The 55,164-nt window shown below is 59.7% G+C and carries 56 protein-coding genes and 1 pseudogene (1 of these 57 only partly in view); 26 read left to right on the plus strand and 31 right to left on the minus strand.

The window, feature by feature from the left end; translation table 11 throughout:
- Positions 1-332: 332 nt before the first annotated feature.
- A complete protein-coding gene (locus JJD66_RS17110) occupies positions 333-731 on the minus strand; it encodes a low affinity iron permease family protein (RefSeq protein ID WP_105226471.1) in 399 nt (132 codons plus the stop codon).
- Positions 732-854: 123 nt separating this feature from the next.
- On the opposite strand from JJD66_RS17110, the gene JJD66_RS17115 reads away from it, so the two are divergent.
- On the plus strand, positions 855-1,355 hold the full coding sequence (locus tag JJD66_RS17115; RefSeq protein ID WP_198715076.1) for a CinA family protein: 501 nt from the start codon (positions 855-857) through the stop codon (positions 1,353-1,355).
- A 19-nt stretch (positions 1,356-1,374) separates the two neighbouring features.
- Here JJD66_RS17115 and JJD66_RS17120 read toward each other — a convergent pair whose 3' ends face one another.
- The 3 genes from JJD66_RS17120 to JJD66_RS17130 all read right to left on the minus strand — a co-directional run bounded on the left by JJD66_RS17120 (position 1,375) and on the right by JJD66_RS17130 (position 2,341).
- Positions 1,375-1,653 carry a hypothetical protein gene (locus JJD66_RS17120; RefSeq protein ID WP_200648618.1) on the minus strand — a complete coding sequence of 93 codons (279 nt, stop codon included), beginning with the start codon at positions 1,651-1,653 and terminating at the stop codon, positions 1,375-1,377.
- Between the two features lie 5 nt (positions 1,654-1,658).
- Positions 1,659-1,913, minus strand: coding sequence for a hypothetical protein (locus tag JJD66_RS17125; protein ID WP_198715078.1), 255 nt, complete (start codon positions 1,911-1,913; stop codon positions 1,659-1,661).
- Between the two features lie 245 nt (positions 1,914-2,158).
- Positions 2,159-2,341: a general stress protein gene (locus JJD66_RS17130; RefSeq protein ID WP_003190457.1), complete on the minus strand. Its 183-nt coding sequence runs from the start codon at positions 2,339-2,341 to the stop codon at positions 2,159-2,161.
- Positions 2,342-2,661: 320 nt separating this feature from the next.
- On the opposite strand from JJD66_RS17130, the gene JJD66_RS17135 reads away from it, so the two are divergent.
- The 3 genes from JJD66_RS17135 (at position 2,662) to JJD66_RS17145 (ending at position 5,632) form a co-directional block, all read left to right on the plus strand.
- A complete protein-coding gene (locus tag JJD66_RS17135) occupies positions 2,662-2,892 on the plus strand; it encodes a hypothetical protein (RefSeq protein WP_198715079.1) in 231 nt (76 codons plus the stop codon).
- A 165-nt stretch (positions 2,893-3,057) separates the two neighbouring features.
- Complete coding sequence (locus JJD66_RS17140) at positions 3,058-3,942, plus strand: manganese catalase family protein (protein ID WP_198715080.1); 885 nt, start codon at positions 3,058-3,060, stop codon at positions 3,940-3,942.
- A gap of 112 nt (positions 3,943-4,054) precedes the next feature.
- Positions 4,055-5,632, plus strand: coding sequence for a histidine kinase famiy protein (locus JJD66_RS17145; RefSeq protein WP_200648619.1), 1,578 nt, complete (start codon positions 4,055-4,057; stop codon positions 5,630-5,632).
- Positions 5,633-5,793: 161 nt separating this feature from the next.
- On the opposite strand, the gene cyoE is transcribed toward JJD66_RS17145, so the two are convergent.
- The 5 genes from cyoE to cyoA are packed head-to-tail and all read right to left on the minus strand — an operon-like array spanning position 5,794 to position 10,505.
- Entirely contained in the window at positions 5,794-6,690 is an 897-nt protein-coding gene (cyoE, locus tag JJD66_RS17150; protein ID WP_200648620.1) for a heme o synthase, read from the minus strand.
- The gene (gene cyoD, locus JJD66_RS17155; RefSeq protein WP_054895701.1) at positions 6,648-6,986 is read right to left on the minus strand and encodes a cytochrome o ubiquinol oxidase subunit IV; all 339 of its coding nucleotides are present in this window, start codon (positions 6,984-6,986) and stop codon (positions 6,648-6,650) included. Before cyoD ends, cyoE begins: the two co-directional genes overlap by 43 nt.
- Before the next feature lies 1 nt (position 6,987).
- Positions 6,988-7,602, minus strand: a complete 615-nt coding sequence (locus tag JJD66_RS17160; protein WP_034127104.1) for a cytochrome o ubiquinol oxidase subunit III — start codon at positions 7,600-7,602, stop codon at positions 6,988-6,990.
- 3 nt (positions 7,603-7,605) lie between these two features.
- On the minus strand, positions 7,606-9,579 hold the full coding sequence (gene cyoB, locus JJD66_RS17165) for a cytochrome o ubiquinol oxidase subunit I (RefSeq protein ID WP_054895699.1): 1,974 nt from the start codon (positions 9,577-9,579) through the stop codon (positions 7,606-7,608).
- Positions 9,580-9,581: 2 nt separating this feature from the next.
- Positions 9,582-10,505, minus strand: coding sequence for a ubiquinol oxidase subunit II (cyoA, locus tag JJD66_RS17170; RefSeq protein ID WP_200648621.1), 924 nt, complete (start codon positions 10,503-10,505; stop codon positions 9,582-9,584).
- 397 nt (positions 10,506-10,902) lie between these two features.
- Between cyoA and JJD66_RS17175 the strand changes: the two genes are divergently transcribed.
- Together JJD66_RS17175 and JJD66_RS17180 are read left to right on the plus strand one after the other, a co-directional pair.
- On the plus strand, positions 10,903-11,217 hold the full coding sequence (locus JJD66_RS17175) for a hypothetical protein (protein ID WP_200648622.1): 315 nt from the start codon (positions 10,903-10,905) through the stop codon (positions 11,215-11,217).
- Between the two features lie 364 nt (positions 11,218-11,581).
- The gene (locus JJD66_RS17180) at positions 11,582-11,851 is read left to right on the plus strand and encodes a DUF6555 family protein (RefSeq protein ID WP_200648623.1); all 270 of its coding nucleotides are present in this window, start codon (positions 11,582-11,584) and stop codon (positions 11,849-11,851) included.
- Positions 11,852-12,327: 476 nt separating this feature from the next.
- Here JJD66_RS17180 and JJD66_RS17185 read toward each other — a convergent pair whose 3' ends face one another.
- The 4 genes from JJD66_RS17185 to JJD66_RS17200 all read right to left on the minus strand — a co-directional run bounded on the left by JJD66_RS17185 (position 12,328) and on the right by JJD66_RS17200 (position 14,051).
- On the minus strand, positions 12,328-12,561 hold the full coding sequence (locus JJD66_RS17185; protein WP_200648624.1) for a DUF2934 domain-containing protein: 234 nt from the start codon (positions 12,559-12,561) through the stop codon (positions 12,328-12,330).
- A gap of 29 nt (positions 12,562-12,590) precedes the next feature.
- Positions 12,591-13,142: an ATP-dependent Clp protease proteolytic subunit gene (locus JJD66_RS17190; protein WP_019821492.1), complete on the minus strand. Its 552-nt coding sequence runs from the start codon at positions 13,140-13,142 to the stop codon at positions 12,591-12,593.
- Between the two features lie 53 nt (positions 13,143-13,195).
- Entirely contained in the window at positions 13,196-13,546 is a 351-nt protein-coding gene (locus tag JJD66_RS17195; RefSeq protein ID WP_014718036.1) for a general stress protein, read from the minus strand.
- Positions 13,547-13,874: 328 nt separating this feature from the next.
- Complete coding sequence (locus tag JJD66_RS17200; protein WP_003190478.1) at positions 13,875-14,051, minus strand: general stress protein; 177 nt, start codon at positions 14,049-14,051, stop codon at positions 13,875-13,877.
- 418 nt (positions 14,052-14,469) lie between these two features.
- Between JJD66_RS17200 and JJD66_RS17205 the strand changes: the two genes are divergently transcribed.
- Positions 14,470-15,993 carry a sensor domain-containing diguanylate cyclase gene (locus JJD66_RS17205; protein ID WP_200648625.1) on the plus strand — a complete coding sequence of 508 codons (1,524 nt, stop codon included), beginning with the start codon at positions 14,470-14,472 and terminating at the stop codon, positions 15,991-15,993.
- A 27-nt stretch (positions 15,994-16,020) separates the two neighbouring features.
- Here JJD66_RS17205 and JJD66_RS17210 read toward each other — a convergent pair whose 3' ends face one another.
- Both JJD66_RS17210 and JJD66_RS17215 read right to left on the minus strand, forming a co-directional pair.
- A complete protein-coding gene (locus JJD66_RS17210) occupies positions 16,021-16,170 on the minus strand; it encodes a hypothetical protein (protein ID WP_019821496.1) in 150 nt (49 codons plus the stop codon).
- A gap of 199 nt (positions 16,171-16,369) precedes the next feature.
- Positions 16,370-16,825, minus strand: a complete 456-nt coding sequence (locus tag JJD66_RS17215) for a GNAT family N-acetyltransferase (RefSeq protein ID WP_200648626.1) — start codon at positions 16,823-16,825, stop codon at positions 16,370-16,372.
- A 100-nt stretch (positions 16,826-16,925) separates the two neighbouring features.
- Between JJD66_RS17215 and JJD66_RS28110 the strand changes: the two are divergent.
- From JJD66_RS28110 to JJD66_RS17265, 11 genes and pseudogenes are all read left to right on the plus strand, one after another.
- A pseudogene (locus JJD66_RS28110) lies at positions 16,926-17,087 on the plus strand (AraC family transcriptional regulator CmrA); the annotation flags it as partial.
- A 105-nt stretch (positions 17,088-17,192) separates the two neighbouring features.
- On the plus strand, positions 17,193-18,542 hold the full coding sequence (locus JJD66_RS17220; protein ID WP_038449763.1) for an EAL domain-containing protein: 1,350 nt from the start codon (positions 17,193-17,195) through the stop codon (positions 18,540-18,542).
- A gap of 220 nt (positions 18,543-18,762) precedes the next feature.
- Positions 18,763-19,428 carry a response regulator transcription factor gene (locus JJD66_RS17225; protein WP_038449765.1) on the plus strand — a complete coding sequence of 222 codons (666 nt, stop codon included), beginning with the start codon at positions 18,763-18,765 and terminating at the stop codon, positions 19,426-19,428.
- Between the two features lie 139 nt (positions 19,429-19,567).
- Positions 19,568-20,233 carry a response regulator transcription factor gene (locus JJD66_RS17230; RefSeq protein WP_161906649.1) on the plus strand — a complete coding sequence of 222 codons (666 nt, stop codon included), beginning with the start codon at positions 19,568-19,570 and terminating at the stop codon, positions 20,231-20,233.
- A gap of 41 nt (positions 20,234-20,274) precedes the next feature.
- Positions 20,275-22,617, plus strand: a complete 2,343-nt coding sequence (locus JJD66_RS17235) for an ATP-binding protein (RefSeq protein ID WP_234452258.1) — start codon at positions 20,275-20,277, stop codon at positions 22,615-22,617.
- A complete protein-coding gene (locus tag JJD66_RS17240) occupies positions 22,617-24,950 on the plus strand; it encodes an ATP-binding protein (RefSeq protein WP_198715091.1) in 2,334 nt (777 codons plus the stop codon). The genes JJD66_RS17235 and JJD66_RS17240 overlap by 1 nt, the downstream gene beginning before the upstream one ends.
- Positions 24,951-25,227: 277 nt before the next feature.
- The gene (locus JJD66_RS17245; RefSeq protein ID WP_038449771.1) at positions 25,228-25,776 is read left to right on the plus strand and encodes a fimbrial protein; all 549 of its coding nucleotides are present in this window, start codon (positions 25,228-25,230) and stop codon (positions 25,774-25,776) included.
- A gap of 73 nt (positions 25,777-25,849) precedes the next feature.
- Positions 25,850-26,596 carry a fimbrial biogenesis chaperone gene (locus JJD66_RS17250; protein ID WP_038449772.1) on the plus strand — a complete coding sequence of 249 codons (747 nt, stop codon included), beginning with the start codon at positions 25,850-25,852 and terminating at the stop codon, positions 26,594-26,596.
- Between the two features lie 33 nt (positions 26,597-26,629).
- Positions 26,630-29,227: a fimbria/pilus outer membrane usher protein gene (locus tag JJD66_RS17255; RefSeq protein ID WP_081339063.1), complete on the plus strand. Its 2,598-nt coding sequence runs from the start codon at positions 26,630-26,632 to the stop codon at positions 29,225-29,227.
- A 116-nt stretch (positions 29,228-29,343) separates the two neighbouring features.
- Positions 29,344-30,348: a fimbrial protein gene (locus JJD66_RS17260; protein WP_232924257.1), complete on the plus strand. Its 1,005-nt coding sequence runs from the start codon at positions 29,344-29,346 to the stop codon at positions 30,346-30,348.
- An 11-nt stretch (positions 30,349-30,359) separates the two neighbouring features.
- A complete protein-coding gene (locus tag JJD66_RS17265; RefSeq protein ID WP_038449776.1) occupies positions 30,360-30,806 on the plus strand; it encodes a hypothetical protein in 447 nt (148 codons plus the stop codon).
- Positions 30,807-31,039: 233 nt separating this feature from the next.
- On the opposite strand, the gene JJD66_RS17270 is transcribed toward JJD66_RS17265, so the two are convergent.
- A complete protein-coding gene (locus JJD66_RS17270; protein WP_198715093.1) occupies positions 31,040-31,732 on the minus strand; it encodes an alpha/beta hydrolase in 693 nt (230 codons plus the stop codon).
- A 232-nt stretch (positions 31,733-31,964) separates the two neighbouring features.
- On the opposite strand from JJD66_RS17270, the gene JJD66_RS17275 reads away from it, so the two are divergent.
- A complete protein-coding gene (locus JJD66_RS17275) occupies positions 31,965-32,804 on the plus strand; it encodes a DNA/RNA non-specific endonuclease (RefSeq protein WP_072435621.1) in 840 nt (279 codons plus the stop codon).
- A 3-nt stretch (positions 32,805-32,807) separates the two neighbouring features.
- On the opposite strand, the gene JJD66_RS17280 is transcribed toward JJD66_RS17275, so the two are convergent.
- Entirely contained in the window at positions 32,808-33,026 is a 219-nt protein-coding gene (locus JJD66_RS17280) for a hypothetical protein (RefSeq protein WP_072435620.1), read from the minus strand.
- Between the two features lie 235 nt (positions 33,027-33,261).
- Here JJD66_RS17280 and JJD66_RS17285 point away from each other — a divergent pair, with 235 nt between their 5' ends.
- Entirely contained in the window at positions 33,262-33,705 is a 444-nt protein-coding gene (locus tag JJD66_RS17285) for a DUF421 domain-containing protein (protein ID WP_198715096.1), read from the plus strand.
- A 135-nt stretch (positions 33,706-33,840) separates the two neighbouring features.
- Entirely contained in the window at positions 33,841-33,990 is a 150-nt protein-coding gene (locus JJD66_RS17290; protein ID WP_164919367.1) for a hypothetical protein, read from the plus strand.
- A gap of 150 nt (positions 33,991-34,140) precedes the next feature.
- Here JJD66_RS17290 and JJD66_RS17295 read toward each other — a convergent pair whose 3' ends face one another.
- From JJD66_RS17295 to JJD66_RS17310, 4 genes are all read right to left on the minus strand, one after another.
- Entirely contained in the window at positions 34,141-35,481 is a 1,341-nt protein-coding gene (locus JJD66_RS17295) for a c-type cytochrome (RefSeq protein ID WP_200648628.1), read from the minus strand.
- 16 nt (positions 35,482-35,497) lie between these two features.
- Positions 35,498-37,735, minus strand: a complete 2,238-nt coding sequence (locus JJD66_RS17300; RefSeq protein ID WP_200648629.1) for a xanthine dehydrogenase family protein molybdopterin-binding subunit — start codon at positions 37,733-37,735, stop codon at positions 35,498-35,500.
- Entirely contained in the window at positions 37,735-38,193 is a 459-nt protein-coding gene (locus tag JJD66_RS17305) for a (2Fe-2S)-binding protein (RefSeq protein ID WP_200648630.1), read from the minus strand. Before JJD66_RS17305 ends, JJD66_RS17300 begins: the two co-directional genes overlap by 1 nt.
- A 169-nt stretch (positions 38,194-38,362) precedes the next feature.
- Positions 38,363-39,292 (minus strand): LysR family transcriptional regulator, encoded by a 930-nt coding sequence (locus tag JJD66_RS17310; RefSeq protein ID WP_200648631.1) that lies wholly within the window; start codon positions 39,290-39,292, stop codon positions 38,363-38,365.
- A gap of 108 nt (positions 39,293-39,400) precedes the next feature.
- On the opposite strand from JJD66_RS17310, the gene JJD66_RS17315 reads away from it, so the two are divergent.
- Both JJD66_RS17315 and JJD66_RS17320 read left to right on the plus strand, forming a co-directional pair.
- A complete protein-coding gene (locus JJD66_RS17315; protein ID WP_034127123.1) occupies positions 39,401-40,900 on the plus strand; it encodes a CoA-acylating methylmalonate-semialdehyde dehydrogenase in 1,500 nt (499 codons plus the stop codon).
- 174 nt (positions 40,901-41,074) lie between these two features.
- Positions 41,075-41,851, plus strand: coding sequence for an ABC transporter substrate-binding protein (locus JJD66_RS17320; RefSeq protein WP_200648632.1), 777 nt, complete (start codon positions 41,075-41,077; stop codon positions 41,849-41,851).
- Positions 41,852-42,006: 155 nt separating this feature from the next.
- Here the strand turns inward: JJD66_RS17320 and JJD66_RS17325 are convergent, their stop codons facing one another.
- From JJD66_RS17325 to xylA, 7 genes are all read right to left on the minus strand, one after another.
- Positions 42,007-42,633 (minus strand): helix-turn-helix transcriptional regulator, encoded by a 627-nt coding sequence (locus JJD66_RS17325; protein WP_057978045.1) that lies wholly within the window; start codon positions 42,631-42,633, stop codon positions 42,007-42,009.
- The gene (locus JJD66_RS17330) at positions 42,633-43,766 is read right to left on the minus strand and encodes an NAD(P)/FAD-dependent oxidoreductase (protein WP_105226489.1); all 1,134 of its coding nucleotides are present in this window, start codon (positions 43,764-43,766) and stop codon (positions 42,633-42,635) included. The genes JJD66_RS17325 and JJD66_RS17330 overlap by 1 nt, the downstream gene beginning before the upstream one ends.
- Before the next feature lie 13 nt (positions 43,767-43,779).
- A complete protein-coding gene (locus JJD66_RS17335; RefSeq protein ID WP_200648633.1) occupies positions 43,780-44,727 on the minus strand; it encodes an ornithine cyclodeaminase family protein in 948 nt (315 codons plus the stop codon).
- A 225-nt stretch (positions 44,728-44,952) separates the two neighbouring features.
- Positions 44,953-46,089 carry a sugar ABC transporter permease gene (locus JJD66_RS17340; RefSeq protein WP_105226491.1) on the minus strand — a complete coding sequence of 379 codons (1,137 nt, stop codon included), beginning with the start codon at positions 46,087-46,089 and terminating at the stop codon, positions 44,953-44,955.
- Entirely contained in the window at positions 46,090-47,643 is a 1,554-nt protein-coding gene (gene xylG, locus JJD66_RS17345) for a D-xylose ABC transporter ATP-binding protein (RefSeq protein WP_200648634.1), read from the minus strand.
- Entirely contained in the window at positions 47,640-48,641 is a 1,002-nt protein-coding gene (gene xylF / locus JJD66_RS17350) for a D-xylose ABC transporter substrate-binding protein (protein WP_200648635.1), read from the minus strand. The genes xylG and xylF overlap by 4 nt, the downstream gene beginning before the upstream one ends.
- A 144-nt stretch (positions 48,642-48,785) precedes the next feature.
- Positions 48,786-50,102 (minus strand): xylose isomerase, encoded by a 1,317-nt coding sequence (xylA, locus tag JJD66_RS17355; protein WP_200648636.1) that lies wholly within the window; start codon positions 50,100-50,102, stop codon positions 48,786-48,788.
- A 281-nt stretch (positions 50,103-50,383) separates the two neighbouring features.
- On the opposite strand from xylA, the gene JJD66_RS17360 reads away from it, so the two are divergent.
- From JJD66_RS17360 to JJD66_RS17370, 3 genes are all read left to right on the plus strand, one after another.
- Positions 50,384-51,799, plus strand: a complete 1,416-nt coding sequence (locus tag JJD66_RS17360) for a PAAR domain-containing protein (RefSeq protein ID WP_200648656.1) — start codon at positions 50,384-50,386, stop codon at positions 51,797-51,799.
- Positions 51,796-52,188, plus strand: coding sequence for a hypothetical protein (locus tag JJD66_RS17365; protein ID WP_200648637.1), 393 nt, complete (start codon positions 51,796-51,798; stop codon positions 52,186-52,188). Before JJD66_RS17360 ends, JJD66_RS17365 begins: the two co-directional genes overlap by 4 nt.
- A gap of 125 nt (positions 52,189-52,313) precedes the next feature.
- Positions 52,314-53,519, plus strand: coding sequence for a XylR family transcriptional regulator (locus JJD66_RS17370; protein ID WP_200648638.1), 1,206 nt, complete (start codon positions 52,314-52,316; stop codon positions 53,517-53,519).
- Here JJD66_RS17370 and JJD66_RS17375 read toward each other — a convergent pair.
- The 3 genes in view from JJD66_RS17375 to JJD66_RS17385 are tightly spaced (each overlapping or abutting the next) and all read right to left on the minus strand, a layout consistent with a single transcriptional unit that may run on beyond the window.
- The gene (locus JJD66_RS17375) at positions 53,407-54,834 is read right to left on the minus strand and encodes an isochorismate synthase (RefSeq protein ID WP_200648639.1); all 1,428 of its coding nucleotides are present in this window, start codon (positions 54,832-54,834) and stop codon (positions 53,407-53,409) included. The genes JJD66_RS17370 and JJD66_RS17375 overlap by 113 nt on opposite strands.
- Positions 54,831-55,139 carry an isochorismate lyase gene (locus JJD66_RS17380; protein ID WP_073525513.1) on the minus strand — a complete coding sequence of 103 codons (309 nt, stop codon included), beginning with the start codon at positions 55,137-55,139 and terminating at the stop codon, positions 54,831-54,833. Before JJD66_RS17380 ends, JJD66_RS17375 begins: the two co-directional genes overlap by 4 nt.
- Positions 55,139-55,164, minus strand: partial view of a thioesterase II family protein gene (locus tag JJD66_RS17385; protein ID WP_234452260.1) — the 3' end only. The gene runs 718 nt beyond the window's last position; 26 of the gene's 744 nt are visible here — the last part of the coding sequence; its start codon lies beyond the right edge, outside the window; it ends in the stop codon at positions 55,139-55,141. Before JJD66_RS17385 ends, JJD66_RS17380 begins: the two co-directional genes overlap by 1 nt.

Here is a 55,164-nt window from a genome sequence, read left to right on the forward strand (position 1 = left end):
GGCGCTTGGGTGAAAGGAGGAGGGGCGAAATCTCCCACGGTCTGTACTGCGTCAACAGTCAGAATCGGGCTTTGTCCCTTCTCCTCCCTTCAAGTCCTAGCATACAAGCGGGCTTGCTCGCGAAGGCCGCCTGACAGCCGACACCTACCTACCTGAGGCCCCGCGATCAAATTGTGGGAGCTGGCTTGCCTGCGATGACGGCCTGACAGTCGACACCTATCTACCTGACGCCCTGCGATCAAATCGTTGGAGCGGGTTCGCTTCGCATCATGGTTACCATCGATCCCTACAACGTTGTGCAAGGGCGCAAGGTACGCTGGCCGGCGTAGGGCTCAGATTGGGCCGCTTGAAGAATTCTTCTCCTGCTTGATGTCGTCGACCGGCTTGGGTTGCCCCAGCTTGCTGTACTGCTCACGCAATTTTTGCAGGTCGTGCGACCCGAGCTTATCCAGGCTCAACGCCGCATTGTGAGCTTCTTTGGTGGCACGAATCAGCTCGTCCAGTTTCAGATGAAGAATATCGTTGTCGCGGTTCTGGGTATTCTGGATCAGGAACACCATCAGGAAGGTGATGATGGTGGTGGAAGTATTGATGATTAACTGCCAGGTGTCGTTGTAATGAAAGTAAGGCCCGGTGAGCGCCCAGACAGCTATCAAGCTGACGGCCGTCAGAAAGGTTTTTGAGCTGCCCGCCTGGTTGGAGAGTTTCTGGCAGAATTTCGCGAATTTCATGGTGCTGTCTCCTAGGGGGATCTTCCTCTGTAGACCCCAACAGAATTTCGAAATTCTTTTTTACAAATCGTTTTTTTTGACAAAAATCAATGAGCAAATCCCTCTTGCACAGGAGCACTCAGCATGTCGGTCGCTGCTTCTATCGTTGAATACCTCAAGCACCATCAGTTGGTCGTCACGACGGCCGAGTCGTGTACCGCTGGCAAGATCATCACCTTGCTTTCGCAGGTCGACGGCAGTGGCTCGTGGATCGAAAGCGGGTACGTGGTGTATTCGCCAGAGGCGAAACAGCGGTTGTTGAACGTGCGTCGCTATACCATCGATACCTTCAATCTCACCAGTTGTGAGGTCGCCCAGGAAATGGCTCACGGCGCGCTGCGCGACAGCCCTGCGGATGTAGCGGTAGCGACCACGGGCCTGCTGGGGCCGGATGGAATTGATGGCATTCCTCCAGGCACCGTTTGTTTCGCCTGGGCCTATCGAAATGGGGGAGCGCTGAGTGTGTTCAGTCGCAAGGAACGCTTCATGGGCTCCCGTGAGCAGGTGCAGTTGGCCGCTTCCCTTCACGCGTTGAAATGGCTGCCGCATTTTCACCAGCGGGCGATGGCGGGTGAACGCGCCTAATGCTGCCAAGTGCGCGCGTTTACGGCTGCGGTTCGATGTCCAGCAGCAAGTCGCCGTTGGTCAAGGTTTCAACCTGCTGCACCACGCCACGACAGACCTGACCGTCCCATTCAAAGGTAATCCTGTGGGCTTTTAGCAACTGCCCTGGCCATGGCGGCGCAAGTCGCAACTGCAAGCCGGGCGCAGTGCGCACAAGCTGCCCCATGCATTCGCTGGCCAGCGGATTCACACCGAACAGCGTGTCCTGCAAATATTCAATTTTGACCGGTTGTAGCGTTGCGTCCGTAGAGTCCGGCATATCGGTTACCCCACCGATGACAGCCAGAAAGACTGCCTGGCTATGACCATTTCCTCACGTATTTCTCGAACAAGCCGGTTGATCCCCGAGACACCGTGATAGTGGGCGCGGTTGATGTTCGCGATGGTGAATTGGTCCATACCGTGCGCCGTTACAGTGACTGAAAGGCTGCCGTCCGCGTTGAGCGCGCACTTGACCGCGCACTTGGGAAGGCGAGCGGACAGGGCCGTTTCGATCTCGGTTTTCGTTAACGTATCCATGAGTTCACCGCATAAAGGACTCAGCGCGATAAGGCTAGCTCATAATGACGGGGCGTAAATACTGGCAAGGTAATGGCTTTGTAAGAAGGGTCGTCCACAACTTAGCGTCGAAAGCCTCTACTTGAAACTCATCCTGAGTTTCGCTCGTTGCTAAGTTAATTGGGCAAGGTGTTGGGAAGATTAATTGCGCAGCGTTCAACCTATCAGGTTTGAAGGGGCAGCCAGGCTGCCCCTCCTGCCGTTACTCAAGAACCCGACTTCCGACCGCCGCCGTGGCTGTGCTGGCCACCCTTGCGACCTGCTTCGGAGGCCTTTTCACGGTCGTTGGCGAAATTGCCGCCCGACGCTTGGCCGCCTTTTTTACCGGCTTCGGAGGCTTTTTCGCGATCATTGGCAAAGTTGCCCGGGTTTTTATTACCTGTAGTCATGATAGTTCTCCAGTCGCTAAGTTAGCGTTTCGTTAGTTGGCCGTTTCACAACGGACACTTATTCCGATATTGGCCATTTGAGAAATGTTTTACCGATTTTTCTACCTGGCGACGAACGGTAATTTGGCTTGAAAAGTTATACAGAAACTTGGTTGATGTGCCGCTTCGTATAACTTTTGGAACCGGTCAGCGCTTGGGCATTAACAAGATCGAAACGGCTGGCTTAGTTAACGGTCCTGCCATTCGTCTTTTTCGTCGCACTCCAAAAAAGGGTGTGGTTCCAACCAGGTTCCTAACCTGTGAACGGGAGCTTTTCAGCCATGAAACACAACCCATCCAACCCACAGTACCGGCCGCTCGAGCATGCGGACGCACCCAATGAAGACGGTTGCGTCATTGGCACTGCCGGGCGCGACGAAGACCCCAACGCGACCACCGATTGGGACCATCCCGACAGCGCCGCGACACCCGCTGACGCCAGCGTCAAACCCGCCAGCGGTACGCCCGGCATCGACGCCGTGCCCGAGTCGGAAAACGACGGCGCCGATTGAGAGAACTGCGCTACAAGCGCCGTTTCGCTTGGCCTGCAGCGCATTACCGCTGGTCGTGATGCGCTGGTTTATTTTGAAATTTTCCACGCGTAGGCCACTTCCCATGCAAGGTAGGCGCGCATTCCAGCAGGGCGCCTTTTTCCGTAAGCCTGAGGAGATTTGTTCATGTTTCTACATAACAAGCGACTTCAATACACCGTCCGCGTCGCCGAGCCCAATCCGGGCCTGGCCAACCTTTTGCTCGAGCAGTTTGGCGGTGCCCAAGGTGAGTTGGCGGCAGCATCCCGTTACTTCACCCAAGCCTTGGCGGAAGACGACCCGGGGCGCAAAGATTTGCTGATGGACATCGCCACCGAAGAACTCAGCCATCTGGAGATCGTCGGCTCCATCATCGTCATGCTCAACAAGGGCGCCAAGGGGCGAATGGCCGAAGGCGTGGAAGAGGAGGGCGAGTTGTATCGTGCCCTCAATGGCGCCGGCAATGACTCGCATATCACCAGCCTGCTGTACGGGGCGGGTTCGCCGTTGACCAACTCTGCCGGCGTGCCGTGGACCGCCGCCTACATCGACACTATTGGTGAACCCACCGCAGACATGCGCTCGAATATCGCCGCCGAAGCCCGGGCCAAAATTGTCTATGAGCGGTTGATGAACGTCACCGATGACCCGGGTGTAAAAGACGCGCTGGGGTTTTTGATGACGCGGGAAATCGCTCACCAGATATCCTTCGAAAAAGCGCTGCATGCGATCCAGCCGAATTTTCCCCAGGGCAAGTTGCCGGGCAAACCGGAGTTCACGCAGGTGTACTTCAACATGTCCCAAGGCGCGGAGAACCTGCGCGGGCCTTGGAACCAGGGTGACGGTTGGGAGTTTGTGGAAAACCCACAACCGGCGGTCGATGGCGGTGACGGCACCGCCAGCGTGCAGTTGGACGCCGACGATGAAGCGGTGCTGAGCGCGATGAAAATCCGCACGCTCTCGGACCCCACCAGCGACCCCACCACCGGCGCTGATCTGGGCAAGGGGCTGCAGCCAAAACCTGAACCATGATCCAAGTCACGCGGCGCCCAACCTTACGGCGCCGCGTCCGCTCGGCACAAGATGGCACTGCGCAGCGTTTTCACGGTCCATGGAACACGTACCACGTATCTGGAGGTGAACCTTGGCGACAAAGAAGAAGCCTGTGGTCGACGGTATGGAATTGGCAATGCTGTCTGCCAGCCGCAAAGACCTGTTCTTTGCGGCCATGCAAGCCAGCCACAGTGCAATGATCGTGACCGACCCCGCCGGGCCTGATAACCCGATCATCTTTGCCAACCAGGCGTTCCTGACCCTGACAGGCTTTGAACTGGACGAAGTGATCGGACGCAATTGCAGGTTCCTGCAAGGGCCCCAAACCGATAAAAACGCGCTGCACCAGGTGCAGCGCGCGGTTGAGCAGCACCATGAAGCCTGTGTCGAGGTGCTCAATTACCGCAAAGACGGCTCGACCTTCTGGAACGAGCTGTTCATTTCGCCGTTGTTCAACGAACGTGGGCAGCTGGTGTATTTTTTCGCCTCGCAGTTGGACGTGAGCCGGCGCCACGACGCTGAACAGCGCGTGCGTCGCGCACAAGACTTGGAAGCACTGGGGCAACTGACCGGTGGCATCGCCCATGACTTTAATAACCTGCTGCAAGTGATGATGGGTTATCTCGACTTGATCCAGCAGAGCGCCAAGCGCCCCGGTAGCGATCCGCAGCGCATCGTCAACAGTGCCAGCCGTGCCAGGGCAGCGGCGCAAAAAGCTCAGACCCTGACCCAGCAGTTGCTGGCGTTTTCGCGCAAGCAACGGCTCGACAGTCGGGTGATCAACTTGAACAGTTTGCTCGGTCGCCCCGACTTCATGGCGCGTGCGCTGAAGGGTGTCGAGTTGCATGTGGAGCTTGCCGACGATTTGTGGAATTGCCGCATCGACCCGGTCCAGGCGGAACTGGCAGTGCAGCACCTGTTATCGAATGCCCAGGATGCTTTGCACGGGCGTGCTGACCCGACGGTAACCGTCAAGACCTGCAACGTCCAGGTGCCCGGCGATCTCGGTGCCGAGCGGGATGGGTTGACCGAGGGCTGTTACGTGAGTATTTCGGTCTCCGATAACGGCAACGGCATCGACGCAGGTATTCAGGACAAAGTCATGCAGCCGTTCTTCACCACCAAGGAAGAAGGCCAGGGCTCGGGCCTGGGGTTGTCGATGGTGTATGGCTTCGTCAAGCAATCGGGCGGCACGGCGCGGATTCATTCAGACCCGGGCATCGGTACGACGATTCGCTTGTACTTTCCTGCAGATGACAGCCAGCTGTGGGTCGAGCAGACCCCCACAGCCATCTCACCGCAAGGTAACGAACGCATCCTGATCGTGGAGGACCGGCCCGAGGTGGCCGAGTTGGCGCAGGTCATTCTGTCTGACTACGGTTACCACACCGACATCGCCCTCAATGCCGCCGAGGCATTGGGCATGCTCAAACAGGCGACGTATGACCTGGTGTTCAGTGACTTGATCATGCCCGGCGCTATGAATGGCGCGGCGTTGGCGCGGGAGGTGTCGCGCTTGTATCCGCACATCAGGATCTTGCTGACCACCGGCTATGCGAAAGATGCGCTGGCCCGCGCGGAGATAGAGGTGCATGCGTTCGAGTTGATTCCCAAGCCGTATCAGCCTGCTGACCTTCCCCGGAAAATCCGTGCAGTGCTCGATGCCTGATCGAGCAGGCCAACGCGCTCAGACTGTGGGAGCGGGCTTGCCCGCGAAAGCGGTGTGTCCGTCACTACAGCTGTTACAGCACGACCGCTTTCGCAGGCAAGCCAGCTCCCACAGTTGATCTTCGTTTGAGCATTGCATCCCTTGAGTGCCAGCTCACAAAGCTACCTCAGCACCGCCAGCGTCAGGTCAAGCGCCAGCACCAACACAATCGAAAACCCGAATATCCTGCGTGCCCAGCCGGTCGGGTCAGCGAGGCGTGTACCGCTGGCCGCGAGAGTTAGCCAATAACCCCCCAGCCCGAGCATCACTACGAAATACAACGCCGCCATCTGCGCCACCGCGCCCAGCACCAGGGCGCTGGCGAGGAAGGCCAGCATGTACGCCTGGATCTGCCGATGGGCTTGGGCCAGGCTCAACAGTGGCAGGCCTGCGGCGCGGAAATCCTCGTGGCGCATCACGGTGATGGCGTGTGAATGCGGCATCTGCCAACAACAGAACACCGCGATCAGCAGCATGGCCGTGAGGTCAAACCGCCCGGTGACCGCGCAATAGCCGATCACCGGCGGCATCGCCCCAGAGAGGCTGCCAATCAAGGTGGCCCACTGGGAGCGTCGCTTGAGCCAGTAGGTGTAGACCCCCGCATAGATCACCAGCCCGACCATCGCCAGCCCACACGCCAGCGCATTGCTGCCGGCCCACAGCAAGCCAAAACCGCAGGCGCCCAGGACGATCCCATAGCCTGCGGCAGTGGACACTCTGATGGTGCGCAGTGCCAATGGCCGATGACAGGTGCGTACCATGCGCCGGTCGATGTCGCGGTCAATGCAGTTGTTGATGACACAGCCGCAACCGATCACCAGGGCCGTGCCGAGCAGTGTGGCAAGCCCGTGCGTCACCGAGGCCACATGCCCGCTGGCGGCGAGCAGGTAACCGCCCAGCACCGACGCCAGGTTGCCGACAATAATGCCCGGCTTGGTGAGCTCGATAGCGGTATTGAACAGCCCCCGCCAGTGTTTCAGTGCGCCAGCATGTTGTGATGAATACTGTCCATGATCCATAGCGAAAGCCCCACCAACAGAAGAATGATGATCGCCGAGAAAATCAGCGCAATCAGGTTCCAGCGTTGTTCTTCGGCCGTGTCCAGGTGCAGGAAGAACTTGAGGTGGACCACGATTTGTATCGCGCCCAACGCCACTACCAACCAGGCGGTGACGGTGCGCGGCAGTGACGGGAACATCACCAGGGCGAACGGAATCAGGGTGAGCAGTACTGACACCAGGAACCCGACCAGATAGGAGCGACTGCTGCCATGGCTGGTACCGGCACTGCTGTGAAGCGAGCTTTGCTTGTACATGTCACACCACCCCCAACAGATAGACCACGGTAAAGACGCAGATCCACACCACGTCCAAAAAGTGCCAGAACAAGCTCAGGCAACTGAGCCGGGTGGCGTTGGTGCTGGTCAGACCGCGTTGCTTGACCTGGACCATCAGCACCGCCATCCAGATCAGCCCGGTTAACACGTGTGCGCCGTGGGTGCCGACGAGGGTGAAGAAGGCCGTCAGGAAGCCGCTGCGGTCCGGCCCGTAGCCTTCTTCGATCAGATGGTGGAATTCGTTGATCTCCATGGCGATAAAGCCCGCGCCCAATACGAACGTGAGCCCCAGCCAGCGCAGCACATCGCGTTGCTTGCCGTGGTTCATGGCGAGCATGGCGTAGCCGTAGGTGATACTGCTCAACAGCAGCAGCATGGTTTCGGCCAGCACATAGGGCAGTTCGAAAATATCCATGCTCGACGGCCCGCCCGCCACGCTGTCGCGCAATACGGCGTAGCCGGCGAACAAGGTCGCGAACAGGATGCAGTCGGTCATCAGGTAGATCCAGAACCCGAACAGGCTCAGCGAACCGGCGTCTTCATGCCCTTGTTCGTGGGTATGGGCAATGTCTTTTTCCATAACGATATTGGACATGGGTCAAGCCTCCGCCAGGTCTTTGAGACGGGCCGTTTCGATGCGCGCGACTTCCTGCGCGGGCACGAAGTAATCGGTGTCTTCGTCGTAGCTGCGCACCACGAACGCCACCACCGAGGCCACCAGGCCGAACGCCGCCAACCACCAGATGTGCCACACCAACGCAAAGCTGCAGACCAGCGCAAACAGGCTGATGACCAGGCCCGATGCGGTATTGCGCGGCATATGGATGCTGCGATAGTCGGTGTGGCTCAGGGTGCTGACGCCGCGCTCCTTCATGCCCCAGTACGCGTCCAGGTCATTGACCTTGGGCTGCTCGGCGAAGTTGTACAGCGGCGGGGGAGACGCGGTGGCCCATTCCAGGGTGCGCCCGTCCCACGGGTCGCCGGTGCGGTCGCGGTATTGATGACGGTTGCGGATGCTGACAAACAATTGCAAGGCTTGCGCCGCCACGCCGCAGAGGATGATTGCCACCCCCACCAGCTCCAGCAGCAGCCAGGGCCGCCACTCGGGGTTGTCGAAATGATTGAGACGGCGCGTCATGCCCATGAAACCCAGCACGTAGGAGGGCATGAACGCGAAATAAAAGCCCACCAGCCAGCACCAGAAGGCGATGCGGCCCAGCTTGTCGTTCAAGCGGAAACCGAACGCCTTGGGGAACCAATACGTCAGGCCGGCCATATAGCCGAACACCGCGCCACCGATGATCACGTTGTGAAAGTGCGCGATCAGGAACAGGCTGTTGTGCAGCAGGAAATCGGCCCCGGGCACCGCCAGCAGCACCCCGGTCATGCCGCCGATGCTGAAGGTCACGATAAAGCCCAGGGTCCACAGCATGGGCGTTTCGAAGCGCACGCGGCCGCGGTACATGGTGAACAACCAGGTGAAGATTTTCACCCCGGTCGGCACCGCGATGATCATCGTCATGATGCCGAAGAACGCGTTGACGTTGCCCCCCGCGCCCATAGTGAAAAAGTGATGCAGCCACACGATGAACGACAACACGGTGATCGCGATGGTCGCCCATACCAGCGACACGTAGCCGAACAGCCGCTTGCTGCTGAAGGTGGCGGCAATCTCGGAAAACACCCCGAACGCGGGCAGGATCAGGATGTACACCTCCGGATGCCCCCAGGCCCAGATGAGGTTCACGTACATCATCGGGTTGCCGCCCGCCTCGTTGGTGAAAAAATGCATGCCCAGATAGCGGTCCAGGGTCAGCATCAGTAGGGTGGCGGTGAGGATCGGGAATGCCGCCAGAATCAGCACCGAGGTGCACAGCGCATTCCAGGTGAACACCGGCATCTTGAACAGCGTCATGCCTTCGGTGCGCATCTTCAGGATGGTGACGAAGAAGTTCACCCCCGTGAGCAGCGTGCCGATGCCGGATATCTGCAATGACCAGATGTAGTAATCCACCCCGACGCCGGGGCTGTAGCCCAGCTCGGATAACGGCGGATACGCGACCCAGCCGGTGCGCGCGAATTCACCGACCCCCAGCGAAATATTCACCAGCGCCGCACCCACCACGAACAGCCAGAAACTCAGGGCATTGAGAAACGGATAGGCCACATCACGAGCGCCGATCTGCAACGGCACGACGATGTTCATCAAGCCGACCACAAAGGGCATGGCCATGAAGAAGATCATGATCACACCGTGGGCGGTGAAGATCTGGTCGTAATGTTCCGGCGGCAGGTAACCCGGCCCGCCGCTGGCGGCCATGGCTTGCTGGGTGCGCATCATGATCGCATCAGAAAACCCGCGCAGCAGCATCACCAGGGCGACGATGATGTACATGCAACCGATCTTCTTGTGGTCCACCGAGGTGAACCATTCGCGCCACAAATAGCCCCACTTGCGTTTCCAGGTGATCGAGCCCACCAGCGCCACCCCGATCAGGCCGACGACGGCCAGGGTGTACATCACAATGGGTTCAGTGGTTGGGATCGCGTCCCACGACAGTTTTCCGAACATGGTTACCGCTCCTCAGCCAGCAGACTTGGGTGTTGATCGGTGCGTTGTGCAGCGTCGCTCAATGGCGAGCGCCGGGGTTTATTGGCCTTGTTCATGCCCTCGTATTTATCGACGATGTCCAGGAACAAGCGCTCCTGTACCGCCGAGTAATAGGTCACCGGGTGCTTGAGGGTGGGCTTGGCCAATTGCGTGTAAGAGCTGTGGTCCAGAGAGGTGGCCGCACCCTTGACCTTTGTCACCCAGGTTTGAAAGTCGGCAGTGCTCAGGGACAGCGTGGTGAAATGCATGTCGGAAAAACCGGGGCCGTTGTAGTTGGCGGCAATCCCTCTGAACTCACCGGTTTCGTTGGCGATCAGGTGCAACCTGGTCTGCATGCCGGCCATGGCGTAGATCTGCCCGCCGAGTGCGGGAATAAAGAACGAGGTCATGGCCGCGTCGGAGGTGACGGTGAAACTCACCGGCGTGTGCACCGGCAGGGCCAGTTCGTTGACGCTGGCGATGCCCAGGTCAGGGTAGATAAACAGCCACTTCCAGTCGGTGGCCACCACCTGCACATTGATCGGCGGGGTGTCTGATTCCAGCGGGCGATAGGGATCGAGTGCGTGGGTGGTCTCCCAGGTCACCCACCCCAGGACGATGATGATCAGCAGGGGAACGCCCCATACCACCGCTTCGATTTTGTGTGAACTGGCCCAGCGGGGGGAGTAACGCGCTTTTTTATTGGTGGCGCGGTAGCGGTAGGCGAAGACAAACATCATCACAATCACCGGGACGACCACCAGCAGCATCAGGCCCGTAGCGAGAATAATCAGGTCGCGCTCATCGGTTGCTACTTGCCCCTTGGGGTTGAATACCACCAGGTTGCAACTGGTGAGTAAGAAGAGGCTGGTGATAGTGACCAGGCAATAACCCATCGCTCGTTTCATGCCTTGCTCCTGTATTGGAAACTTGCGTTTTGCTGTGCCGAATCAGTGCTCAAGCGTTAACTAAGCGAAGCGCTTGTTAACCTTAGGAGCCGTCAGGTGTTAAATACTCGGCAATAAGGTGCCGTCAGTAGATAAAAAGCTTCTACTGCACGGTTTTATTGGCTTTTGCTGCCGCTCTGCAGGGCGCATTTCGCCGCGCTCCCGAACATTTTGAATAGAGCCCGATGGGTTGGTTTAACAATTTGTTTCCTCGCCTGACGAACGGTTTAACAGGCGAAACGGTAAAGGGTTTTTATCGGTGCATGATGGAGGTGGCCTTGCAGAAAGTCTGAATTCTGGTTAGGGATTTCAGTCGTTAGTTGATGGCCAACCCCACTAACGGTTTTGGAGAAGCGCTATGTTTATACGTGGCAACACCTATAAAGCCTGGGCCGCCAAGGCACTCGACGAAGAGTGTTTTACCCAGGAGGTTGAAAACGGCTGCCATATCGAAGTCAGGGCTCGGGAGCGGGAAGATGCCGATATTGACGTGCTGGTGTGCGTATACACCGCGACGGGACAATGTGTGGTTGAACGCACCAAGCAGTTGCCGGGTGCCGAATGGACGGTGAATGACGCGCTCAAACGCGGTATTGATCAGGCGGAACGGATTGCCGGGGGGGAGTCCGGCCGACTGCCCTGTGCTGACGCGCACTTGCACGACGACGATTGAGTGGCTCCGCGATCTTGAATGTGGGAGCTGGCAAGTCAGCTTCCACACCTAAATTGTGGCGCGTCAGGGAGATAAGCGTCGGCTGCCAGGCCGTCACGGGAGCAAGCTCCCTCGCCACAGGGTGTAGCGTCGCGGCAGAATAAAAAAGCCCGCACAGAGTGCGGGCAAGACAGGAGTTTTTACCAAGAGCCTGGAGTGAACAGACTCAGTATTAAGAAACAGAAGAAGCATGAACCGTTTTATTTTTTTAATGCGAGGCCGACGAACGGTAGTGCAACAGCAAGTGCGTGATCGTCGTCATTAAAACATTAAAATTTCTGAACCTTCGTTCTGAGCAAATAACAAAAAATCAGAAGGAGAGGTTATGAAAAATTCTTTATATGTCATCGAATACGAATACCACCACGTGCCTAAGTCTTTCATTATAAGAGCGGAGGTGATGAATAACGCAGAGGCGTGGCATTGGGCCTGTTGCGATGCAGGAATTGGCATTATTCCCAGGTCGCGTAATGAAAAGATCAAACGCATCAGTAAACCGCTGGCCGAGCGCTACGGTCTTGAAAATGTAAAATGGCGTCCGTCTGGGAGTATCCCGTTTATTGCAAAGCCCTATGTACCACCGCCACCAGAATAAATGTATTTTTTAATGGGCGGTGTCCATGCGGGTGGCGGTGGGGCGAGGCGAGTGTTTACTGTTTTTTGCGTCGCTCCTGCAACATGCACAACTTTTGCACGCTGCGTTGAAGTGCCTCTTTCATGAGGTCGGCTGCATAGTGTTGCTTGCACGCCGGGCAGAGCATGTCAGAGGCCGACGACACCAGAAAGTCGGAGTCATCCAGCGTCGATTCGTAGGGTTGTTTACATTGCAGGCAACTTCGGTTCGCTTGTAGATGGGTCACATCGATTCCTCCCTGAATGAACGGCCACTCTCGATTAAGAAGTGGGCGTTTTCAACTGCTAAAGAGGAAGAATTCAAACAAGCGATTAGTTGATGTTTTAATGCCAGTATCGAGAGGCGGCGGGGCGGGGATGGCGCTTGGACGGCTGTCGATGTTTTAGAACCCTGGCAGGTTTATCGACAGGCGCGTCCGCACGCTCGGCTCTATGGGTTCAGGTGTAGGGTTTTCTGCTGCGGTTTTTTTGCCCGGCGGCGGTCGCCTGGCGCTTTGATCGGTGCGGGTTAGGCGGGGTGACGCTACTTGCTATCGAGCCTGCCAGGCCGTCAGTCGGCGGGGTTGTCAGCTCCTCCCTGGCTTGTAACCAGTGCACGAAATCCTGACCGTCAGGCTTCCCTTGCTGTTCCCAAATGCGGTACGCGGCGAGTCGGATCGTTTCTTCGTCCATTGTGAGGCTCCCCCATTGAATAAAAGGTGCTAGGAGTGAATGAAGCTGCTCACGAACTCCGCCTTGATCACGGGAAGTTCGATCCCATGGATCAAGCCGGCGGTCAGCGCTTGTTGCGGATCAAGAATGCGTGGCGCGGCGATCAGGTACTTTTCAGTCTCCAGTTTTTCGACGGCATCAGCGGTGCGCTCGGCTACGATGCGTGCGTATAACTGCAAGTCGTAATCGAGGCTCATCGCGTATTCGGACATGCGCGAATGGTCAACCGCGCCTTGCACATGCCAGTGGAAGGGGTGGAACAGGAATTTGCTGTGCTTGCAGGCAGTCCTGCGCTCACCGGCCAGGAAGATGATATTGCCCATGGATTCCACTGTGCCGAGGTTATGGGTATGCACCGGAATCGGCAGGGACAATAAAAAGTTGTACATCGTAAAGCCGTAGCTGCATTCACCACCCATGGTGGCGATATTCAGTACCAGGCCCTGGGCATCTTGTTGTACGGCCAACGAAGCTTTTTCAATCAGTTGGCTGCACGTAGAAGCGGTGACCGGTGCGGTGAAGTTGATAATGTGTAAAGGCATGGTGTCCCTCATCAATGAAAGCAGGGGAGCACGGCTCCCCTGCATCAAGCACATCAGCTTTTGCGTCCGCCGCCGTGGCTGTGTTCGCCACCTTTACGCCCGGCTTCGGAAGCTTTTTCACGGTCGTTGGCAAAATTGCCGCCACTGTTCTGGCCGCCTTTGCTGCCCGCCTCGGCGGCGCGTTCGGGGTCGTTCTTGAAATTGCCCCCGCTGTTCTGGCCGCCTTTGCTGCCGGCTTCAGCGGCGCGCTCGGGATCATTCTTGAAGTTCCCGCCACTGTTTTGGCCACCTTTGCTGCCGATCTCCTGGTAGAACTCTTTGTCATGGGACGCAGAAGTGGCTTCGCCGCCTTTTTTCCCGGCTTCGCTGACGCTCATTTGGCCTTGCTTGTCTTGAGTAGTCATGTTCAGTTACCTCGTCGTTATGTCGGTAATGTAACGTTCACTTCGATTGTGCTGGAAACGTGCACTTAGTCGCGTGCATCAAGCTGCACGGTTATAAGTGCCTTTCACACAAGGGGGGCGTTTTAGATGCACTTATCGTTGCTTCGGCTTGTTCAACAAGTTGCTGATGTTCGTAACACGCAGACGTATTAGAACGCAGGCCAGTCCGTGCTTTAGTTTGCACTTCTACAATCGGCCTGCGAGCTGGCTCGCCGCGCTGATTATCAATGGACGCACGCATGATGAATGCCCTTTGTTAACGAACGGAACAGCGGTACTGCCCGTGTGGTCAGGACTTACGTCCACCACCATGACTGTTCTGGCCGCCTTTACGCCCGGCTTCCGAGGCTTTCTCGCGGTCGTTGGCGAAGTTGCCGCCAGAGGCCTGTCCACCTTTCTTTCCCGCCTGTGATGCTTTTTCGCGATCATTGGCGAAGTTTCCAGGGTTTTTATTGCTCGTCGTCATAACAATACTCCCAGTTTTGAAATGTCGTTTCGCTAGTTGCCCGTTTATGCAACGGACATCTTTTCTGATAGGGGCAAGTGCGCAGATGTTTTGAAATTTTTTAAAAAGGGCGATGAACGGTAGAGTGGTAGATGAAACTTGTACAACTAGGCTCAGGAAGTGCCGCTTCGTATAAGTTTTGTCGCGTCGATTGATATTGAATTAATGGCGACCTTAACGATTGGTTTAGCATTCAATACCCTGTTTGATAGTGATCATTAAAGGCGCTGGCTCCTCTGGCCGGCGCTCAGCCGCACACTCTGTTGCTGCAGCCCGCACAGACTGCTTGTATGCTGGCACTCTGGAACCGGTTGCCCCTGTGAGTACCGACGTTCGAATGATGGCTGGAATGGAAACCGGACTTCCTTAAGGTGCTGACGTGAAGCGTGATACCCGTCTTGTGATGCTGTTGCTGTTGGTGATCGGCTGTTCCCTGACTTCGCTGACGATTTGGAAAGTCCTGTCTTCCCGCGACCGTGCGCTGGCGGAAGTGGATGTGCATGGCTTGAACCTGACCCAGGCCCTTAACACCTATACCGAAGGCATCGTGCGGCAAAGCTCGTTGCTGTTGCTGGGGCTGGTTGAGCGCCTGGAAACCGAAGGCAGTGGCCCGGTACAAATCCAGCGAATCAGCACGCTGATCAACCGACAGCAGCCGCTGATGCCGCAGCTGAGCGGCATCACCATTTATGATCCTCAGGGCCGGTGGCTGCTGTCTTCCAATCGCGCGATCCCGGAGGGCGCCAATAGCAGTGATCGGGCCTATTTCATCCACCACCGCGACGATCCGAGCGCTGAACCTTTTATTGGCCCGCCGATTCAAAGCCGCGCCAACCGTGAATGGGTGGTGACCATCAGCCGCCGTTTCAACGACGCGGCGGGCAACTTCGCTGGCGTGGTCGCTGTGACCCTGGGGGTGGAAAACTTTCTGCGGGTGTTCGGCAAACTCGATGTAGGCCAGGAGGGCGCCATCGGCCTGTCCTACGCCGACGGCACGTTGCTGGTGCGTTACCCCTTCCGCGAGCAGGACATGGGCCGCAACTTTTCCACCTCGCCTATTTATTCCAAGTACCTCGTCGACCAGCCTGTGGGCACTGCGGCCTATACCTCCAGCCTGGACGGGGTAGAGCGACTCTATGCCTTTCGCAAGAGCGAAACCCTGCCGCTGATCACCACGGTCGCGTTGGGCAAGCACGAGGCCCTCGCGGCGTGGCGCATCGAGGCGGCACTGTCAGCGGTCGTGGTGGTGGGGCTGTTGGGGCTGACGGGGCTGATCGGCTGGTTTCTGATCCTGGATATCCGCAGGCGTACGGCGGCGGAAGAGGCGTTGCGTGTCGCCCAGCAACAGTTGCTCGACTCCAATCGGCAATTGGCGCTATTAGCGAAAAAGGATGCGCTGACCGGCCTCGCCAACCGCCGCTGTTTTGACCAAACGCTGGCCGTTGAAGCGCGCCGGGCGCAGCGCGAGGGTACGTCACTGGCATTGCTGATGATCGATATCGACCATTTCAAACGCTTCAACGATGCCTTTGGTCACGTCGCGGGAGATGCTTGCTTGCAGGCGGTCAGCACGTTATTGGAAACGTGCGTGCGGCGGCCGTCGGACCTGGTGGCGCGCTATGGCGGAGAAGAAATGGCGATCATCATGCCCGCGACTGACAGTGCAGGCGCTGCGGTGGTCGCGCAACGCATTCTTGCGCGCCTGCAGCAGGAGAACATCACACACCCAGGCAGCCCCTTCGGGCGCGTGAGTGTGAGTATCGGCGTTGCGACGGGCATGGGCTCACGGCTGGAGCCGGTGTTGGGTTTGGTCGAGGCGGCCGATGCAGCGCTTTACGGTGCGAAGGCGGCGGGGCGCAATGGGTTCAACGTGCCCCCTGCGGACGTGACTTCGGGCGGCTGAAACGGCTTTTACCTGGGTATGCGCGGCTCACATCCCAAGCGTCGGGATCATGAGTTCGCCGCACTCCATCAGTTGGCCAGCGGTGACTTGCAGCTGCGGGGTGGGTTTGGCCGCATAGCCTGCGATGAAGCCGGCACTTAGCAGTGCCAGGCAGAGGACGGCTTTTTTCACAAGCATGTGCGGGGTCTCGATCGGTTCAAAAGGGTGAACCACAGATTGTGCATTCGAGAAAAGGTTCCTGGCCGCGCAGATGGCGTTCTGCTTTCTGTAGGAGCGAGCTTGCTCGCGAAAAACCTCAACGATAACGCGTGCTCCCTGAATAAGCGCGGCGCCTGTGAGTGTTTCGCGAGCAAGCTCGCTCCTACAAAAGGTATCGTCAGCGAATGAACCTGACGTACACACGTTCAGGGTCGTTATCGTCCAGATTCTCGATCTGCCCGCTGGGAATAAAGCCGGCTTTCATCAGCAGGGCCTGGGACGCGCCGTTGGAGGCATTGGTCGACGTGAACAGCTTGGGCGTCTTGCAGGCCGCTTCGGCCGCTGCCAGCAGACGAAGGGCGACGCCCTGGCGCTGGTACAGCGGTGAAACCACCACCAGGGCAATAAACCCATGGTTGAAAAAATCGTGGGTGAGCACCAGGTAGCCGGCGCACAGGTTGGCGTCGGCGGCTACCAGGCATTGCTGGCGAACCACGGCGTCATGGATAAACACGCGACGGCTGGCATGCTCGGTTGCGTAGGCATCCAGTGCGACCAAGGCATGCACATCGTCGGGGGTGGCTTGGCGGATCAGCCAGTGTGGGGCAGCGGGGGGCAGAAGGTATTCAGCCATGGTCGTTAAGCATCCTCTGTTTAAACACTTCATTACCCCTCGAGCTTGATTACATCGTCACGACAGCGAACGCGCCGCCTTATCGATAGCATATCGTCCGCGGCAACTGATGCTCAATCAGGTCTTGGACGCAGGCCAGGCGAGCAGCCCGGTGGGCTATGAAAGCGCCTCGCAATTGAGCCGCGAATACAAGCGACTGTTTGGCGCGCCGCCCTTACGGGATAGCCGGCGTATGCGTGATGGGGCGGATGCTGCTCAATAAAGGCTGATGGCAGCCACGCTGGCTTTTAGTCCCAGTCCTATTTGTTTCTTTTTTGGCGCTGATAAGCTTTTTCCCTGAAGAAATAGTCTCGGGAAATTCCTTGTCATGATCCTAAATGTCGCCGTGCCCAACGAGTTCAGCGCGTTACGTGTAATCACGCTGGCGTCCGATGCGGCGTGCGCACATCGGCTTGCATCCGCATTGAGTGGCATGGGGGTCTTGCCCCTGGCCAACGTCGACTCCCTGGATGCGCTGCAAGCGTGGCTGGATGATTATCCGGTCGACGTCATCGTGAGTGAAATTCGCCCTGAATGCGGCGATGGCTTGATGTTGCCCAGCCTGCTCAAGGCACGTCTCGAGTCTGGCAAACTGGCCCAGTTTCCAGGGATTTTGTGGATGGGCGAAACCACGCTGGGCGCGCCGGGTGGGGCCGCTGACGGTGCACGTACGTCTGCGCGTGAAAGGTCGGCCAAGCCGCTGTGGATCAAGTACTTGGGTGGAGTCGCCGTCAGCGCCCTGGAATCCCATGCCCGTTTGGCAAGGGCGGCGGGCATTTTCGTCGAGATCGTGCGCGAAGGCGGTACCCTGGACTTGGGCGATGCATTGCGCGCCACGGTATTGACCCGCGTGCAACCCGACCCCTCGCTACGCAAAAATACCTTCGACGCCCTGGCCGAAGATGAGGTGATCCATGCGCTGACGACTGGCGACGGGCTGCGCTTTGTGTTTCAACCGCAGTTCGAATTGCTCAGCCGACGCATTGTGGGGGCCGAAGCGTTGGTGCGCTGGAAGCACCCCCGCTTTGGTGAAGTACCGCCTTCGGTACTGATGCCTTTGGTCAACCGCCTGGGCCTGGATTTGCTGTTGTTCAGCCTGGTGGAGATGTGGACGATCAAGGTCATGCTGTCGCTCAAGCGCGCGAACATCCAGATTCCCATTGCCGTAAATGCTTCGGCCAAGACGATTTGTACGCCCAACTTCGCCGATCGCCTGGCAGCCAGAATGCGGCAGGCAGAGCTGCCCAATCGCCTGCTCAAGATCGAGCTGACCGAAGACGTGCCCGAACCCAATGAGTTGTATCTGTCGGCCTCGTTGACCGCTATTCGAGCCAAGGGCTTCCAGGTGTCGATGGATGATTTCGGCACAGGGGCGGCGACCTTCGCCTTGCTGGCAAACCTGTCGTTTGACGAGATGAAAATCGATGGCTCGTTTGTCCGGGGGGTCGAACAGCATTCCTCGTCACGTAATGTCATCGCCGGCATCGTCAACTGGGCGCGGCTGCTCAACCTGAGCCTGGTGGCGGAGGGGATCGAGGATGAGTCGACGATCCCGTTGCTGCACCGTTTGGGCTGCCGGGTTGGACAAGGCTATGCCTTGGCGCGGCCGATGGAAATCGATGCCTTCCTGAACTTTGTGACCCAACAGAACAGCAACGGCGCCTCGGCAATTGAGTGAGCCATACGCTTTTAAGAGCAGTCTGATATTCATCGGGGCGCCATTGCATTAAGTTGCGCATCGTCTGATTTTTCAAATGTTCAGTGCTTTTGAATATCCTGCTGCTGAGGCGTAGTCGCTCGGCTGGCGAACTGTGCGCTTGAAAAGTCGAGAACTAACTAACAGTCGATAAGTTTCGGTTCTCGTCTTTTTGCTCGTTATAAAGAGTGTTCCTTGATCTATGAAACGTTTACACATTGCTTTGCTGGATGATCATGCAATTGTACGACATGGTTTAGTCAATCGACTGGTACAGGAACCGGACTTTGAAGTGGTCGGCGTGTATAGCCGTAGCCGTGATCTGATGGCTGGGCTGGCGACCGAACCGGCTGAGATATTGCTGCTCGATTTTGTGCTCGGCCCCTGCGAGCTGGATGGTATTTCGTTGATTCGCGCGCTGCGCGTGAAGTTTCCAACCTGCCGGATCCTGATCTTTTCGACGCACCACGATGCGGCGACGGCAATTCTGGCGTTACGGGTGGGCGCACGCGGGTTTCTGGGCAAGGGCGAGGACATGGAGCAGTTGATCTGCGCAGTCCGCCTGGTGGCCTCGGGCGCGGTGTACTTGAGCCCGGACATGGCCTACCGCGTGGCGGAAGCTACCGCCGTGAGCTATGACGGCGAGGCCAAAGGCCGGGATGAAGCCCTGCGCTTTGTCAGCCTTTCTGCGCGCGAGCAGGAGGTGATCCGGTGTTACCTGGCCGGCATGACCATCACGGAAATCGCCGAGAAATTCCACCGCAGTATCAAAACCATCAGCTCGCAAAAAGCCTCCGCATTTCGCAAGTTGGGGGTGATGTCGAACAATGAGTTATTCAGGATCAGGCATATTATCGAAGGGGTTTGAGCGGCACGAATTCATCTGCTGTGCGCGTGTCATTTTGCGGCTATTGCATATACTCATGTGCGTATTAGACGTTGTATCGATGAGTTATCCCTGTATTTCGACGGTGCGGTGCGCGCCGGACCGAGAGGGTACGATCACGATGAAAACCATACGCATTGCGTTATTGGATGACCACGCGGTCGTTCGACATGGCCTTGCCAATACGTTGGCAGCCGAGGCGAACTTTGAAGTGGTTGGCATTTATGAAAAAAGCCGCGACTTAATTGTAGGCCTTGTTACGGCACCGGCAGATTTACTACTTCTGGATTTCTCCCTTAATCCCAATGAGTTGGACGGTGTATCACTGATCCGCGCTTTACGCGTCAAATTTCCCAACTGCCATATCCTGATCCTGTCCAGCCATCATGATCCGGCGACAGTGGGCCTCGCCATGCGGGTCGGGGCCCGTGGTTTTGTGGGTAAGGGCGAAGACATGAGCCAGTTGGTGAAGGCGATTCGAAAAGTCGCAGCGGGTGCGGTGTATTTGAACACCGACATGACGTATCGCCTGGCGGAAACGGTCACCGGTGAGAAAAGTGCAAGCCCCGCTGAAGAGCGGGACGCCTTGGCGCTGGCGGAGCTGACCAGCCGTGAGCAGGAAGTCATTCGCTGTTATCTGGCAGGCATGACCGTGAGTGAAATAGCCGAGAAATTCAATCGCAGCATCAAAACCATCAGCACGCAAAAAACCTCTGCATTCCGCAAGCTCGGGGTGACGTCCAACAATGAGCTGTTCAAGCTCAACAAGATCATCGGTACACCATGAAAACGGGGCGGTGCGTCGTGGCGTTATGGTGCTTGCTGATAATGCTGGTGCCTGGTGTAAGGGCCGGTCCGGTCGAACTGAGTGCAGAGCAAAAGCACTGGATCCAGACGCATCCGGTATTACGGGTCGGGGTGGTTGAGGATCTGATTCCTTTCGAATACATGGACGCGGGGGTATTGCACGGGCGGTCATCAGAGTATTTGCAAGTTGTCACAGCCGCGACGGGCATTCAGTTCACTTACCTGCCCGGGAAGACGCTGGCAGAGCGCGAAGACATGTTGCTGGAGGGGCAGGTGGACCTGCTGTCCTCCTATTTGCGCTTCCGGTCTGAACCCACCATCAAGGGGCTTCAAACGCTGACTTACGAATCGACCTCACCGATCATTGTCACGCGTGTTGATAGCCCCGACGTTTTCGATATTGACCAATTGCAGGGCAAGACCGTAGCGATACCGGATGTGGCGTACTACGAGCAAATATTCCGCCGAAAGGGGGTAAAGGCAAATCTCAAAAAAAGCGCTTCGGCCCTGGAGATACTGACCCGCGTTGAAAACGGCAGCGCCGACGCGGCAATCGCGTCAGCCATCTTTCTAACGCCTTATCTGTACCAGCGGTACCAGGGCATTCTGGAAGTATCCGGTGTGCTCGGCAGCGAAGTGCTGGATGTGAGCATGGCGACCCGTACAGACCAGGTCATGCTGTATTCGATCCTTGAAAAGGTGTTCGCGTCCATCAGCGTCGAGCAACGCAACACGCTGTATGGGCGCTGGTACCAGGACCTGAACCTTAATATCCCTTCATTGCCGAGTATCGCCGCCCATTATTCGCATGTGCTGATCCTTGGCGCGCTGGTGCTGGTCAGCTTGTGCGCTCTGGTGTATCGCGGCCAGCGCCAGCGGCATCTGGCCGTGCTTGGCGAGCAGGAAAAATCCATGTTCCTGGTCGTGATGGGGCATGAAATCCGCTCACCGATGAACGCCGTGCTAGCAGCGATGGAGTTGCTTGGGCACACCCGGCTTAACCAGCAGCAGCGCCATTTGGCCCATTTAGCCAACAGTGGCGCCAACGCCCTGGCGCGCCTGCTCGATGATGTGCTGGACAGGCCCGGCTCGGTCGCCAAACTGCCCCGGCTGGCCTTTGAGGCAATCGACGTGTCGGCATTGGTTCAAGGCGTAGTTGGCCTGCATCGACTGCGTGCGCGAGAAAAAAAACTGAGCTTGAACAGCCATATTCAGGCGCAACTGCCCCTGTTGCTGCTCGACAGCTCCCGGCTCACGCAGATCTTCCATAACCTGATTTCCAATGCCATCAAGTTTACCGACACGGGCAGTATCGACATTGACGTGGCGTTGGCGACTTTACCGGACGGCAGCCCGCAATTGCAGATTGAAGTTCGCGACAGTGGCGTCGGCATTTCAGAGGCAGTGCAGGCCACCCTGTTTCAGCCCTATGCCCAGGCCCGCGAGTCTTCCAGGCGCACAGGGGGTACCGGGTTGGGCCTGATGATTTGTCGACAGTTGGTGGATTTGATGCACGGGGCATTTACGCTGACCAGCGAGCAGGGCACGGGCACCACAGTGACTATCCGCTTACCGGTGAGCATCGGCGAGGAACCACCTGTCTTGCTGGCGCAAGCTGCACCCTCAACCCAGCCAACCTCGAGCGGGCTGCGAATTCTGGTGGTGGAAGATACTTATGCCAACCAGGAGGTATTGCGCGCGCAAATCAGTGCGCTTGACTGTCAACCAGTGATTGCTGCCAACGCTGCGCAAGCCTGGCCCCTGTTCAGGGAAACCGTCTATGACCTGGTGCTGATGGACTGCGATTTGCCCGATGAGGATGGCTATGGGCTGGTGCGCAGATTACGCGCCCTGGAAATACAATTGGGGCGCATACGCAGCCCGATTATCGCCATCTCTGCCCTGACCGGCGACCGTCATCTGCAACGCTGTATCGAGGCGGGCATGGACGCGACGTTGAGCAAGCCCATACGTCTTGGACAGTTATCCGAGGTCATTGAGCGCTGGTGTGGGGTCAAGCTGGCTGCGCCGAGCACCAGCTTGATGGCGCCTTTGCTGGATCAAGCCTCAATCTACCGTGAAATGGCCGGCGACCTGGCAAACCTGATCAAAGCCGTCGCCCTGTGTGATCGCGCATCGGCGCAGCACGTGGCTCATCGATTGCACGGCGCGGCGTTGATCATGGAGTGGGCGGCACTGGCGCAGGCCGCTGAATACATGGAGCGTCTGCTGTACGGCGAACATGAGTGGGGGCCGGTGCACGCCCAAGCCTTGCAGCCGTTGCTGCAGCATTGGGCCGCTTTGAGCGGCGATACTGCGCTCGACGTGCTGCCGGCGACACCGGTGCAACGGACGGCACGCTGATGCGGCGCCTGCTGGTGGTACTGGCGTTAGTGTGCCTTCCGGCGTCGGTTGGCGTGTACGCCAGTTCGCCACCCATGGCGTTGACGCAACAGGAGGTGGCCTGGATCGCTGCCAATCCGGTGCTGCGTGTGGGGGTGTTTGAGGACTTGCTGCCTTTCGAATACATGAGCAGCGGCCAATTGCGCGGTCTTTCGGCCAAATACCTGAGGCTGATCGGCCTGCGTACCGGCCTGCATTTCGAACCGGTGCTGACCACCACGCGCAGTGCCCGCAAGGACATGCTGATCAGCGGTGAGGTCGACATCTTGTCCACTCGACGCCGCTCCGACGACCCGGCCCAGGATCGTGGGATGCTTTACACCCTGCCTTACAACACCAGCTCGACGATCCTTGTCAGTCGTTTCGGCGATCAGCCCCTGGCAGGTCTGCAACAGCTCGCTCACAAACGGTTAGTCATGTTGGGACGCGAAGTCTATGGCGCATTCCTGCGCCACGAGGCCCCGGGAGTCACGATCATCACCGCGCAGAACGCCGTAGACATGATGGCCATGGTCAAGGACGGCAAGGCAGACGCCGCAATCGCTTCGGAGTGGTTGTTGATCCCGTATCTTTCCCGCCAGTACCAGGGCGTATTGCAGATATCCGGCGTGGTGCCCCAATTGCACACGGGTGTCAGCATGGCGGTGCGCGACAGCGATGAAATCCTGCTGTCGATCCTGGAGAAGGCATTGACCTCGATCACCGGCGATGAGCGCAAGGCGATCTTCGACGCCTGGTTTGCCGACATGAACCTGGATATCCCGACCATCAGGTCCATCGCCGCACATTACGCGGGTGAGTTGTGGCTGTTACTGGCCATTGTGCTGTTACTTATCATCCTGGTGTGGCAAAGCCGGTTGCAGCGACGGCGCGCGGTGCAGCGCGAGCGCGAGAAAGCGATGTTCCTGGCGGTCATGAGCCATGAAATCCGCTCGCCGATGAACGCAGTGCTGGCGGCAGTTGAGCTGCTTGAGCACACACCGCTGGACGAACAACAGCGGCACTTCACGGGCCTGGCCAATACCGGCGCCAACACCTTGTTGCGCCTGGTAGACGATGTGCTGGATATCTCCAAAATGGAGGCCGGGCAATTGCGGCTCAACCTTGAGCCGGTGGACCTGTGGTCACTGCTGCAAGAGCAGGTGGATGATTACCGAGGCTATGCCGAGGAAAAGAGGCTGACGTTGACATTGACCGGTCAGCGTCCCGTTGTTTCAGCACTGCTCGATGACCAACGGGTGGCCCAGGTGCTACGTAATCTGATTTCCAACGCCATCAAGTTCACCGAGCACGGCGGGGTTGAGGTTCAACTGCTGCTGCCCGACGCACAGCCGGGGGCAACATCGCAGGCGTTGATACGCGTGGTCGACACCGGCATTGGCTTGTCCGACCAGGCGCAAGCTGCGCTGTTTCGGCCCTATGCCCGCGCCAGGCAGTCATTCAAGCGCAGTGGCGGCACCGGTTTGGGGCTGGTGATCTGTCGCCGGTTGGTGAGGTTGATGCAGGGCGAGCTGACGTTGAGCAGCGTGCCGGGGAGCGGCACCCAAGTCGAAGTGAGGTTGCCCGTCGAGTGGGCTGGCGCGCTTGAGTCGCCAGTGCGGGCGGCAGATTCTGTCGCAGCGCCTATAGAGGTTTCATTCTGGGTACTGGTGTTGGAGGCGGAGTACGCCGATCAGCAAGCAGTGAAAGCCCTGCTTCAAGGTTTTGGCCTGGGCGTGTTGTCGGCGGACGATGATGAAGAGGCGCTGGCGCTCTTCAATAAGCACAGGGTTGCTCTGGTACTGATCGATGAGCATCACGCGTTCAACCTGAGCCGCGCTTTGCGCGACGTGGAGCGCCAACAACAGTACGGGCATTGCCCAATCATTGCGATGTCGCAGGTGACCGGCAATGCCTATCTCGAACGCTGTTTTGCGGCTGGCCTGGACGGCGTTCTGAGCAAGCCGGTGCGTCAGGACAAATTGCAGCAAATGATTGAGTTGTGGTGCGATCAGGTGCCGGTAGCCGCGACGCAGGTGCACGGTGCCTCCAGGCATGAGCGGGAAGGGCCGCAGGAAGCGTTGCGCCCGGATATGAACCGTCTGTTCAGCGCTGTTGCCCTGCGTGACCGCCCGGTTGCCATGCAGGCTGCGCATCGCCTCCAGGGCGCTGCGCAGACGGCAGGTTGGGCGGCGATTGCGGCCGGCGCCGAAAAGGTCGAGTTGTTGTTGCACGATGAAGTGAGCTGGCCAACGGTGGCGGTCGCGCGTCAATTGAGTCTCATGATGGATGACTGGACTGCAGCGAGTTATTAAATAGTCTGCGTTGCGTCGATAGCCAGCTTTTTAGGACCACTCCTATAGACGAAGTAATGAGCAGCCCAATAAAAAAACATAAGTTGAAGGGGTAAGTTTACACCGAGGGAAAGAGGCGTTAATTGTTTGAAATATTGAGTGGCTTAGTTGTTTTTAGGAGCACTCCTATATTGGGTTTTGCGTGGACTCCCTACACTTCACTGCGCAACAACACAGAAGTTCTCCAGCACCGGAAACTTCTTCACTTACCTGGTATATCGCTCTCTCGGAGTTACTCATGAATTACAAAGCTCGCGTCCTCGCTGCACTGGTCGCCGCCACCGCCACCTCCGCTGCCATGGCGTCGGACGGCACCATCAATTTCAACGGCGAACTGAAGGCCGAGACCTGCCAGGTTGCAGTGAATGGGGCGGCCGGCTCGGCAGGCACTACCGTCACGCTGCCGACTATCTCCACTGCCTCGTTGACCTCGTCTGGCCAAGTGGCCGGCCAGACCGGTTTCAGCATTCAGTTGAGCAAATGCTCGGCAGCGCTGAAAACCGCAGCTGCGTTCTTTGAAGCCGGCGGTTCGGTTGATCCGGCCAGCGGCAACTTGAAGAACATCGGCGGCGGTGCTACCAAGGTTCAACTGCAACTGATCGACGCATCCAATGGCAAGTCCATCAAAGCCGGTGACACCGCACAAGTGGCTTCCACCAGCCGTATCGCCATCGACGCCACCGCACTCAGCGCAGACCTGCCGTACGCTGTTCAATACTACGCCCAAGCCGCGACCACGCCGGGCACCGTTATCAGCAACGTGACTTACTCCATCAATTATCAGTAAGTCGCCGGTAATGACTACACGCCCTGTTGAATAGTTAAAGGGCGTGTTTTCGGGGCGGCATTGGGACTACGTCATGCCTTGCATACTTCCATTTAAACAAATGCTTCTGGCAAGTCTTGTGGCAATTGGGTGTTCCCAGGCGCTGGCAGGTGTGGTGATCACCGGCACCCGCGTGATCTACCCGGCAGACCAGAAAGAAGTCACAGTAAAACTCAATAACAACGGTACTCAACCCGCGTTGATGCAAGCGTGGATTGATACCGGCAGTGTGGAGTCCACGCCCACCAGCTCCAAGGCGCCGTTTCTGCTTTCGCCTCCGGTGGCGCGTATCGACCCGACCAAGGGCCAAAGCCTGCGCGTATTGTTTACCGGGGCAGCGCTGCCCCAGGACAAGGAGTCGGTGTTCTGGCTCAACGTGCTGGAAATACCACCCAAACCTGAGGCCGGGGCAGACCTGAATACTCTGCAAATGGCCTTCCGTTCGCGGATCAAATTGTTCTACCGCCCGACGGGCCTTGCAGGCACCGCCAGCGAAGCGATCGAGCAGGTGCAATGGCAACTGGTGACGGCCCGCGATGGCCAGGGCCTGGCTCTGCGAGCGTTCAATCCATCGGCTTTTCACGTATCGCTGGTTGAGCTGGACTTGGTGTCTGGCAGTCAGCGCGCGCGCAGTGAGGACGGCATGGTGGGCCCGGGTCAAACCCGGCAATTCCCGCTGCCGACGCTTAAAACCCGACCAGCCCCAGGCGCACAGGTGGAGTTCAGCGCAATCAACGATTACGGCGCGCTGATCCCGACTCGGACAGCACTCAAGCCCTGAACCATTCCTGACGTCTTTACCCGCGAGTCATTTATGCAGACCTCTTCCCGCTCCAGGCCGCCCCTGGGGGCGCAGCCTCGCTTCGCCCTGAATCCGCTCACCCGCTTGATACTCAAGGTATTGGCCGCCGCGCCATGCGCCTGGGGGGGCCACGCCGCGTTGGCGCAAGAGGTGCAGTTCAACGATGCATTCCTGCCGGAAGACTCACGCAATCTTGACCTCGGCAAATACCAGGCCGGCAACCCGGTGACCCCGGGGCAGTACCGTGCGGACGTTATGCTCAACGGCCAGTTGAACAGTCGCCAGGACATTCGTATCGAGGCTCAGCCCGACGGCAGCAAGCCGGTGGTGTGCATGGATCATGGCCTGCTTGAGCGCCAGGGCGTGAACATCGCCAAACTGTCACCCGAAGCCAGCCTGGCGCTTGAGGGTCCAGGCTGCACGGCGTTGGGCAGTTTGATTCAGGGCGCCAGTGCGAACTTCTCCCCGGAGAACCAGGCACTTGACCTCAGCATCCCTCAGGCGGCCTTGAAGCGTAACTCGCGTGGCTATGTCAGCCCTGAACTGTGGGACCGTGGCGTCACTGCAGGGATGCTCAGTTATAACTTCAATGCCAATCGCAACCGCACCCGCAGCGGCACCAATGACTCGGCGTTCCTGGGGCTCAATGCAGGCCTCAATCTGGGCGACTGGCGCTTGCGTCACAATGCCTCGATGAGCTGGCAATCGCGCAACGGTAGCCAGTACCAGGCGTTGGACAGCTACGCGCAACGCGATATCACTGCGCTGAAAAGCCAGCTGACTGTAGGTGAGTCCAACACCAGCGGTGAGATCTTCGACACCTTGTCTTATCGCGGCGTACAGTTGGCCAGTGATGACCGCATGTTGCCCGACTCCATGCGCGGATATGCGCCGGTTATCCGTGGCATCGCCCGCACCAATGCGCGTGTCACCATTCGCCAGGCCGGCAACGTGCTGCTGGAAACCACGGTCGCCCCCGGCGCCTTCGTCATCGACGACCTGTACTCCACCGGCTACGGAGGCGACCTCAACGTGAGCGTGGCCGAGGCGGACGGTACCGAACAAAACTTTATCGTGCCCTACGCCTCGGTCAGCCAGTTGCTGCGCCCTGGCACCTCGCGTTTCAGTGTCACCGCCGGGGAAACCCGCAACAACTTCGTTGACGAGCAGACGCGCCTTTTGCAAGGCACGCTGCAATATGGTCTGAACAACACCTTCACCGGGTTTGGCGGTGTGCAATCAAGCGATGACTACGCGGCCATCCTCACAGGCGTAGCGTTCGGCACGCCGATTGGCGCGATGGCGGTGGACGTGACGCACGCCCAGACCGATCTGGCTGCCGGCCGGGCGAAGGGGCAGAGCATGCGCCTGTCCTACAGCAAGAACATCCTCAGTACCGGCAGTAACTTTTCGGTAGCGGCCTATCGTTTTTCTACCCGTGACTACCTGGACTTCAGCAATGCCGTGCAGCTGCTCGATGCCGAGAAAAACGGTTGGGACACCAGCGAGTTCGGCCGCCCGCGCAGCCGCTTGTCAGTCACCGCCGACCAAAGCTTCGGGCCCTGGGGTCAGGTGTCGATCAGCGGCTATGCCCAGAACTACTGGAACCAGCAGGGCAGCGACGTGCAGTACCAGTTCAGCTACAGCAAGCAGTTCAACCGGGTGAGTTTCAGCCTGAACGCTAACCGCAGCCGGATGGGCCTGGGCGATATGGAAAACAGTTTTCTGCTGACCATGAGCATGCCCCTGGAATTCGGCGGCCCGGGCTATGGGCCGCAAGTGACGGCACAGCTGGGCCGGGACCCCCGAGGCCATTACAGCGAGCAGGCGGGTATCAGCGGCACCGCCGGCGAGGACCGCCAGTACGGCTACGGCGCCACCTTCGGCCATGACGGTGGCAGCAATACCAAGAGCGCAGCCCTCAACGGCCAGTATACCGGCGCCCGCGCCATGCTCAGTGCCGCCCTGGGCCGGGGCGATGGCTATACCAGCGCGTCGGTGGGCGCCAGCGGCACGGTGGTAGCCCATGTCGACGGGGTGACCATGACGCCTTATCGCGGTGAAACCATGGCCGTGGTCAGCGCCCCAGGCGCCGAGGGCGCGAAGGTCTCCGGCTACCCGGGCCTGAGGCTCGACGGCAGCGGCAACGCCGTGGTGCCCTACCTGCGCCCGTACGAATTGAACGAGGTGGCGATCGACCCGATCGGCAGCTCCCTGGACGTAGAGCTAAGTGAAACCAGCCAACAGACCGCGCCGCGTGCCGGTGCCGTTGTGCACCTCAAATACGCCACCAACCAGGGCCGCGCGGTGCTGCTCAATGTGCGCCTGGACGACGGCAGCAGCCTGCCGTTCGGCGCGGGCGTGACCGATGGCGAGGGTGCCACCGTGGGCGTGGTCGGGCAGGGCGGTCAACTGTATGCGCGGATCAAACCCGAAACGCGCCGTTTGCTGGTCAACTGGGGCAGCCAGGCGCAGCAGCAGTGCGCCCTGACGATCCCGCCGGGCCCCGGCGATGGGCAACAGCTGCAACAAGTAGACGCCGTGTGTGCGGCCGGCAAACAGGTCGCTGACAGCGTGCGGCCCAACACCCAGCAAAAGGTAGCGTTATGAACATCGGCTCTTTGATCAAACTGGGGGGGCTGGGCTTGGCCTTGTGGGCGTCGGCCGGCACGGCCATGGCAGTCACCTGTTCCTATATGGACGGTACCCGGCCTGCCGTGGGCTCAATGCCGTTGCAGATCTCGGCGATCACCGTCGGGCGGGATGTGCCGGTGGGCACTGAGGTCTACCGTCAAAAGTTCAGCATGGCCTCAGGTCAGGCGGTGAAGTTGGAGTGCCTTGTCGCGCCGTTTCAGCAGTGGACCGACCTTATCGTTGAATCCAGCCAGGCTCTGGCCAATGTAACCAGTGGCACCTATGCCAATAAAGTCTACAGAACCAGCATCCCCGGATTGGGCGTTGCTTTCAACAGCAACGGTGGCCTGCTGCCCAGGCAAAGCGCCAAGGCATGGACCTCGTGTTCGGCGGGTTTCAGATGCATCGTGCCTTTTGACGGGCCTTCGAACTTTGAACTGATCTTGATTAAGATCGGCGAGGTAACGCCAGGTGTGCTGGTGGGCAGTACATTGCCGATCGTGAGCCTGTTCGGCAATTTCGGCGACGCCAGAATGAGCGGCTTCAGGATGGGCATTTCCGGGAGCATCCAGATTGTCTCGCGCACCTGCAGCACACCGGATGTCTCGGTACCGATGGGCACCCACCTGGTCAACAAATTCACTGGCCTCAACAGTTCCACCGGCTGGACGGACTTCTCCATTGCGCTAAATGACTGCCCGGCGTTCAACGGCATATTCTCCGCCGCGGGGCCCGGCTGGATTTCGCAAGGTGGTAACTCACCCTCAGGCACCGGCACCAGCGGAACCCGCGTCAACAACACACTGCAATACCGCATCGACCCGGCTCGGACTGCCATCAATGCAAGCAACGGCATCCTGAGCCTCGACCCGAGCACCGCCGGCAACGCGCCTGCTGCGACTGGCGTCGGCATTCAGGTCGCCACCAGTAACGGCGTTGCCCTGCCGCTGGCAAGCAACCAAAACACGGGCCTGACCCTCAGGAGCACCGAAAGCAGTTATGCCATCCCACTGCGAGCGCGCTACCTGCAAACCGGGGCCAAGGTCACGCCGGGGCCGGCGAATGCGTCGGCAACCTTCTCGATCATTTATCAGTGAGCGGTGGGAACATGACCAATAAAGCGCTACGCATTCTGATTGCCGATGGGCAGCATTTCTACCGCTTGAAAATCGAACGGGCGTTGAACCAGCTGGGCTATTACCGCATCGCGCCGATACACCGGCTGGATGAAGTATTGAGTGCAGTGGATTTCGGCGATACGCCGCTGGATGTGCTGATCATCAATGCCGCCCTGGCGCACAGCGTCAAATTCGATTTGCTCTGGTTCATCAGGGACAACCCACAGATTCGTCATGTGTTGATCTATGGCCAGAGCGAACGCGCTTCGCCCGCGCTTGCGTGGTGCCATGCGCCCAACGTGCTGACCAGCACGGCGCCGTTGCCTGATCTGCAAGCGCTGGAGGCGTTTATGAGAAAGGTTGATGGCAAGGCTGGTTGGGATAATCAGGGCAATGGGTCAAATAAGCCATCGGGCGCTAAGCACATCACTTTTTGAAGGTGACCTGTGTGTTCGTCCCGATGCTCTCTGAGTACGATAAAGCTGTGCTTTTTGTTGATGCTCTGGTGCGACAAACAGCGCCGCCAGAGTGTCTTCATATACGCAACTGAAACCCAGTGTTGAGAGTGCTCAGAAGGGTGACCGGCAATGTTGTGGGAAAGGGATACGGCGCGTTCAATTGGACGCAACGCTGAACGCGCCATTGGGGACAGCCATGTCTGATCACACCATCACGACAACGAACGCGCCGCCCTATCGATAAACGCAGCGACCTCTACCGGCCTGGACGCCAGGGAGGCGTGGCTGGCATCCAGGGTGATGGTTTCCCGGGTGCCTAGGCGTTTGGCCATGCGCACCTGGTTATCGGGATGGATCATGCGGTCCTGGCTCGAAATCTGGTACCAGGACGGTTTGTTCTTCCACGCCGGGTTGCTGATCACATCGCCAAAGGTGCTCGCTAGCGGAGCCTTTTGGGTGACGCCCATGACTTGACCTTCTTGCTGGGGCAGGTCCTGGCAGAAGCTGTCGTGGAACTGTTCAGGCTTGACCCACAGATAACCGTCGCTATCAGGCGCCAGGTTGGGGGCGGCTTCTGGCAGATGTTCCTGGGTGATGCCGCCTGGGCTTTCGCCGTCATCCGGGGCGAATGCCGCGATGTACACCAGGCCTGCGACATTCGGTTCATTACCCGCCTGAGTGATGACGGCGCCGCCATAGGAATGCCCCACCAACAACACCGGGCCTTTGATTGGCGCAACCATCTTGCGGGTACGCTCGGCATCGTCGGCCAGCGAGGTCAGCGGCATCTCCACCGCATGCAAATCGGTATAGCCCTTTTTGTGCAGCTCGATAATCACCCGGTTCCAGTGCGCCGCACCGCCCCAAAAACCATGGACCAAGACAATTGCCGGTTTCCCACTCATGTGTAAGTTCCTTGTGCGTTGATGAGGTGATGCTATCGCCCGCCAAAGGGCGGCGTTATGGATAACACAGTTATGGGTGCGATGGCGCGCGCGGGGGGTACGTTCGTCGGCCTGATTGCTGTCGTTGTTTAGAAATGTTTATGTGATTCAATGGTCATCTCGGCTTGCGCAGGAAGCGCATCAGCCGAGGCCATTTTGATCTTTCAAGAAATTCATCCCAAGGAGTAACACCATGCAAGGAAGCACATCGTTCAAGTACCTGGCGTTTTCGTTGATCCCATTGATGGCCGCCTGTACCACACCCTCGCGTCAGTCCGCCGTCCTCCCTGCGCCACCTTTGTCGTTCGATAACTGTGCGGTTGGTTGCCCCACCGGTGGCAGCCCGGTGACGTTGAACCGCCAGGCCTACACGTTGAACAACAACGGCTCGACCAAGTTTGCCAACTGGGTCTCCTACAAGATCACTAAGACCACTGCCGCCAGCGGGCGCTCCCGCGACTGGCGCACCGACCCGGATATTCCAGCCGGGGAAACCCTGGACCCGGTGGATTACAACGGCGCCAACGTCGCGCTCAAAATCGACCGTGGGCATCAGGCCAACCTGGCTTCGATGGCCGGGGTGGCCGATTGGCAAACGCTCAACTACTTGTCGAACATCACCCCGCAAAAGGCCGAGCTCAACCAGGGGCCCTGGGCGCGCCTGGAAGACCAGGAGCGCAACCTCAGCAAGGAACCAGGCGTCGATCAGGTGTATGTGGCCACCGGGCCGCTGTATGAGCATTTTGTCGGCTCGTTGCCGGGCACGAACAAAGTGCACACCATCCCCAGTGGCTATTGGAAAATCATTGTGGTCGGCAGTTCGCCGGAAACGGGCCTGTACGCCTCATTCGTGATGAACCAGGAAACCCCCAAGGGCGCAGATTTTTGTGATTACCAGGTCACTGTGGATCACATCGAGGAGCGCTCGGGGCTGACGTTCTGGAGCACCTTGCCGCAAGCGATGCAAGCCACGCTGAAGGCCAGGCAGGGCCAGTTGCCGAGTCGGATCGGCTGTAACCGAACCAAAGCCTGACGCCTAGTCGGCACACACCAACGAGGGCCTGCGGCTGTTGTTCTTGCCCAGGCGCTCATGCGTGGCGACGTCTGTGGCCTGTTCACGCAGTGCTTCTTCGAGCACTTGCAGATGCTTGGAAAGGATTTTCACCGACCCACTCGGGTTGGCGGGGTCGAAGGGGATGCGGCCATTGGCAATCAGCACCATGGCCAGTTCCCAGGCGCGTTGTGAGTCGTTCATGACAGGGGTTTCCTTCTTCAGCGTGATCGATATAGAGCTGTGACCCGCTTCAAACACCCCGGTATCAACTGGGTTGCTGCCGAAATTTCGATCACTTCAACGCTTCAGTTGCGCCGAAACCATCATCTTTTTAGATGGTGGCCGCGAAGTGTCGAAAGAATGAACCTGAGCGGCGCGGTGGTCACCTAATCCGTATGAATCGGTCGTTTCCCATTCAATGATCCGAGGGGCAACCATGGACTCTGTACTGCGGGCTGTGGCGATTTACCTGGTGCTGCTGGTGCTGTTCAAAGTTGCCGGCAGGCGCACGCTGGCCGAGCTCACCACCTTTGACCTGGTTTTGTTGATGGTCATCGGCGAAGCCACCCAGCAGGCGTTGCTGGGCGAAGATTTCTCGATGACCAACGCCGTGCTGGTCATCGCCACCCTGATTGCCATCGACATTGGCTTCTCGCTGGTCAAGCAGCGTTCAGCCTGGTTCGCGCGGGTGCTCGATGGCGGGCCGACGGTGCTGGTCGAGCAAGGCCAGGTGCTGCACAAACGCCTCAAGCATGCGCGGCTGGACGAGGGTGACATTCTTGAGGCGGCCCGGTCCACCCAAGGGCTTGTCGAGCTCAAGCAGATCCGCTTCGCGATTCTTGAGCGCAACGGCAAGATCTCGGTGATCCCGTTTGATTGACACGCGGCCCCCATTCGTCAGCCAAGGGTCTGTTTTTTGAACGCACGCGCCTCTCTACCAGACAGATAGATCATGGGCGGACGAATGTTGCTGTCGTCACGCGGATATCAATCACTCGCCAGCAGGTGAACCTTCATGAAGAAGCTTTATATGTGCCTGGGCCTGTGCAGCGCGTTCATGCTGCACGGCTGTTTTGACAACGCCGACAACGCCACTAAAGACAACAACAGTGGCACCCAGTCGTCGGTGCAGATGCAGGAAGGCAAGGCGGACGAAAATAAATAGCGCGGCCTTGCAGCCGACGCTTATCTACCTGAATGCTCATCGCCCAACTGTGGGAGCTGGCTTGCCTGCGATGCAAACGCCTCGGTTCATCAGGTAAACCGAGTCGATGCATTCGCAGGCAAGCCAGCTCCCACAGTTGATCGCGACCGATCAACGCATATGCAGGATGATCGGGCTACTGCTCGCCGGGTCGGTATGCCCGCGCAACTTGCCCACGGCCTTCGCATCGACCGCGCCGCCGTGGTTGCCCCAGGTACCGCGCACGTAGCTCAGCACGTCGGCGATTTCCGAGTCGGACAATTGCTCACGGAACGCCGGCATGCGGTAGGCGTCCGGCAGGCCTGCGGTGACCACGCGTTGTGAGCCGTTGAGGGTGATGTTGATCGCGGACGCATCTTCCTTGGCCAGGGCCGAGGTAGCGCCGGCCAGAGGCGGCATCCAGTCGGGCTGGCCTTTGCCGTCGAGCCCATGGCAGGAGGCGCAGCGGGTCGCGTACGTGTGGGCGCCGGGGGCATCCTGGCGTGCTGTTGCCGCCTGATACTGCCAGGGGCTGCCGTCACGCTGGGGGTCGCCGGGCAGTGACTTGAGGTAGCGAGCGATCGCGGCCAGGTCATCGTCCTGCATGAACTGCGTGGAGTTGTTGAAGGCTTCGGTCATCGAGCCATAGACCACGGCATGCTGGTTGCGACCGGTCTTGAGGAACTGCACGATCTGTTCCTCACTCCAGCGCCCCAGGCCGGTGTTGTGGTCCTGGCGCAAGCTGGGGGCGTACCAGCCGTCGAGCAGGGCACCGGCCAGGAATGGCGCGCCAGATTCGTCCAGGGCTTTCTCGTTGAACGCCAGCCCCCGTGGCGTGTGGCAACTGCCGCAGTGGCCGGGGCCTTGGACGATATAGGCGCCCCGGTTCCACAGTGCGTCCTGGCCGGGCTTGGCGGCATAGGTCGCGGTCGGTGCAAACACACCGTTCCACAGGGCGATGGGCCAACGCAGATTGAGCGGCCAGGGGATGTCGCTGGGGATATTAGGCTGGTTGGCCGGTTGCACGCCTTTCATGAAAAACGCGTACAGCGCCTGGATGTCGTCGTCGCTGAGCTTCACATAAGACGGGTAGGGCATGGCCGGGTAGAGTCGTCGCCCACCCGGTGCTACGCCGTGGCGTACGGCGCGGTCGAAGTCGGCCAGGCTATAGGTGCCGATGCCATGCTCGCGGTCGGGGGTGATGTTGGTGGCGTGGATCGCTCCCAGCGGTGTGGCCATTTCCAGGCCACCAGCGAATGGCTGCTTGCCGGCCAGGCTATGGCAGGCCACGCAGTCACTCACGCGCGCGACGTATTCACCGCGGCTGACCAAGGCGGGGTCGAAACTCGTGGCCTGTTGCTGTTCAAAAGGCGAGGCAGGCTCGCGGGTGACGTACCAGGCGAGCAGGCCGGCGGCGACCACGCAGGGCAGCACCAGCCACCCTGCGGTTCTTGCGAATCGGCGGTTATTCATGGGTGTTCCCTGTCGGTTAGCTGAAGGTGTGGCGGCTCAACGGTAAGCTGCGGATGCGCTGGCCAGTCAACTGTGCCACCGCATTGACCACCGCCGGTGCCACGGCGGGCAATGGCGGTTCACCGATGCCACCCATCTTTTCGCCGCTCTCGACGATCTTCACGTGGACCTGCGCCATACGCGAGGGCGGCAGGATCGGATAAAGGTCGTAGTTACGCGCCCGTGGCATACCGTCCACGTACACCGCTTCCTCCAGCAACGTTTGCGACAGCCCCAAGGCTACCGCGCCGCTGACCTGTGCTTGAATGATGGCCGGGTTGACGATGCTGCCCGGGTCGATGGCCTCCCAGATATGGTGGACCTTGACCTGGCCGTTCTCGATCGACACTTCGGCGACTACCGCCGCGTGAGAGCCAAAGGGCGAAGCCATGGCCACGCCGCGAGCACGGCGTGTGCCGTCCTCTGCGGTATAAGGGCCGCGCTTCCAGCCCCCCGACAATTCGCCCACCGCTTGCAACAAGGTAGTCAGCCGCGGGTTGTCGCGCAGCAGGTGCAGGCGCAGCTCGTAAGGGTCGTGGCCGCCTTTGTCCGCCAGCTCATCCAGGAACGACTCGTAGAAAAAGTCATTGAGCGAGTTGCCCACCGAACGCCAGTAACCGAGCATGGCCGGGCCTTTGACGTAGATCTGCGCGATGCGTTTGTTGGGGATCGCATAACTCTTGCCCGACAAGCCTTCCAGGGCAGTTGGGTCGATCTGATCGCCTTGTTTGCCACTGAGGGCTTCTGTGGGGCCTTCGGTGGCGCTGACCGCTTCGATGGCCACAGGCAGGCCTTTGTCATCCAGCGCAGCGCGGAACTTGACCACGGCGACCGGGCGCAATACATCGCGCACAAATTCTTCTTCACGGCTCCAGATCAGCTTGATTGGCCGGCCCACCGCCTTGGCCAGCGCGATGGCTTGCGGGTAAGGATTTGCCGAGTCATACAGGAAATGCCGGCCGAAAAAACCGCCCAGCAGCGGCGAGTGCAGGGTGATTTGCTCAATGCTCAGGCCGGTGCGCTTGGCAATGTCGGCACGGAACATATCCGGCGCCTGGTTAGGCAGCCACACCTCCAGCGTGCCGTCGGGGTTAAAGCGTGCCAGGGCAGACGGCGGCTCTAGCTGGGCATGGTTGAGGTACTGGTTGTGGTAGGTGGCGTCGACGCGGGTCTTGGCGCTGGCCAGTGCGCCGGCCACATCGCCTTCGTTTTCGTCATCGCGGGCCGGGCCTTGCTGGGCGGCGAGGAAGTCGCGGTACTTGTCGCTGGAGAAATCCGCTGGCATCGCCCGCACGGTGGAGTCGGCGGCGGCTTCAAGCCATTCGACCTGGATGGCTTCGACGGCCCGCTTGGCATGCCACCAACGTTCAGCTACCACAGCTACGGCGCCGGGCAGGGTGTGAACCGAATGCACGCCTTTCATGGCTTGCACCTGCGCCTGGTTGCGCAGGCTGCCCACGGTCATGCCCAGGCGTGGCGCATGCTGAACGGCGGCATGGAGCATGCCGTCGATTTTCAGGTCGATGGTGTACTGCGCCTTGCCGGTGGATTTGTCATAGGCATCCAGGCGCTTGACCGGCTTGCCGATCCAGCGGAACTGGCTCGGGTCGCGCAGGGTAATGCTGGCCGGGTCGGGCACCGGCATATCCAGGGCGGCACCTGCCAATTCGCCGTAGCCCAGTGAGCGACCGGAAGCGGCGTGCACCACGCGACCGGGTTGGGTGGTCAGCTCGCTGAGCGGTACGCGCAGTTGCTCGGCGCCGGCTTGCATCAGCATCGCGCGGGCGAGGGCACCGAGGCGCCGCATGGTCGGGTAGCTCATGCGCACCGACATGCTGCCGCCGGTGATGCGCATGCCATTTTCCATCACCACGTAGGCTTCGCCGGGCGGGGCCGCTTCGACGATGAACGTGGCCGGGTCGGCATCCAATTCTTCACCGACGATCTGCGCCATGGCGGTGTGGGTGCCTTGGCCGCCTTCCATGAAGGGGCTGAGCAGGCGCACGCTGCCGTCGGGGCGAATCTCCAGGAAGGCGGGCACTTGAGTGCCGCGTTCAGCGGCGGCGCCGGTCGCGGCTTGCACGCGGGAGGTGCCCAGCGGCAAGCCGAAACCGATCACCAGCGCGCCCACGGCAGTGCTGGCCAGGAAGCGGCGACGGGACAGGTTGATCGGTTCGCCCAGGGTAACGCCGGGAATGATCTCGGTGGTGTTCATCAGGCGGTCTCCTTCCCGGCGGCCAAGGCATCCATGGCGGCATGGATCGCGTAGTAGGTGCCGCAACGGCAGAGGTTGACCATCGCCGCGTCGATCTGCGTCTTGGTCGGCGCGGGGGTGTGCTTGAGCAGCGCGGTGGCCGCCATCACCTGCCCGGACTGGCAGTAACCGCATTGAGCTACTTGATGTTCGACCCAGGCCGAGACGACGCGTTTGCCCACCTCATCGGCCTCGATGGCTTCGATGGTGGTGATCTCGCGACCGACCACCCCGGCTACCGGCGTCACGCACGAGCGCACCACATTGCCGTCCACTAGCACCGAACAGGCGCCGCACTGGGCCAGGCCACAGCCGTACTTGGTGCCGGTCAGGCCCAGGTTGTCGCGGATCACCCACAACAACGGCGTGTCTGCCTCGGCCTCGACTTGATAGGCCTTTTGGTTAATACGTAATTCCATGGCTGGCTCACCTGCTGATCATCGGTTGGTACTGCAGAGTTCTTATAGGAGTGGTGCGACTACAGGTCGCCCATCGTCGAACTCTAGACCAACGCGCAAGGGCTATCTATCCGATTGCCCTCAAGTTCAGAGGATCAGGCAAGTATTTGACAGGATTAGGCGCTCGCACCTATTGGAACCCGCCCGACAGCTTCTCTTTCAAGTAGCCTACCAACGCACTCACCGACTTGGGCACATGGGGTGAGTAAGGCCGTATCAAGTAGATCTCATCGGCAAATGCGCCTTTGAGTGTCCAGTCCTTTAAGACCTGCACCACTTTGCCAGCGGCCAGCGCCGCCTGGGCGCTGAAGTCCGGGAGCAGGGCGATGCCCAGGTGGTTGAGTGCGGCGTCGCGCAAGGCTTCGCTGTTATTGGTGGCGAAGCTGCCGGCGATGGGCACGGTGAGGCGCTCGAGGGGTTGGCTGCCGCGCTCGAAGGTCCAGGCGGGTTGGTCGGTGCCGCGTGGGTAAAACAGGCAGTTGTGGGCCGACAGGTCGCCCGGCTCGCGGGGTTCACCGTGGTGTTGCAGGTAATCATGGGTGGCGACCAGTACCGAGGTGGTGTCGCACAGCTTCCACGCCACATGGGTTTCGGGCACCTGGAAGCCGTGGCGCACCGCCAGGTCGTAACCCTCGGCGGCCAGTGAGCTCAAGGCATCGGAGACGTCCAGTTGAATACGCACCTGTGGGTACTGCTGCAAAAAGCCAGACAGGTGCGGCACCAGTTGTTGCCGGGCGAAGGCCACGGGGGCGGTCAGGCGCACCAGCCCGCGTATTTCCCCGACCGAGTCGCGCACCGAGGAAAAACTGCGGGCGATCTGCGCGTAGGCGCTGCGTACTTCGCGAGTCAGTGACAGCCCTGCATCGGTCAGCCGCACGCTACGGGTGGTGCGCGTCACCAGCCGGGTGCCGGTGGCCTTTTCCAGGTCGGAAATGCGCTGGCTCACCGCTGACTTGCTCACCCCCAGGCGCGCGGCGGCGGCGGTGTAGGTGCCTTGTTCCTCCAGCACTGACAGCCAGTGAATGTGGGTCCACAGCCCTTCGATCTCAGCCTTTTCCATGGGTGTATTGTTCGCATATAAGGACAATAAGTTCTGGATTCTGCTCTGGTTCGGAACAAAGCGAAAGCCTATCGTGTGGACCAACGCTACCCACCTGGATCGACTGCCATGACTGCAACCATCGAGCACTACATCAACGACCAGCGCGTCAGCCGCGATGACCGTTATCAGGACGTCTACAACCCGGCCACCGGTGAAGTCACCGCGCGTGTGGCCCTGGCCAGCCGCCAGACCGTGGCCGAAGCCGTCGCCGCCGCCCAGGCCGCGTTTGCCGGTTGGGCCGACACCCCGCCGATCCGTCGCGCCCGCGTGTTGTTCGAGTACCTGCATCTGCTGCGCGAACGCAAGGACGACCTGGCGCGCATCATCGTCGCCGAGCACGGCAAGGTGTTCACCGATGCCCAGGGCGAAGTCGACCGTGGCATCGACATTCTCGAATTTGCCTGCGGCATTCCCAACCTGCTCAAGGGCGAACACTCCGACCAGGTATCCCGTGGCATGGACAACTGGACGATGCGCCAGCCGTTGGGCGTAGTCGCCGGCGTGACGCCGTTCAACTTCCCGGTGATGGTACCGATGTGGATGTACCCCATCGCCATTGCGGCGGGTAACACCTTTATCCTCAAGCCCAGCCCGACTGACCCAAGCGCGTCGCTGTTCATGGCCGAGTTGCTGCATGAAGCCGGCCTGCCTAAAGGCGTGTTCAACGTGGTGCAGGGGGATAAAGAGTCGGTGGACGCGCTGATCGAACACCCGGACGTCAAGGCCGTGAGCTTTGTCGGCTCCACGCCGATTGCCCAGTACATCTACGAGAGCGGCGCCCGCAACGGCAAGCGCGTGCAAGGCCTGGGCGGGGCGAAAAACCATATGGTGGTGATGCCCGACGCCGATATCGAACGCACTGTGGACGCGCTGATGGGCGCCGCCTACGGCAGTGCCGGCGAGCGCTGCATGGCGATCTCGGTGGCGGTGCTGGTAGGCGACGTGGGTGACAAAGTCATCGCCGCCTTGACCGAACGCGCCAAATTGCTGCGCATCACCGATGGTCGTGATCTCAAAGCCGAGATGGGCCCGATCGTGTCGCGGGCCGCGCTGGAACGCATCAGTGGCTACATTGAGCAGGGGGTACAAGCCGGCGCGCAGTTGCTGCTCGATGGCCGTGACTACGTGCCTACCGAGCCCGGCCTGGAAAACGGCTTCTGGCTCGGCGCGACCTTGTTCGACCACGTGACCCAGGACATGAGCATCTACCGCGAAGAGATCTTCGGTCCGGTGCTGGCCTGTGTACGGGTCAACGATTTTGCCGAGGCAGTGAAGCTGGTCAACGATCACGAGTTCGGCAACGGCGTCAGCTGTTTCACCCGCGATGGCAACATTGCTCGTGAGTTTGCTCGGCGCATCGAAGTGGGCATGGTCGGTATCAACGTGCCGATCCCGGTGCCCATGGCCTGGCACGGGTTTGGTGGCTGGAAGAAGAGCCTGTTCGGCGACATGCATGCCTACGGCACCGAGGGTGTACGTTTTTACACCAAGCAGAAGTCGATCATGCAGCGCTGGTCGGAGAGCATCGAGCAGGGCGCGGAGTTTGCGATGCCGGTGTCCAAGTAACGTTCAAGCTGTGCTGCAGGATCTGATGTGGGAAGGCTCAAGCCCTCCCACATTTTTTTTGCCTGTTGACGGGCAAACACATAAAAGTCCAGTATGGAATTATAAGTACAAAATAGCCGCTGCACGTTTTTCTTCACTCTTGCCAAACCAACAACAACTTGCGAGAACCCCTCCATGAAGAAACGCCATCTCCTTCCCGCCCTGGCCCTGAGCCTGTTTGCCGCCAGCCACCTGCTGGCCGCCGAGAAAACCCTGCGCATTGGCATTGAGGCCGCTTACCCACCGTTCGCCTCCAAAACCGGTGACGGTAAGATCGTGGGTTTCGACTACGACATTGGCAACGCCCTGTGTGCGCAAATGAAGGTCAAATGCGTGTGGGTAGAAGGTGAGTTTGACGGGCTGATTCCGTCCCTCAAGGTCAAGAAGATCGACATGGCGTTGTCGTCCATGACCATCAACGAAGACCGCAAGAAGTCGGTGGATTTCACCCACAAGTACTACTTCACCTCGTCGCGTCTGGTGATGAAGGACGGCGCCGTGGTGGATGACCAGTACGCCAGCCTCAAGGGCAAGAACGTCGGTGTACAGCGCGCCACGACTACCGACCGGTATGCCACCGAGGTGTTCGAGCCCAAGGGCATCAACGTCAAGCGCTACAGCAATAACGAAGAAATCTACATGGACCTGGCAGCGGGGCGCCTGGATGCGATCTTTGCCGACACCATTCCCCTGAGCGACTTCCTGTCGATGCCGCGCGGGCAGGGTTATGCCTTTGTCGGCCCGGAGCTCAAAGACCCGAAATACGTGGGTGAGGGGGCCGGCATCGCAGTACGCAAGGGCAATGGCGAGTTGGTCAGCGAATTGAATGCGGCCATCGACGGCATTCGCGCCAGCGGCGAATACCAGAAGATTTCACAGCAGTACTTCAAGGCCGATATCTACGGCGACTGACGCAAAGACGCGGTCAATGTGGGAGCTGTCGAGCTTTAGCGAGGCTGCGAAAGCGGTGGGTCAGGCGATGAAAATGTTGACCTTGCCGGCCCCTTCGCAGCCTCGCTAAAGCTCGACAGCTCCCACAGGGGATCGGCGCTGTGGTCAGAAAGGGTTCAAGCCTTCAATTCCTTCAAATGCTTGTAGACCGTCGCCCGCCCCATGCCCAGCACATTGGCCACATAGTTGGAGGCGCTCTTGCCCTTGAAGGCTCCCTCAGCATGCAGCGCCAGCACCAGTTCGCGTTTGTGGTCGCGGGTCAACAGGTTCAGGCTTAACTGCCGCTCGCGCAGCCAGGCATGCAGGAAGGTGTTGATGCGTTCCTGCCAGTCATCGCGAAACAGCGCGTCCGGCTGTGCGATCAGCTTGCTTGGCGACAGGAATAAATCCAGCGCCGCCTTGGCCGTTTCGAACATTGAAATATTCAGGTTGATGCACAACACAGCCAGCCGGTGACCTTTGTGGTCGTGCAGCACGGTACTCAGGCTGCGGATTTTCTGGCCGTCCCAGTTGAGCTTTTCGTAAGGGCCGATATTCACCTCGCTGACGTCGCCGTCGAGCATGTCCTCCAGGGACGAGTCGTCACCCAGGCTGCGTTTGGACAGGTTATTGGCGATGTAATCCACGGTTTGCGTGCGCAGGTCATGCAGCACCACTTCTGCATGGGGAAAGAACAACGTGGCGATTGCATCGGCAATCGCGCGGAAGTTCTGCATGACCTTGTCTTGTTCAGCGGTGTTCATCAATGGGGCTCCAGGCGGACCGGGGAGAGCATACCAGCGTCCAGGCCGAACCGGGTCAGTGCCTCCGGCAGCGGTTCACCGCGCACCAGGGCGGCGCTTGCCTGGCCCATGGCGGGTGAGGTCTGGATACCATAGCCGCCTTGCGCTGCCACCCAAAACAGCCCCGGTACTTGCGGGTCAAAGCCCGACAGCAAATCACCGTCCTGCACAAAACTGCGCAGCCCGGCCCAGGTCCGCGTCGGCCGGCGGATGGTCAGGGTGGTGGCTTCCTCGATCTGGTAAATGCCCATGGCAATATCCAGCTCTTCGGGTTGCACGTCCTGGGGTTCTACCGGGTCGGCGTTGGCCGGCGAGCCGAGGAACATGCCGGCATCCGGTTTCATGTAGAACGCTTCGTCGAGGGCCACCAGCATCGGCCAGTCGTGGCTGTCCATGCCCTCGGGGCCAGCGAAGACGAAGGCCGAGCGGCGCTTGGGCTGCAAGCCGATGGACGCCGCGCCCGCCAGCCCGCCGATATGGTCGGCCCAGGCACCGGCGGCGTTGATGATGACCGGCGCGGTGAAGGTCGCATCCTGGGTGCGCACCTGCCACAGGCCGTCGGCGTCGCGGCTCAAGCCCAGCACATGGCTGTCGGTGCGCACTTCGCCCTGGTTGCGGCGGATACCGCGCAGGTAGCCTTGATGCAGGGCGTCGGTGTCGATGTCGCAGGCGGTAGGGTCGTAGATTGCCCCGTGGACTTTTTCACGGCGCAGGATCGGCAAGCGTGCACAGGCTTCATCGACCGTCAGGCGCTGTACCTGCTCTACGGTGGCCTTGGCGCTCAGGTACTGGCTGTCGAGTTCGGCCGGGTCGCCGTTGAAATCCACGGTCATTTCGCCCCGGGGCGTCAGCAGGGGGTGTTCGCAAAAGCCTGCAGGTGGCTGGTCGAAGAAGGCCCGGCTGGCCAAGGTCAGCGCGCGTACTTGCGGGGTGCCGTACGCGGCGGTGTAGAGCGCTGCCGAACGCCCGGTGGAGTGATAGGCCGGATGGTTTTCACGCTCCAGCACCAGGACCTTGCCGTGCTGCGACAACCAGAACCCGGTGGACGCGCCGGCAATGCCGCCGCCGATGATGATGAAGTCTGCCTGATGCATAACAATCTCCTGATTAGCGCTGCCGTTGGTACAGGGCATTGGCTAGGGCGATGTCTTCCAGGCCCAGGCCGATGGAGCGGAAAAAGACGTGACGATCGTAGTCGGGGCGCTGGGCCATGTCGCTGAACAACTCGGGCAGGTCCCCGACAATTGTGCGTTTGTCCCAGCCGTGCTGCTCGCTGGCGATCAGCATCTCACCGGCTGAACCTGGGGTGGTCTGGCGGTAGTCGCAGAATACGTGCATCTGGTTGAGGCAGTGCGGCGGCACTTCATGGGCACGCGGTGCGTTGGTACTGATGGAGGTGATCAGCGCGGGCTTGCTCAGGCGCGAGGGGTCGATGACCGGGCCGGCGGACGAAGTGCACAGCAGGATCACATCCGCGTCTTCCAGGGCGGCGTCACAACTTGCGACGAGGCTCAGGCGTGGGTCCAGGCCGGCCAACTGCGCACGCGTTTCGGCGCTGGCGCTGCCCAGGCTTGGCGAGTACAGGCGGATTTGCTGCCAGTCGCGCAGGTTCTGCACATAACGCAGGTGCGCCTGGGCGATCTTGCCGCTGCCGATGATCGCCAGGCGTTGCGCCGCCGCCGGTGCCAGCGCATCCACCGCCAACGCCGTCGTGGCGGCAGTGCGTGCGGTGGTCAATTCAGCGGCATCGCACAACAGCAACGGCTGGCCGCTGTGCATCGACATCAACAGGGTCCAGGCCGTCACCAGGGGGCCCTGATCACGCACGATATAGGGGGAGGTCTTGACCCCGTACACGCCGTCTCCGGCCAGTACGCCCAGGTAGTTGATGAAATCCCCGGCGCCTTGGGGAAATTCCACCAGCTGTTGCGCCGGCTGCACCGCTTGCCCTGCGGCGAGGTCGCGGAACAGTTTGCGCAGGATCGCGGGTACATCGACTTGAGCCAATAAGGTACGGGCCTGGGCCTGGTCGATGACGAGGGGCGTCGTGGACATGGGGTTCTCCGGATAAACTAATTTGTCCATTATGGACTTTTAGTTTTTATCCGCAATAACCTGAGGGAAAAATGAGATCAATGTGGGGGGGAGCCATGAAGATCAAATGTGGGAGCTGGCTTGCCTGCGATAGCGTTGTGTCAGTCGGTCCATCAGGTGGCTGACCCGCCGCTATCGCAGGCAAGCCAGCTCCCACAGGTGATCGGTGGTGTTCTGGCGGACGAGTTATCGCCTGCCCGAGCGCGTACTCACATCCACCCACACCGCCAGCACCAGAATGCTGCCCTTCACAATCATCTGCCAGTAGCTGTCCACATCGAGCATCGACATGCCGTTGTCCAAACTTGTAATCACCAACGCGCCAAGCAACGCGCCATAGACGGTGCCCGAGCCGCCGCGCATCGACGTGCCGCCGATAAAACAGGCCGCGATGGCATCGAGTTCACCCATGTTGCCCGCCGAGGGTGAACCCGCAGCAAGGCGGGCGGTGTTGACCAGGCCGGCCAGCGCGCACATCACCCCCATGATGCCGAAGATCCACAGTTTCACCGCTTGCACGTTGATGCCGGATAGGCGTGTGGCTTCCATATTGCTGCCTACCGCATACACGCGGCGGCCGAATACGGTCTGGCTGGTGACGTAGCTGAATACGCCGAGCAGCACCAGCAACAGCAGAACCGGCACGGGGATACCGTCGTAGCTGTTGAGGGTGGTGACGAACCCGGCGAGCACCGCGCCGATCAATACCACGCGTAACACGTCGCGCACCAAAGCGTGCGCGGCCAAGCCATGCAGTGCGCGGTTGCGCCGCTGCTTCCAGGTCAGGAACAGCGTCAGTGCGAACAGCAGTACGCCAAGCCCAGCGCCCACACTGTGGGGCAAATACCCCTGGCCCACATACACCAGCGACGGCGACACCGGCGCAATGGTGGTGCCGCCGGTAACCCCCAGCAGAATCCCGCGAAACGCCAACATCCCGCCCAGGCCGACGATGAACGAGGGGATGCGCAGGTAAGCGGTCATGTAGCCGTTGGCCAGGCCGATCATCAAGCCGCACAGCGCCACCAGACTCAGGTTGGCCAATAGCGGCACGTGATAGACCACATCCAGAATCGCCGCCAGCCCGCCCAACAGCCCGAGCAACGAGCCCACCGACAAGTCGATCTCGCCGCTGATAATCACCAGCACCATGCCGCACGCCAATATCCCGGTGATCGACATCTGCCGCAGCAGGTTGGAGAGGTTGCGCGGGGTGAGAAAACCGCCCTCGGTCTGCCAACTGAAAAACAACCAGATGAACGCGACGGCGATCACCAGCGCGAGCATTTTGTAGCGGGTGAAAAGATGTTTGACCTGGTTCATCTACGCGGTCTTCCGATCATTAGGGTTATGGCTGAGCGCGGCGGCGAGTACCTGTTCCTGGGTGAGCCCGTCATTGATGAAATCCCCCCGCAACTGGCCGTCGCCAATCACCAGCACGCGGTTGGACACGCCGAGCACTTCGGCCAGTTCCGAGGAGACCATGATGATCGACACGCCTTCGGCCGCCAGAGCGCCCATCAGTTTGTAGATCTCGTACTTGGCGCCCACGTCCACCCCGCGTGTGGGTTCGTCGAGGATCAGCACCTTGGGCTGGGTCATCAGCATTTTCGCCAGCACGGCCTTTTGTTGGTTGCCGCCTGAGAGGCTGGTGATCGGCAGCGACGGGCTGGCGGTCTTGAGGTGCATGCGGGCGATCTGCTGGTCGATGCTGCCCAGTTCGGCCTCAGCGTCGATGCGGGTCATGTGCGCGTAGGTGTCGAGCACCGCCAGGGTAATGTTCTGGCCTACCCCCAGGTCGGGGATGATGCCTTGGCGCTTGCGGTCTTCTGGGACCATGCACAGCCCGGCGCGGATCGACTTGAGCGGCGTGCGCGTATCGATCACCTGGCCGTCCAGCCATACTTCGGCGCTATAGCGGCCGGGGTAAGCGCCGAACAGCGCCGACACCAACTCCGTGCGCCCGGCGCCCACCAAGCCGGCGATGCCAAGGATTTCACCGCGCCTGAGCACGAAGGAGATGTCGTCGACGCGCTTGCGCTTGGGGTTGTCGACGTCGTAGCAGGTGACGTTACGCGCTTCGAAGATCACCTCGCCCACTTCATGGGGCTCGGTGGGGTAGAGGTTGCTCATTTCGCGGCCGACCATCTGCGTGATGATCCGGGGGATGTCCATGTCTGCCATGGCAGTGGTTGCGATGTGCTTGCCGTCGCGAATCACCGCAATGGTGTCGCACACTGCTGCCACTTCATCGAGCTTGTGGGAGATATACACGCAGGCCACGCCCTTGGCCTTCAGGCCCTTGATAATGTCCAGCAACACCTCGATTTCGCCACGGGTCAGGGCCGAGGAAGGCTCGTCAAGAATCAACAGGCGCGCCTGTTTGTTCAAGGCCTTGGCGATCTCCACCAGTTGCTGGTAGCCGCCGCCGTACTGCGACACCGGCAGCGCCACATTCATGTCTGGCACCTTGAGTTCACGCATCAAGACTTCGGCGCGGTGCAGCATCGCCGGGTAGTTCATCCGCCCACCGGGCAGGGTCAGTTCGTGGCCCATGAAAATGTTCTCGGCCACCGACAGGTCGGGCACCAGGGTCAGTTCCTGGTGAATGATGACAATGCCGGCGGCCTCGGTTTCGCGGATGGACTGGGCCTTGAGCGGCTGCCCATCCCAGAGGATTTCCCCCGCCCAGGTGCCGTGCGGGTACACCGCCGATAGCACCTTCATCAAGGTGGATTTCCCCGCACCATTTTCACCGCACAGGCCCACGCATTCCCCAGGCTTGACCTTGATATCGATACCGTTGAGGGCGTTGACACCGCCAAAGCTTTTGACGATGCCGTTCATTTGCAGCAGGTAATCGGCGGCCACGGTCATTGCCCGGCGATCTGCTCTTTGGTGTAGAAACCGTCCTTTTCCAACAGGTCGATGTTGGCTTTGGTCAACGGCGTCGGCGTAAGCAGAATGGTGTCGACCTTCTTGCTGCCATTGTCGTATTGCGAGCTGTAGGTCGGCTGTTCGCTGCGTGCCAGTTGCACCGAAAGCCTGGCCGCTTCGGTGGCGATCAGCTTGAGCGGTTTGTACACGGTCATGGTCTGGGTGCCATCGATCACGCGCTTGATCGCCGCAAGGTCAGCGTCCTGGCCGGAGATCGGCACCTTGCCCGCCAGCTTCTGCGCAGCCAGGGCCTGGATTGCACCGCCGGCGGTGGCGTCGTTGGAGGCGACAATAGCGTCGATCTTGTTGTCGTTACGGGTCAGGGCGTTTTCGACAATGCTCAAGGCTTCGGTGGGGTTCCATTCCTTGACCCATTGCTGGCCGACGATCTTGATATCGCCTTTGTCGATGGCTGGTTGCAGTACCTTCATCTGGCCTTCGCGCAGCACCTTGGCGTTGTTGTCCGTCGGTGCGCCGCCGAGCAGGAAGTAATTGCCCTTGGGCGCCGCTTGCAACACGCCGCTGGCCTGCATTTCGCCGACTTTTTCATTATCGAAGGAAATGTAGGCGTCGATGTCGGCGTTGAGGATCAGGCGATCATAGGACACCACCTTGATCCCGGCCTTCTTGGCTTCGGCCACCGCGTTGGTCAGCACCGTGGCGTTGAACGGCACAATCACGATCACATCGACGCCCCGGGAGATGAGGTTTTCGATCTGGGCAATCTGCTTCTGTTCGTTGGCATCGGCAGACTGCACGAAGACCTTGGCGTCGAGCTTTTCCGCGGCGGCGACAAAGTAATCACGGTCGCGGGACCAGCGCTCCAGGCGCAGGTCGTCGATGGAAAAACCGATTTTCGGGTGCGCAGGATCGGCCATCACCGGCAGGGCGAGCAGCGCCAGGGCTGCGGCGAGCAGGGCAGGTTTGAATGACTTCATGGTGGTGCGTCCTTTTATTGTTGTTGGAAAGACACTAGGTGAAGATCCTCTTTGTGGCGAGGGAGCTTGCTCCCGCTGGAGTGCGCAGCACTCCCATTTTTTGGGGCCGCTTCGCGCGCCAGCGGGAGCAATCTCTGGCCACAGTCAGGTGTAGATAAACCGATTCACCACGCCTTCAAGCATCTCCTGGCGCCCGCTCACCGCCTGTGGGTTGAGCTCGTTGGCAAAGGCATGTTCAGCCAATGACTCCAGGCTGAACTCACCGGCCAACACCGCCTGGCCCAACGGCTGCTGCCAGCCGGCATAGCGTTGGTCCTTGAACTGCTGCAAGCGGTCGTCCTGCACCATCGCCGCCGCACGCTCCAACGCCAGGGCCAGCACATCCATGGCGGCGACATGCCCATGGAACAGGTCCTCCTCGTCGAGGCTCTGGCGGCGCACCTTGGAATCGAAGTTATAGCCGCCGTTCTTGAACCCGCCGTCCTTGAGGATTTCATAGGTGGCCAGGGTCATCTCCTCGACACTGTTGGGGAACTGGTCGGTGTCCCAGCCGTTCTGCGGGTCGCCGCGGTTGGCGTCGATACTGCCGAAGATCCCCAACGACACGGCGGTGGCGATCTCATGATGAAAGCTGTGCCCGGCCAGCGTCGCGTGGTTGGCCTCGATGTTCACTTTGATCTCGTGTTCCAGGCCGTACTCATGCAGGAAGCCGAACACGGTGGCGCTGTCGTAATCGTATTGGTGTTTGGTCGGCTCCTGGGGCTTGGGCTCGATCAGCAGGTCACCCTTGAAGCCGATCTTGTGCTTGTGTTCAACCACCATGCGCATAAAACGCCCGAGCTGTTCGCGCTCGCGCTTGAGGTCGGTGTTGAGCAGGGTTTCATACCCTTCACGGCCACCCCACAGCACGTAGTTGGCGCCCTTGAGCCGTAGCGTGGCATTCATTGCACTGAACACCTGGGCGGCGGCGAAGGCGAATACCTCTGGGTCTGGGTTGCTCGCGGCCCCGGCGGCGAAACGCGGGTTGCTGAAGCAATTGGCGGTGCCCCACAGCAGCTTGATGCCGGTCTGTTCCTGATGGCGCTCCAGGTGGTCGATCATCTGCGCAAAGTGGTTGCGGTACTCCTTGAGCGTGCTGCCTTCGGGCGCCACATCGGTGTCGTGAAAGCTGTAGTAGTCGATGCCCAGCTTGGAAAAAAACTCAAACGCCGCCTCGGCCTTGCCGATGGCCACCTCCAGCGGATCGCCACTGCGTTGCCAAGGGCGTTTGAACGTCCCCATCCCAAACATATCCGCCCCCGGCCACACAAAGGTATGCCAGTAACAGGCCGCCATGCGCAGGTGCTCGCGCATGGGTTTGCCGAGGATCAGTTTGTTGGCGTCGTAGTGACGAAAGGCGAGGGCAGAGGTGCTGGCAGGGCCTTCGAAGCGCACCTTCTCGACACCGGGGAAGTACGGCATGGGGTTTTCCTTATTGTTCTGGGCGGTGTCTGGATACTAGCAATGGCACCTGGGCGGCTGATTATGAAAATCACCAAAGGGGAGTGCGATTTTGAGTGAAGGGCTGAGAACGGCTGAGGGAGTACAGGATTTAGAGAAACGTCTGACTTTACGGTGGGGATATGCCTCTTCAAGGTTTGGTGTGCCACTTGCTCGTTTACCTCGGAAGGCGTTACGCGTCAGTTTTCTTATCGGGACGAGCAGGGAAGTACGGCCAAAAAACATGGATAAGAGGCAAAAAAATGAGCGTAGGTTATTTCATTGGACTGGGTGACAAGACCACCTGCGGCGGGGAAGTGCTGGACGGTGATAAGAGAGTCAACATACATGGCCTTTTTCATGCGTGCGAAGGTGACCGAGTCACCTGCGGCAAGGATGGGCAAGCTTATAAGATCGTCGGTGGCGTTTCCCACATAAACAGCCATGGTCGGCTTATGGCCGGCACTTTGGATAGTTACAGCGACTGTCCCTGTAAAGCCGAACTGATACCTTCGGTGTACTCAGCTACTTATGAAAACCAACATGCAGAACCGCCCATTAACCTGCGAGTAGCTCCAACAAACCCATCATCTGTAAATCGAAACACTGTAGCGCTACGTCAATCTGGTTTCGTGCCGTCCGGTCATGTCGGATCAATGGCATCCAATGGTGTGCAGGGTCAGGAGCCAGGTTTTTATATTGTGCCCAAAAGCATGAGCCGCGAGGCGCTGGAAGCCACACTTTTTCCGACGCTCGACCCGGCTGTGATGCGCAAGTTTCAATCGTTGAATCCCAACACAGGCCACGTCAAAGCCGGCTCGATGATCGTGCTCAGCGATCCGAAAAACACCTCCTGCTCGTATGAAGAAGCTCAGTTGATGCAGGCTGCACAACACGTCAGCGCATCACTGGATGAACTGACGCCGGACGAGGCTGACTTTCTGTATCGCCACGGTGCAGAGATCGCCGGTTTCATCGGCCACACCTCAACCTGGCTCGGCGTCAGTGCGGTGGTGATGGAAAAGCACCTGAGCAATCTGCGCGAAACGCTGCAGGCTATGGAACGCCTGCATCAGGACAGCTATCGGCAGCACGGGCACCTTAGGTCACCGCAGTTCTTCGCTGATCGCCAACGGTTGATGAGCCAGTTGGATGCTCACCTGCTCAACTCCACCCGTCTGCGCGGGCAGACCACCCTGGGCGATCATCCCAAGTTGAAAACGGCCCTGGGTATATCCAGCCGCAGCTTGGTGCATCACTGGGACAAGGCGGGTGGGCCGGGGCAGATTCCGGGGTATGCCGCTCATGTGGAGGCGGTCAGCCGTGCCACGAAGTACATGAAGGCAGGGGGTTATATCGGTATTGGACTTGGGGGAGTGTCTTCGTTGTTGGCTATTGAGCAGGTGTGTAATGGCGAGTCCGGGGAGGCTTGCAGGAGGATTAAGTTTACGGAAGCGGGGAAGTTCGCTGGGTCCACTTTCTTTGGTGGTTTGGGTGGATGGGCGGCGGGTACTGCTAGTGGTCCGATTTGTCTGGGGATTGGTGTTGCTACAGGGGGGGGAGGTGGTGTTATCTGTGTCGCAGCCATAGTGGGCGCTGGCGCATGGGTCGGTACAACTTACGGCGGTTTGGGGGGAGAAATAGGTGGAGAAATTTTGTACGAGCAAACTTTGCCATGACAGCAGAAGAGTTTTGGAAGTCCTGGCTGGCTTTCTGGATTATTTCAGGTGGTCCGATGCTGCTTGCGGCGTCGAGTCTTGCATACAGCTTGTACCTGAGCCGCCGCCATTTGGATGCCATTAAGGAAGCGTTGAAAAATAGCCGCTACATTTATCTTTGGGGGCCTAGTCTTGGGAAACGAGGCTTGATTTGGTCCCTATTGGAAATGTCGAAAATTGCTGGAATGGTGGTTTGGCCGAAGGCTTATATCGTTTTGGGAGATGTAAGCCCCGCTGATCTTGAAAAATTTCCGCCCTACCTGAAACGTCGTCTTATCATCAATATTACGATGGCTTTAACTGCCCTTATCTGGATGGCAGTTGGAATCATTTTTTGGAAACTTAGGTAACGGACGGGCCTCCCTGAGGCCCGATATACCTATACAGCTCCCAGGATGTGACATCAATTTGAATGTAGCTAGGCGTCCGTAGTACACAGGCCTAATCTGCACCGACCGGCCCCAGGACAAAAACAATGAAAACCCTACCGCCCGTTCACCGCATTGCCTTGCTGTTCAACGGCAGCAAAATCTACGACCGCGGCATCATCGCCGGCATTGGCAATTACCTGAGCAGCACCCGCGCATCCTGGGACCTGTTCCTGGAAGAAGACTTCCTCTGTCGCCTGCGCGGTATCGAGCGTTGGCAGGGCGATGGGATCATTGCTGACTTCGATGACCCGCTGATTGGCGAGGCGCTGGCCGGCAGTCGGCTTCCGGTGGTGGCGGTGGGTGGGTCTTATGAGGACGTGGGCAAGTACCCCAAGGGCATTCCCTATGTGGCCACCGATAACCATGCCCTGATGAAGCTGGCCTACGAGCATCTGGTGGAGGCGGGGTTGACGCGGTTTGCCTGTTTCAGCCTGCCCGAGGCCCAGGCCAATCGGTGGGCCCAGGAGCGTGAGAAAGCTTTTCGCCGCTTGATGCAGCGTGATGGCTTGCAGGTAGAGGTGTATCGCGGGCTGGGCACCAGTGCGCCGTTGTGGGACAGCGCGGTGGAGCAGCAGATTGCCTGGCTGCACAGCTTGCCCAAGCCTATCGGCATTATCGCGGTGACCGATGCCCGCGCCCGACAGTTGCTGCAAGCCTGCCTGACGGCGGGCATTGCGGTGCCGGAGGAGGTGGCGTTGATCGGTATCGACAACGACCCGCTGACCCGTACCCTCACGCGGGTGCCGCTCAGCTCGGTGATCCAGGGCACGGAGACCATGGGCCGTACCGCTGCGGCATTGTTGCATCAGATGCTGCACGGCAAACCCTGCACGGGCACGCAGGTGCTGGTGCCGCCGGACGCCATCAACGTGCAAGCCTCCAGCCTGCATCAACCCCTGGGCAACCCTTACGTGATGCAGGCCTTGTTGTTTATCCGCCAGTACGCCTGCCAGGGTATCAAGACCGATCAGGTCGCCGCTTATGTCGGTGTTTCCCGCTCGTCCCTGGAAGCGCATTTTCGCAAGGCGCGTGGCTGCAGCGTGCATGATGAGATTTTGCGCTTCAAACTCGCCGCTGCCGCCAAAGGCCTGGAAAACCACAGCCTTGCTATCGCCGACATTGCCGCACGCTGCGGCTTCACCTCTGCGCAGTATCTGCATACGGTGTTTCGCCGCGAATTTGGCTGTACGCCCCGTCAGTATCAGCAGGGCAGGCCAGCTGCAAGGCCTGTTGCATGCTCGCCAGCTTGATCTGGGTTTCCTCATATTCATGGGCCGGCAGCGAGCCCTCGACAATGCCGCAGCCGGCGAACGCGTGGCAATGCATTGGGGTGATCAGCGCCGACCGCAGGGCCACGAGGAAGTCGCCATTGCCCTGGGCGTCCAGCCAGCCCACCGGCGCCGCGTACCAGCCACGATCAAAACCCTCATGCTCGCGGATGAACGCCAGGGCCGATGCCCTGGGCAGACCGCCAACTGCGGGTGTGGGGTGCAGGGCCTGGATACCGTCCAGCAGGCGCTTGCCCGCGTTAAGCCGGGCGCTGATCGGCGTGCTCAAATGCTGCACGGTGGCCAGTTTGAGCAGACTGGGGCGGGAAGCGGCCTGCAGGTTGCTGACCTTGTCGTGCAGCGCCTGGGTGATGGTCTGCACCACCAGTTGATGCTCATGCTGCTCTTTCGGGTCGGCCAATAGGCGTTCACCCAGCGCTTGGTCCTCATTCGGCTTGAGCCCACGGCGGGTGCTGCCTGCCAGGGCGTGGGTGCTCAGGTGGCCCGACGCGCAGCTGAGCAAACGCTCGGGGGTGGCGCCCATGAAGCAATGGTCGCCACGGTGGATCGCGAACAGGTGCGAGGCGTTACGGCGTGCGTACAGGCGGCCCATCACCGCGCCGGTGTCGAGGGCCGCGTCCAGGCGGTGGTCGATATGTCGCGCCAGCACCACTTTGTTCAATTCACCCTGGACGATGGCGTCCAGTGCGGTCTCGACCTTGGCCTGCCATTGATATTGGGGCAAGGCGCTACGGCCCAGCACTGTGGGTGTGGCTGCCGGGTTGTGGGTGGGGTTGAGCAGATGTTCATAGGCGGCCAGGCTTTGCTGGGCCAGTGCGGCGGGGTCGCTGCCCGGCTCGATCACGCGCTGGCAACGCAGCCAGCGCCCGCTGGCGTCCTCGCTGAGCAACCAGTGGGCGAGGTGAAAACTGGCGTCGGCAAAGGGCGCCCAATGGGGGGCACTGGGTCGCTGGTCATCGAAGCGCATGCCGCCCAGCAGCAAGGGCGCGTGTGGCCCTTGTACCAGCGCATCGGCGCAGAGTGCGAACCATTGGCGATCCACCTCGGCCATGCGTTGGGACCCGGTGGCTTCGATCTGCCAAGTGCAGCCCAGGCCGAACAGGCTCAGGTCGGGCGAATGCGCGCACCAGAAGAAACCTTGCCGATGGGCTTGATACAGCGCCAAGGGCGCAAGCGTCGGCGCGGCGCACGCGCTGACGGCAATCACCGGCCGTTGGTACGCCACCGCCCGTTGGTGCGCGGCCTGGAACACTTTGAGCAAATCGTCCGCGTTCATACGGCCTTGCTCTTTTTCTGCAGCCAGAAGGCGGTCTGCTCGGCGATGTACCAATGGATGATCTGGTTGAACAGGCTTTCGATAAACTCCCCATCCAGCCCGACGTCCTGCGCCCATTGCCGACGCAGCGGTAGCATCGCCGCGACGCGCTCCGGGGCGGCGATGCTGGCCTGGTCGGGTTTGAATGCAGAGGCGGCCTTGACGTACTGCATGCGCAGGCCCAGGGCGTCGATGATCTGTTGGTCGAGGCTGTCGATGGCGTGGCGAATATCAGCAAGGCCGGTGCAGTGTTCCGGGGTTTTCATCATGTGTCTCCCTGAAGGTAGGCGG

This window comes from Pseudomonas sp. MF6751, assembly GCF_016613265.1.
In the GTDB taxonomy this organism is placed as follows: domain Bacteria; phylum Pseudomonadota; class Gammaproteobacteria; order Pseudomonadales; family Pseudomonadaceae; genus Aquipseudomonas; species Aquipseudomonas fluorescens_BV.

Excerpts from the sequence above, each read along its gene's own strand:
- JJD66_RS17360 (WP_200648656.1), top strand. The coding sequence starts at position 50,384 with ATGAGCGTAGGTTATTTCATTGGACTGGGTGACAAGACCACCTGCGGC.
- JJD66_RS17375 (WP_200648639.1), bottom strand. The coding sequence starts at position 54,834 with ATGAACGCGGACGATTTGCTCAAAGTGTTCCAGGCCGCGCACCAACGG.
- JJD66_RS17195 (WP_014718036.1), bottom strand. The coding sequence starts at position 13,546 with ATGACTACTCAAGACAAGCAAGGCCAAATGAGCGTCAGCGAAGCCGGG.
- JJD66_RS17330 (WP_105226489.1), bottom strand. The coding sequence starts at position 43,766 with ATGCATCAGGCAGACTTCATCATCATCGGCGGCGGCATTGCCGGCGCG.
- JJD66_RS17140 (WP_198715080.1), top strand. The coding sequence starts at position 3,058 with ATGTTTCTACATAACAAGCGACTTCAATACACCGTCCGCGTCGCCGAG.
- JJD66_RS17215 (WP_200648626.1), bottom strand. The coding sequence starts at position 16,825 with ATGGCTGAATACCTTCTGCCCCCCGCTGCCCCACACTGGCTGATCCGC.
- JJD66_RS17290 (WP_164919367.1), top strand. The coding sequence starts at position 33,841 with ATGAAGAAGCTTTATATGTGCCTGGGCCTGTGCAGCGCGTTCATGCTG.
- cyoD (WP_054895701.1), bottom strand. The coding sequence starts at position 6,986 with ATGTACAAGCAAAGCTCGCTTCACAGCAGTGCCGGTACCAGCCATGGC.
- JJD66_RS17250 (WP_038449772.1), top strand. The coding sequence starts at position 25,850 with ATGCCTTGCATACTTCCATTTAAACAAATGCTTCTGGCAAGTCTTGTG.
- cyoB (WP_054895699.1), bottom strand. The coding sequence starts at position 9,579 with ATGTTCGGAAAACTGTCGTGGGACGCGATCCCAACCACTGAACCCATT.
- JJD66_RS17325 (WP_057978045.1), bottom strand. The coding sequence starts at position 42,633 with ATGAACACCGCTGAACAAGACAAGGTCATGCAGAACTTCCGCGCGATT.
- JJD66_RS17315 (WP_034127123.1), top strand. The coding sequence starts at position 39,401 with ATGACTGCAACCATCGAGCACTACATCAACGACCAGCGCGTCAGCCGC.
- JJD66_RS17280 (WP_072435620.1), bottom strand. The coding sequence starts at position 33,026 with ATGAACGACTCACAACGCGCCTGGGAACTGGCCATGGTGCTGATTGCC.
- JJD66_RS17180 (WP_200648623.1), top strand. The coding sequence starts at position 11,582 with ATGAAAAATTCTTTATATGTCATCGAATACGAATACCACCACGTGCCT.
- JJD66_RS17130 (WP_003190457.1), bottom strand. The coding sequence starts at position 2,341 with ATGACTACAGGTAATAAAAACCCGGGCAACTTTGCCAATGATCGCGAA.
- JJD66_RS17305 (WP_200648630.1), bottom strand. The coding sequence starts at position 38,193 with ATGGAATTACGTATTAACCAAAAGGCCTATCAAGTCGAGGCCGAGGCA.
- JJD66_RS17380 (WP_073525513.1), bottom strand. The coding sequence starts at position 55,139 with ATGAAAACCCCGGAACACTGCACCGGCCTTGCTGATATTCGCCACGCC.
- JJD66_RS17220 (WP_038449763.1), top strand. The coding sequence starts at position 17,193 with ATGATCCTAAATGTCGCCGTGCCCAACGAGTTCAGCGCGTTACGTGTA.
- cyoE (WP_200648620.1), bottom strand. The coding sequence starts at position 6,690 with ATGGATCATGGACAGTATTCATCACAACATGCTGGCGCACTGAAACAC.
- JJD66_RS17225 (WP_038449765.1), top strand. The coding sequence starts at position 18,763 with ATGAAACGTTTACACATTGCTTTGCTGGATGATCATGCAATTGTACGA.
- JJD66_RS17245 (WP_038449771.1), top strand. The coding sequence starts at position 25,228 with ATGAATTACAAAGCTCGCGTCCTCGCTGCACTGGTCGCCGCCACCGCC.
- JJD66_RS17310 (WP_200648631.1), bottom strand. The coding sequence starts at position 39,292 with ATGGAAAAGGCTGAGATCGAAGGGCTGTGGACCCACATTCACTGGCTG.
- JJD66_RS17190 (WP_019821492.1), bottom strand. The coding sequence starts at position 13,142 with ATGCCTTTACACATTATCAACTTCACCGCACCGGTCACCGCTTCTACG.
- JJD66_RS17240 (WP_198715091.1), top strand. The coding sequence starts at position 22,617 with ATGCGGCGCCTGCTGGTGGTACTGGCGTTAGTGTGCCTTCCGGCGTCG.
- JJD66_RS17235 (WP_234452258.1), top strand. The coding sequence starts at position 20,275 with ATGCTGGTGCCTGGTGTAAGGGCCGGTCCGGTCGAACTGAGTGCAGAG.
- JJD66_RS17365 (WP_200648637.1), top strand. The coding sequence starts at position 51,796 with ATGACAGCAGAAGAGTTTTGGAAGTCCTGGCTGGCTTTCTGGATTATT.
- xylG (WP_200648634.1), bottom strand. The coding sequence starts at position 47,643 with ATGACCGTGGCCGCCGATTACCTGCTGCAAATGAACGGCATCGTCAAA.
- JJD66_RS17160 (WP_034127104.1), bottom strand. The coding sequence starts at position 7,602 with ATGTCCAATATCGTTATGGAAAAAGACATTGCCCATACCCACGAACAA.
- JJD66_RS17200 (WP_003190478.1), bottom strand. The coding sequence starts at position 14,051 with ATGACGACGAGCAATAAAAACCCTGGAAACTTCGCCAATGATCGCGAA.
- JJD66_RS17275 (WP_072435621.1), top strand. The coding sequence starts at position 31,965 with ATGCAAGGAAGCACATCGTTCAAGTACCTGGCGTTTTCGTTGATCCCA.
- JJD66_RS17340 (WP_105226491.1), bottom strand. The coding sequence starts at position 46,089 with ATGAACCAGGTCAAACATCTTTTCACCCGCTACAAAATGCTCGCGCTG.
- JJD66_RS17265 (WP_038449776.1), top strand. The coding sequence starts at position 30,360 with ATGACCAATAAAGCGCTACGCATTCTGATTGCCGATGGGCAGCATTTC.
- JJD66_RS17300 (WP_200648629.1), bottom strand. The coding sequence starts at position 37,735 with ATGAACACCACCGAGATCATTCCCGGCGTTACCCTGGGCGAACCGATC.
- xylF (WP_200648635.1), bottom strand. The coding sequence starts at position 48,641 with ATGAAGTCATTCAAACCTGCCCTGCTCGCCGCAGCCCTGGCGCTGCTC.
- JJD66_RS17335 (WP_200648633.1), bottom strand. The coding sequence starts at position 44,727 with ATGTCCACGACGCCCCTCGTCATCGACCAGGCCCAGGCCCGTACCTTA.
- JJD66_RS17285 (WP_198715096.1), top strand. The coding sequence starts at position 33,262 with ATGGACTCTGTACTGCGGGCTGTGGCGATTTACCTGGTGCTGCTGGTG.
- JJD66_RS17110 (WP_105226471.1), bottom strand. The coding sequence starts at position 731 with ATGAAATTCGCGAAATTCTGCCAGAAACTCTCCAACCAGGCGGGCAGC.
- cyoA (WP_200648621.1), bottom strand. The coding sequence starts at position 10,505 with ATGAAACGAGCGATGGGTTATTGCCTGGTCACTATCACCAGCCTCTTC.
- JJD66_RS17115 (WP_198715076.1), top strand. The coding sequence starts at position 855 with ATGTCGGTCGCTGCTTCTATCGTTGAATACCTCAAGCACCATCAGTTG.
- JJD66_RS17120 (WP_200648618.1), bottom strand. The coding sequence starts at position 1,653 with ATGCCGGACTCTACGGACGCAACGCTACAACCGGTCAAAATTGAATAT.
- xylA (WP_200648636.1), bottom strand. The coding sequence starts at position 50,102 with ATGCCGTACTTCCCCGGTGTCGAGAAGGTGCGCTTCGAAGGCCCTGCC.
- JJD66_RS17175 (WP_200648622.1), top strand. The coding sequence starts at position 10,903 with ATGTTTATACGTGGCAACACCTATAAAGCCTGGGCCGCCAAGGCACTC.
- JJD66_RS17255 (WP_081339063.1), top strand. The coding sequence starts at position 26,630 with ATGCAGACCTCTTCCCGCTCCAGGCCGCCCCTGGGGGCGCAGCCTCGC.
- JJD66_RS17295 (WP_200648628.1), bottom strand. The coding sequence starts at position 35,481 with ATGAATAACCGCCGATTCGCAAGAACCGCAGGGTGGCTGGTGCTGCCC.
- JJD66_RS17260 (WP_232924257.1), top strand. The coding sequence starts at position 29,344 with ATGCCGTTGCAGATCTCGGCGATCACCGTCGGGCGGGATGTGCCGGTG.
- JJD66_RS17270 (WP_198715093.1), bottom strand. The coding sequence starts at position 31,732 with ATGAGTGGGAAACCGGCAATTGTCTTGGTCCATGGTTTTTGGGGCGGT.
- JJD66_RS17320 (WP_200648632.1), top strand. The coding sequence starts at position 41,075 with ATGAAGAAACGCCATCTCCTTCCCGCCCTGGCCCTGAGCCTGTTTGCC.
- JJD66_RS17125 (WP_198715078.1), bottom strand. The coding sequence starts at position 1,913 with ATGGATACGTTAACGAAAACCGAGATCGAAACGGCCCTGTCCGCTCGC.
- JJD66_RS17185 (WP_200648624.1), bottom strand. The coding sequence starts at position 12,561 with ATGGACGAAGAAACGATCCGACTCGCCGCGTACCGCATTTGGGAACAG.
- JJD66_RS17370 (WP_200648638.1), top strand. The coding sequence starts at position 52,314 with ATGAAAACCCTACCGCCCGTTCACCGCATTGCCTTGCTGTTCAACGGC.
- JJD66_RS17135 (WP_198715079.1), top strand. The coding sequence starts at position 2,662 with ATGAAACACAACCCATCCAACCCACAGTACCGGCCGCTCGAGCATGCG.
- JJD66_RS17210 (WP_019821496.1), bottom strand. The coding sequence starts at position 16,170 with ATGCTTGTGAAAAAAGCCGTCCTCTGCCTGGCACTGCTAAGTGCCGGC.
- JJD66_RS17230 (WP_161906649.1), top strand. The coding sequence starts at position 19,568 with ATGAAAACCATACGCATTGCGTTATTGGATGACCACGCGGTCGTTCGA.